Consider the following 56651-nt stretch of genomic DNA (forward strand, 5'->3'; position numbering starts at 1 on the left):
GGTAATGGCGGTGGTAATGGGGGGGGCAACGGTGGCGGAAACGGAGGTGGGAACGGTGGAGGCAATGGACGCGGAAGCGAATCCCGATCGTCCGGCAAGACCGAGCGCTCCGTGGCGACAGGGCAGGCGACCGACGCGGTCGACCCCTCGCTTCCCGCTATCGGCTTCCGTAACAAGCGCGGCATAACCGAAGTGGTCGTAAACGGACGATACGTCATGAAGGACGCACGCGGCCGAACGATCGTGAACCGGCTGGCAACTGCCTCAGATCTACGCCGGATAGAAGCGCTCCTCCGGTAGTCTTCTAGGTCTGGCGCGCGTCACGCAGCGCCATTGCCGCTTCGGTGCGATTGGTGACACCGAGCTTGGTCAGGATTTGAGTCATGTGGTGCTTGACAGTCTTTTCCTGCAGATCCAGTTCGATGGCCACGTGCTTGTTGCTCATGCCGACAGCGACCAGTTCGAGCACTTCCATTTCCCGCGGTGTCAGGCTCGCGACGAGCGCGGACTTGCCGGGCATCTCGGTACGGGCGGAGATCAGCCGGGCTGACAGCGTCGGTGCGACATAGCCGTCTCCCGCTGCCACCGTGCGGATAGCGTCGGCAAGTGTCAGTGCCCCCACGCCCTTCAGGACGTAGCCCACCGCGCCACGGGCAAGTGCCGTGGTGACATCTTCGCTCGTCTCCGAAACGGTGAGCATGACAATCCGCTGCGAGGGTGCGACGTCCAGAACGGCCGGGATTGCCTCAAGGCCGCCGCCCGGCATGGATATGTCCATCAGCAGGACATCCGGCTGCAGGGTCCGGGCTATGCGCACCGCATCGGTACCGGAACTTCCTTCGGCAACAATCTCGAAACCGTCGATCTCCGACAGACTCCGTGTCACACCTTCCCGGAAGAGTGGATGGTCGTCCACGATCGCGACCCGTATCCTCGTGTCCATGGCTACTTCGTTTCCTCGATCTTCGTCGTCATGCGCAGGACGGTTCCGGCTTGAGACGAGGTGATTTCGAATGTTCCGCCGAGGCTTTCGACCCGCTCGCGCAAGCCAGCGAGACCGAGACTGGTCGTACGGACTTGGTTCAAGTCGAAGCCGGATCCGCGGTCGGCAACTTCGACCATGACGAAGCCGCCCTCGGTGCGTTGGGAGACAGCCTGTCCGATGCCGCCGGCGTGCCGGTAGGCGTTGTTGAGGCCCTCCTGCACGAAGCGATAGATGCAGATCTTGGCGGCAGGGGAAAGGTGTTCAGGCGGTGTCGAGACCGACAAGTTGACCGACGTGCCTGTCCGCATCCGATGGGCGCGGATGGCTTCCTGCAAAATGTCGGGCAGGCTTGCACCTTCGATCCGCGGCAGGACGAGGCCGCTGCAAATCGTCCGGATCTCATGCATGGCCTCATCGAGACTGGCCTTGATCACGACAAGTTCTTTCCTGCTCGTTTGATCTGACATGGTCGACCTTCGCAGCGCCTCACCGTCGAGGCGCAGGGCGGCATAGGCAAGAAGCTGGGCCGGACCGTCATGCAGATCCGCCCCGATGCGGCGAAGATACCCTTCGTTGAGCGTCGTTGCTCGTTGTGTGGCCCGCTGCACGCGCTCTCGCAAGGCTTCGTTCTGCGACAGCGACACCGAAAGCTCCTCGACGCGTTGCTTCAAGGCATGACGCTGGCGCTCGATTGTCCTGCTTCCGCGAAGAACGATCGCCGACAAAAGAACGAAGAAGACGAGAGTAAAGGCGGCAACGGCGAACCAGGTGTGCAACCTCGTCCGGAGAAGGCTCTGCTGGAATTCACCCGCTGTTTCGTGGAACTCGGAGACGGCCACGACCTGTCCCGACCACGGCTGTAGGACCGGATTATAGATCTTCAGGATAGGCAGCGCTGCCTTGCTCTGGTCACCTTCTTCATCCGCGGCGACGAACCGTGCGACCATCTGGCCGGAAAAGGCTGCCTTCAGCATCTCTTCCAGGACTGGCTTGGTTCCGGTCGCGGCCGGATCGCTGGCATACAGAACCGTTCCATCCGACCGCCAGAGGCGGAACAGAAGAAGGCGGCCGCCGAGTGCACCTTGCCCGAGAGTCTCATCCAGGGCGCGGGCTGTCGTATCGTCGAGCGTTTCGTTGCTCTGCATGTCCGGAAGAAGCGGAGCAATCACGCTATCGACATAGAGTGCCGTGGTCGCCGCCGCATTGCTGGTGACGGTATCCTCGACCCGGTTCGAAATGAAGGTCCCAATTACCGTCATGGCAAAAACCGAAACAGCGCCGCCCATGCCGAGGAACTGCACGGCAAGCGACTTGGAATTCCAACGGGAGATGAGATTTCTGATGCGCACCGGGTGCTCGAGTCGATTGCCGAAAAATGCGGCAAGATGGACGGCCGAGGTTAGGGGAGGTCGCTCCGACTGGCAAGACCTCAGCCTCTTTTCCGCCCCACATCTCGGCGCTTCCAGACCTTTGAACGGCGAAGGCCCCGGACTTAGGTCCGAGCCAAGGTGGTATTGGACGGGGGACGGTACCACGCCAGTGCAGCGACGATTAGTTTTCCAGACCGGTTCGAACCTCCTCAAGAGGGCCGAACTATCTGATCAACTCGAGGAGATACCCAATGGCTATCAACAATACGATCGTCCGGACTGTTCTTGCCCTCGGCCTTGCAGTAGCGCCTGCGGCTGCCAGCATGACGGGGTTTGCGGCCGTAGCCTTTGCAAAGGACGGCAATGGAGGCGGTAACGGCGGCGGCAACGGCGGCGGCAATGGTGGCGGCAATGGTGGGGGCAATGGCGGCGGAAGCGGCAAGTCCTCGTCCGGGAAATCGAGCGAACATGGCAAATCCACGCAGAAGGCGCAGCGCACCTCCAAAGTGACCGTCGACAACAATGCCGCGAAAACACCCGGGTTGCGCTCGCTCAATCGAAACTATCGCGCCTACCTCAACTCGAACGATCCGCGCATGACGGCGGTAGCCGCCTATTCATTGGCCTATGCTGAGTTCGAGGCGATAAATGGTGTCGACGCAATACCGACCGACCCGGAACTGAGTGATGAAGCCCTGCGGGAAGCGCTTGCCGGCTTTACCAAGGACGGGGTCGTGACAGATACGACGCTCGATGAGGCGAAATCCATCCTCGGCGTTGGTCCCGAAGTCGGAACGATCGATCAAATTCGCGAGTCGCTTGCCACGGACGAAAGCGACCTGGAATCGACTGAGTAATGGCAATGCGGCAACCGTCACCTGCGGTTGCCGCAACTTCTTTGGGAGCGGCTTGCGCCAACCGAACTGGTGTCATCTGAACGATCTTTCTCTCGAACTTCCTTCGGATAATGGTGGCGACCAAGCCGTAGTAGTTCCGCAACGGCTATGATCGAATTAGACATCGGCTGCGACATGTGCGAGGCTCCACCAAAGCAGCGAGGAATGTCCAATGACCATAATCGCGATGGATGACCAATCGACATTAGTTCAGAACGCGGTTCAGAGAATCCTCAAAGATCACCACTACGGAGAAACTCCGGATCTTGCGAAAAATGCGATAGAACTCATTGTCCGCCTGTACGATAGCGGGATCAATGACGAAGATGATCTAGTCGAGCTCGCCGCATTGAGTGGTGGTAAGCCGCTGGACGAGAGCTTTGGGACGGCTACGCTCCTCCCCTGAACAGGGACAGGACGCCAGGGACTGTAGTAGACAGCGGCGCTCGTGTCGGCACCGAGGCCCTGTAATCTCGGCTCTTCATTGTCGTGCTAATATTGCTGCCCGTTGCATGGCTTCTGGGGATTGGCTCTTGTCACTGGGCCCGCTTGGCATGCTCTACCAACGCTAGGCCTGTGCCACTCAAGGCGTGACGGTCACATGTGAACTGGGCGAAGGTCGGTTTGAAACGAGAGGGATCGTCGAGCGTACCTGCATAAATCGTGACAATCTCGGGCGCATGATCGGGCAGGCCAAAAAGCAAGCTGCCACAATCAGTGCAGAAGTTGCGCACTGTCGGACTGCCGCTGCCGCCGGTACTGGTAAAGGACCGGAGAGGCCCATGGGCGGAAAAGCCACTTCTTCGCATCACCAGGACCGGCAATCCCGCTGCGCCGGACGCTCGCTGACAATCGCGACAGTGGCAGATGAGGCTCGCCTCGGGTTCGCCAATTGCCTGATAGGAGCATTTCCTACACAAACAGGTACCGGTCCAATTCTTACGAGACATCTTGCTTCCCTCCAAAAATCCATGAAGTTATAGATGCAGCGTGGATTTGGAAGAGCATCTATCAGACCTGTGGGGTTAACTTCGGGCTGATCTAAGATCCAGCAACAGACGCTTGGGATTTCTGCTTCCGAGATAGTCGCTTTGCCCCGCGGACAGCCAACTTCCACATCTTCCAATGGTGTGTTGCCGATCTGCTGGCCATTCCGCATGGACGTTCATCTGGAAATCACAAGCGTCAGCATCGCATCGCTGCAAAACCGGCCTGTTTCCGCTGGGAACTGTCAATTAGTATTCGGCCTAGAACCATGGATCAGAAGAAGTGCGGGCCAAAGGACGATGAATGAAGACGATTTTTGCGGCCGCCGGATTTTTGATCACGCTCGCGTCGGCGCACGCCGTCTCGGCGGCCACGATCCGCGTGATCGATGGCGACACCGTCGTAATCAGCGTCGACACGATCCGCATACTCGACATGGACACGCCGAAGATCCACCACGCTCAGGCGACGCAGAACGTGGGCTTGGCCTGGTTACCAAGGGTCGGCCTGAGGTGCTGCTTTCTACCGACGGGCGAACGCTCGCCGAACTCTCGGTAGGGAATAGGGATCTCGGAGATATCCTCGTCGCCGAGGGCCTGGCGCGGCGCTGGACCGGCAAGCGCCAGCCATGGTGCGACTGACAAAGGGCCATTGACTCTTCCTGCAGTGAGAACATATTGAGAACGAAAGCGAGGCGGCCGCTTTCGAATGCAATGCTGTTTTACGAGGACTTGAGCCATGCACGCCGAACGCCAATCGCCCGAGATCACTCCCGAGGATCCCGTTAACGCCGCCCTCGCCTGGCACCAGGGCGACCCGCGCGCCACGATTGCCACGCTGATCGAGGACTGCCGGCATCTGCGCCGGCAACTGGCGTTGACCGAAGGCGCAATGAGCCGGGGTATGACGCGCGGCTGGACGCCGAGTTACGACCGGAGTGAGTAGCCATGCCGGCTCTCAACTATCGTGGGCGGGCGCATCCCTATCTTGAGGCGAAGATCCCGACGCTGGGGGAAGCCGACAAGCTCGGTCAGTTCGTCCGCGTCGGCTGCCTGCGCTGCAAGTTGATCCGCTTCTACCGACCGAACGACATCCGCATCCTGATCGGCGAGAACATCCATGTCCTGCATCTGCAGGGCAAGTTCCGATGCGAACAGTGCGGATCGAAGGAACATATGGCCGTCGAGTTCAAGACCATGATGGCGAACGAGATCCCGGGGCTTGTCGTACGCGAGCTGGTCGAGACCAGGTGGGTGAAAAAGCCGGTCTGGCGCGACAGGAAACTTTGAGCGAGGCTATCTGAAACCTTGGGGTATTTCTGGCGATTGCCCTACCAATGGATCGCGAGGCGCACGACGAATACCTGTACCCTTAGCGTGCCAGAAACAGTCAGCGTACGCACTCGACTCCCTCTTTGGTTGTGGCATGATCCCCAGATTGGGGGAACTGGAATGGGAATCATACAATCGGTGCGGCGAGGCCTCACAGCCTTGCTCGTATTGGCGCTTGCGAGCTGCACGACGACTCAGGCACAATTCGACAAAAATCCGAAAGCGGTCGACAAGGCGTCTCTCTGCAGAACCTATCTGGAGAGCTATGACCAGTTGTTTCGGGAGCGAATTTCAGTCGAGTTGGCGAGCCGTGGCGTACCTGCATACGAGTGCCCACGGATAGTGCAGGCGCAGAACCAAGCGGCCTTGGCCTTGGCGGCCGTTGCACTCGTGGGGACTGCCGTTGCCGTGTGCGCGAACAACAATTGTGGTGGTGGCTATTATCGACCAGCGCCAGTCTATCGCGGCAATTGCCAGTACGCTTGGCAGTACGACTCGATGGGCCGGCAATGTGGTGCGAGAGCCGCCTCAGTTAGACCAGGCGGTTGGTGACATCGGTCGCCAACCTGCAGATTACGCGGGCACACAGATCCGTCAGGCCTTGTCACCATTCGTCTTCATCGATCTGGATCAGGGCTTGGCTTTTCGTGCTTGCCAGGGCGTTGAACTGGTCCAAGTATATAGACTTGGTCAAAGCAGTGCGGGAACGCCGGGTATGTGCAATCTCTACAACGTCACCACCAACCAGGAGGCGATCCGCGCCTTCACCCGCGCCATGGTCGACAATCTCGGCAACCTCGAGCCGTCGCTTGATGTCTATCCCGACCGGATGGCGCCGATCGTGCGCAACACGCCGGCCGGCCGCGAACTGGCAAGCGTGCGCTGGGGCCTGCCCTCGTCTCGGCAGGCGCTCTTCCAGGCGGCCTCGAAGCGCGCCGACAAGCTCCGGGAAAAGGGCAAGGACGTCGACTTCGACGAGTTGTTGAAGATGGAGCCGGACGGCGGCACGACCAATGTGCGCAACACCGCAAGCAAGCACTGGACGCGCTGGCTTGGGGTCGAACACCGCTGCCTTGTTCCGGTTACCCGCTTCGCCGAGCCGGATCCTGCCAGCAAAGTTGAGGGTGGCCGGACGCCGAATGCCTGGTTCGCCCGCAACGAGGATCAACCGCTGATGTGCTTCGCCGGGATTTGGCTGCAGCAATGGGAGAGCGTGCGCAAGGTCAAGGAAGGTCTGGTCAAGGCAGACCTCTTCGCCTTCCTGACGTGCGAGCCGAACGCCGTCGTGGCGCCGATTCATCCGAAGGCCATGCCGGTGTTGCTGACCGAGCCGGAGGAAATCGAGATGTGGATGACGGCGCCATGGGACGAGGCAAAGGCGCTGCAACGACCCTTGCCAGAGGATCGGCTGGTTCTGCTTCCGACAGCAGTGGATTGACCCTTCAATATCCGGGGATGACCAAAGCCCTTTGCCATGGCATTCTGATCTTGCCGGCCGACCCATCCCTACCCAGCCCTGGCCGGCGAATTGACCCCGGAAACCCTCGCCTTCCTCGGAGGCGGGGGTTTTTCGTGGATGGGGAGGGCCCTTGATAGCAGTTCACGAAGCGATATGCTGGGCATGGGCATACAAAGCGAGATCGCGGCACCCGAAAGCGAGAAGAACCGTCCGGACCGTCACCTCTCCTGCCAGGAGGCGATCGAGCCAGCCTTCCAGGCAGTGGCCGAGATGGCCAGACGATCGGAATGGAGCACGGGCGAATTCGCTGCCGCCCTTGTCGATCTGGCTGACAACCACATGCTGGCTCTGGCCGCGAAGAGAGACCGACCGGCAAATCGAGGAAGCCAAACATTGAGGTTTGCACTGTTCGCCCTGCTGATCCTGCTCGCTGTCGTCACCATGGCCAGCATGGTCATGCGCTTTTGGGAATTGACCCACTGATCTCAGTGACAGTGGACTGATCCCGTTGCCTTTTCCATATGGCAACACTGCCCGGGCGGCGAATTCTTGCGGCAGCCACCCCCATGAGCAGTTGCTGGCGTAGACAGGATGACGGCCAATAAAGCAAACATTGCAGTGCGAACGATGTTCATGTCTTCCCCCTCCAAATTGGAGAAGCTATCAACCCACCGTCGTCAGTCTACCCTTTATTTCAGTGGTATTCGCGGAACACAAAAATGCCGCCTCATATATCGCAAAGGCGCCAAGGCGATCAGACTTGTCAGCCCCTTTGCGGCTTGGGATGCCGATGTCGACCACGATATGCAACCATGACCGACATGCAGAATTGCGCCTTCATCTCGGACGTCGGACAGATGTCGGACCTTCCCAAAAGCGGTCATTGATGTCTTCGACGATCTGTGTTGCGAGGCCCAAGGGTAGCCCCGACCTGAAGATACCGCTGGACAGCCACCGATGACCGGCTTTGGCTGAGCGACCGCCAGCAAACCGCAGGCCTTCTTCCTCGTCTGGCAACGCAATCTCAGCCGCCACGGTTTCTCATTGTCCAGTCCAGCTAACCAGCGTGACGAGAATTGAGCGTCTACCGCGGGCCAATGCAGGGACGTAACTTCTTGATTGTTCATTGAAACAGGAAAGGAAGCCAAGATGAAAATGACCATTTGTTTGATCGCAGCGTTCGCGGCCGGAGCATCTGCAACTCCGGTGCTGGCGCAGGTTGATGCCGCTTGCCCTCAGGAAGGTCCAGATGCACCGCTGGCCCTGCATGAGGAGTGGATCATGCAAGGATGGGAGCGGCACGAAGGAGACCCGGCTTTCGTCTTCTCCAAGGAGATGTCAAAATTCTATGACCTGGAAAATCCGCAGGGCGTGTTCTGGGACAACTTCGCTCCTGGCGACACCCAACTCTTCACTGATGCCTCCGTGTATGGAGCCAATTGGGAAGGTCACGTCAACGCGTCCCGATCAATCCGCCATGGTATGACAGACGCAAACCACGCCGCTGTTGGCCGAGACACCGCGTCCTCCGCTATCGGTTTTGTCGGTCGCATTGAAGCGCTGAAGGGCAAGGTGGTCGCCTTCGATGCGCGCTCTCAACTGGGCTGGTCCTGTGTCGAGGGCACCTGGAAGATCAAGCACGAGCTGAACTACGCCTGGATCGTCGAACCGGAAACGATTGAGCCGATCCTTGGGAAACGTTTGCAGCACTGAGCTTTGCGGGCGCAGTATGGTGCACTTGGCAGTTTCTGAGCAGGATGTGCCGTCACATAAACACAGGCATTCAGGTCTGACCGGCGGGGTGGTTTTGGAGCCGCCCCGCTTCTTTTGTGTTTCAAGTTCCGCATAGAACTGAAGCCATGGAAGGCAAACGAGCTCTCACGTCACTTCCAGCGTTTGACGTGATCGACGAGTGCCCTCAGTTTTGGTGCCATGTTCCTTCGCTGTGGAAAGTAGAGGTAAAAGCCTGGGAACGTGGGAAGAAAGTCGCCCAGCAGCGGCACGAGCTCTCCGGTCTTTACGTATGGTCGGATATTCTCTTCAAGAGCGAGCGTTATCCCGCCGCCCGCAACGGCGGTCCGCAACATTAGACGCAGATCGTTTGTGGTGATCCGAGGTTCGATTGCCAGGCTGAACGGAACGCCACCATCCACAAATTCCCATCGGTAAGGCGCAACATTGGGTGCCGGACGCCATCCAATGCAGCGGTGGTGGATCAGTTCCCTTGGATGCAGCGGAGTCCCGTGGATTTCGAGGTAGGAGGGAGCAGCAGTGATGGCTTCGCACTGTTCGCCGCCGATCGCGACTGTGATCATGTCCTGCTCGATAACCTCTCCCAGTCTGACGCCGGCATCATAACCGGCCGAGACGATGTCGCCCTCTTCGTCCGTCACGGTGATGTCGACAGTGACCCCAGGGTTTTCCGCGGCGAATGTGGCAAGGAGTGGTCCCGAAAGGAACGCTTCGGCGATCGAGGTCGCTGCAATCCTCAGTATCCCACTGGGCCTGCTCTCAGCGCCAATCGCTTCAAGCGCAGTGGCAATTTCCGACAGTGGGGAAGAGAGCGCTTCTCGCAGCCGCTCGCCCGCTTCGGTCAATCGAACGGAGCGCGTTGTTCGCATCACCAGTGCCGTACCGTGAATGTCTTCCAAGCGGCGAATCCCTTGGCTGACGGCGGATCGGGTCACCCCGAGGCGGTCGGCTGCCGCCCGAAAGTTATGTTTTTCAGCAACGGCGAGGAACAGAGGCAGAAGGTTAAGGTCGGTCATAATTGTCCAGTTCTGCTAATCATCGAGTCCATGATTGAGTGGCTACACGAGCAGGGCGGAAGAGTCCACTTTGGCCATGCAAACGAGCCATTCATTCGTGAAAAGGAGCGGCAGATGGGAAAGACAGTTTTGATAACCGGAGCTTCCAGCGGGATCGGTGAAGGGATCGCAAGGGAACTGGGTGCAAGCGGCGCAAACGTGCTCTTGGGCGCCCGCCGATGCGACCGGATCGAGAAAATCGCTTCGGACATACGCAGTGCCGGTGGCGTGGCAGAGACCAGAGCCCTCGATGTTACCGATCGCCTGTCCGTCGCTGCCTTCGCTGCGGCTGCACTCTCGATGTGGGGTCGTATCGATGTTCTCGTGAACAATGCCGGGATCATGCCTTTGTCTCCGCTTGCTGCCGGCATGCAGGATGAGTGGGAGCGCATGGTCGACGTGAATATCAAAGGCGTGCTTTGGGGTATCGGCGCCGTATTGCCGGTGATGGAGGCTCAAGGGGAAGGACATCAACATCGGATCCATCGGCGCTCTTTCGGTCGTGCCGACGGCTGCAGTTTACTGTGCCACGAAATTTGCGGTTCGAGCCATATCCGACGGCTTGCGTCAGGAAAGCAAGTGCGTTCGGGTTACCTGCGTCAACCCCGGAGTCGTTGAGAGTGAACTAGCGGCGACCATAACCCATGAGCAGACGATGGCAGCAATGGACGCCTACCGCGCAGTGTCCCTTCAGCCTGCAGACATCGCCCGTGCAGTCCGACAACTCATCGAGGCGCCTTCGAATGTCGACACGACAGAGATCACCATCAGGCCGACTGCATCGAGCAACTGAGGCGGCCCTCAATAAGCCATACGCCCTCGACCGTCGTGTTCTGACGCACTCAAACCAGGAGGCAAATCATGCAGAATCTGCTTTCCGCCTTGGTCGCCGCAGCCCTGGTGACTCAATCCCATTAGAAGTGGAGCCGAACGTGCAGAATTCACATCCGTATGTCGGCTTATGGGTCACGCAGGACGGCCGGGTCCAACACGAATTACTGCCGAACAACAGGTATGTCGAAGCGCGCGGTACAAGAGAGCGGGCCTATGAAGGCCGCTACCTGGTGACAGGAACGCACATCGAATACTGGGACGACACCGGCTTCACTGCGGACGGAGACTTCATCAGCGGCGTTTTGCATCACGCAGGGATGATCCTCTACCACCGATGACGGGACGTGCCCGTACGCGGATGCCAAGCGCTTGAGCCGTAGCGGGTCAAGTGGCCCAGTTTCCATCCGGATCCAGCACCTACGGGAAGAGCTTGGGATATCGTGCCACCTGCGGCAAAAGAGGGCCAAGATAGCCCGTCACAAGATGGCGCATGTGATGACGCAATTCATTGACGTCTGGCGAGTCGGAACCCTTGCTCGACACGATCCGCACTGCTCCCGCCAGCGTCGCGTGGATGACGGCCGCAATCTGATCGGGCGCATCAACGACAACATCAGACGCTGTCTTCAGCATGTCTCGGATGGCGTTGACCGATCTCTCAGACATCTGGTCGATCAGTTCGAGGCCTTTCAGAACATGGCGGATGGCGCACAGGGCCTGCGTTTCGTCGAGCCGTTCAGATTTGGCATCGACAGAGCCATCGAATAGCGCCTGAGCCTTTGTCAGAAGCGGCTGACCGCAATGTCTTGCGCAAATGAGAGGGCGCGCGAGATTATCCCGCGCCCCCAAGCCCGTGCAGGGCAGGTCGCCGAACGGATCGAGGAAGGCCCGCCCGAAGAGGACAGACGAACGTTCGAAGCGGCAATCCGCATCATCGAACGGCTGTGCTAGCGCGACAGATCAGGCCTTCGACAGCGCGCCGATCACGTTCGATAGAGTGTTAAAACCCCAATGCTCGGCATTTCTGCCGCCTCAACCCGTACGTTGTCGATAACGCTGATTGTCACCTCCCGTCCTGTCGTCAGAATACCCAGCAATGTTTCCATCAGCTCATGAACTGATCGAACCAGGCGAGCATGCGGTCAGGCTTCCGCTGGAAATAGAGGTAGCCGTCCCAGCGTGACGATGTTCCCTCGATCCAGATCAGCTCTTTCTCAGGAATGGGGATGTTCTCGAACATTTCCCGGATGTCTTCAGGCCTTGTCAGAGCATCATCCTTCACTTGATAGAGAAGTGTAGGAATATGGACATGTCTTGCGAATAGAACGGGAGACATCTCGTCCAGCCTTAAGCTGTTAATAGCCATCAATTCGTGCTCGACGATGCCGATATGCTCGTCCAGCCCCATTGCCGCGAGAAGTTGCTCGACCGCCACACGCACGGAAAGAGGTTGTGGGGCTACCATGCACCGAATTCCTTTAAATTCATCAGGAGACTCCGCCATGGCGTAAATCGTCGCATTGCAGCCCTGGCAGCGGCTGAACAGCCCGATGGTCATGTTTTTGAGCCGAGCGGTCGTTCGGGCATACTGGATGGATCCCAGAACATCGCGGGCCTCAAAGCGCCCGCCACTGCTGATCCCACCATTTGCGCTGCCGCTCTGCCCGAGATTGCGCATGTCATACGCTAGTACGTTGTATCCGTTGTCATGCAGGATCTTGTAGTCGGGGACATAGTCAACCTCGAAAGCATTGAGAGGCCCGCCGATAGATTTCCATGGCTCCATGTGTGCAGGGAGACCATAGCGGTTGAACCAGAGCGGGTGATTGGCGATGATGAGTTTGTCCGATCCCCCGCATGGAATGAACCAAGCCTCGAGCGGCACTCCGTCCAGCGACGGGAAGGAGACTCTTTCGAAGTCTAGGCCATAGTCCTTGGGGCTCTTGAGCAGAGGAGCGCGGATCGGGTAGCCGATCTGCGTGGCAATTCCCTTCAGAATTTGTCGTGCCTCTTCCGAGGCAGTGGTTTCAGCGACATGGGACATGATGTGCCTTCCTTCATTGGTAACATCACTGATGTGGAGGAGGGCGGAAGCATCCATGAGCCAGATTCTACCTTTGTCTTGCCTGATCCTGCCAATCCGTGCGATTTTCCGGACCGTCCCATTCGCGACAGGGTATTATGAGCGTTTCCGCATTACGTGATTTGGCCGATCGGCTGGCAAAGAGTGACGGATCGCCGAACTGGATCCCGTACCTCGTCCTGCGAAGGGCCGAACGGGGAACGGGCTATGAAGCGTTGATGTATGAGCCGATGCTTTACTTCGTGCTTCAGGGAAAGAAACAGCTCTCCGTCGGCCGGAAGACTTTCACCTATGGCGCGACGGACTTTCTCATCCTGTCGGTGGATCTGCCGGTGAATGCGCGGGTCTTGGAGGCGTCGAGCGCGGAGCCCTTTCTCGGGATCGAGATCCGGCTGTCACGCGAGCTTGCCCGCGAGGGCGCCCTTGCTGTGCTTCCCGCATCGTCGCCGGAAGCGGGTCCTGCCTTCGCCGTTGGCTCCCTGTCAGGGGCAACCGTAGAGGTTCTGACGCGTCTGACCATGCTGCTGGAAACGCCGGGAGATGCAGCTCATCTTGCCCCTCTCTACACGCGCGAACTGCTGTATCGCGTAGGCCAGAGCCCGCAAGGCCATCTTCTGCGAGACGCGCTGCGGCTCGGCGGTCAAGCGGCGCAGATCCAGCGTGCCATCGACTGGATGAAGGCCAACTTCCGGGAAAAGTTGAGCATCGATGTGCTGGCCCAGATCGCCGGCATGGGAATGACTACATTTCACCGGCATTTCAAATCCGTGACCAATCTCAGCCCGGGCGCCTATCACAAGATGCTCCGGCTTCACGAGGCGCGCCGGCTCCTTCTTGATGCGCCGACAGTCTCGAGCGTTGCCTTTGCTGTTGGCTATGAGAGTGCCTCTCAGTTCAGCCGCGAATACGCAGCTCAGTTCGGCGCACCTCCTCGGAGGGACATGCTGAGCGAGCGAAGCGGGTCGTTGGAAACGTAGCGGACGTGATTGGACAGTTGCCCTGATACCTCGTTCCAGATCACCAAGTTTCCACAGCCTGATCGCACCTGCAGTCGATGTCGTCTGCGCGTGGCATCGGAGGTGAGGCCTGCTTAGCGCCTACCATTTTACCTTCCAAGAAGCTGCGAAAAGCTCCCAATTGCAGACGTGACGCCTACGGATACGGCAGATCGTTTCCGCCGATCTTGCCATCACTTCTCAAGATCACGCTTCCCAGGCAATATGTAGACGGGCCACAGCGACCCCGGGAGGTGAAAGTGTATCTACAAACCATAGAGCCGGCCGAGGCCGAGGGCGAAGTGGCGTCGATCTATGCTAACGAGTTGGCGTCGATGGGACGCGTGATGCAGGCCACACAATGCTGGTCAGCAAGACCGGACATCCTCGCGCCGGTCGAGCACCTGTTGCACCGGATCAGAGATGGATTTTCCCTGGGCCTGATCAACTTCCGGCTCATCACGCTGGTGGCGGCCAAGCACGTGCCGTCCAGCTATTGCTCCCAAGTCTACTTCAAAGCGCTGTCCGGCATGATCGGGAGGGAACAGACGCTGGCCGTGCATCGCGATTACCGCAGCGCCGGGCTTACGGACCAGCAGGTCGCCATGCTGGCTTACGCCGAGCAGATCACGATCGATGCCTCTCGCATAAGCCAGGCCGACATCGACCATCTCCGTACTGTGGGGTTCACCGACCTGAATATCGCCGATATTGCTCTCGCCGCCTCCTTCCGCAACTTCCTGAGCCGATATTTCGATGCAGTCGGGGCCGAGGCGGAGCCGGACTTTCTCGACGGCGATCTGAGTGTCCGAGCTGAATTGTCGGTGGCTCGCCGCTGAGTCAGAAGGTTCAGCAAAGCGCCATAACCGGACATTCGCATCAGGATACGTATGATTTGCCTTTGGCGTCGTGAGCAGAATAGCCGCTCCCAAAACCATTTCGTCAGGAGGCAGACCACCGGCGAGATGAGAGATTTCCGAGCACTACTACGGTTAGAGGCGAGAGATTCCGTCTTCATTTGTCACCATCGATATCTTCGCCATGAGCGCCGTCCCCCGCAGCACGCGATACACCAGTCTGGCCGTGAACGGTTTCCCTACGAGCCAGCATTTCCACGAAACGCGTGATCAGCTTCGTCCGCGTCTCCAGCTTCTTGGCGGCACTGACACGAAAAATGATGGCGTATCGATTGGCGCGGTCGAGCGTCTGATAGAAGCGGGAAGCGGCCGCGTTCAGGCTGAGCGCATTCAGAAGATCTTCAGGCGGCTCGGCATATCGTTGGGAAACGTAAGCGTTCTGCCACCTCCCGTCACCCTTTGCGGCCTCGATTTGAGAAAGCCCGGCCGGCCGCATGCGTCCTTCCGCCATTAGGCGCTCGGCGGCCTCCTTATTCCTAGCGGACCAGAGGCTGCCGGCTCGTCGAGGGGTCATTCTTACCATGTAGTGATGCTCGTCCAGCTTTTGGAGCTGGCCGTCGACCGGATGCATCAGCTCATGGCCTTCATCAACACGAGCTTCACGGCGTCCTTCATCCCTCTTTGGGCGGCGCTGGAAGCGGAAGGGCTGGACGACGGGGCCAAAGATACCCTTCGGGAGTTTGGTCGCCACATGGTGACCCACCGCCACGAACAGCTCGAGGAGCTTGTCGGAAACGACCCCTACCTCGTGGGCGATAAGCCAACCCTTGCGGACGCCATCTTTGTCGGGGTTGCACGGTGGGCCGATTTCCACGAGGTGGTCGAACGCGGTCGGTATCCCAGGATCGAAGCACTCCAGCACCGCTTGGAAACGGATCCCGCCTTTGAATTCGCGCTTGCCATCGAGGGTGGGGATCAGGCTCTCGGAGGCGGGGCGATGAAGGGAATGGTTCCGCTGGAAGAATTGATGCATGCGGCAGGCCCGATGGTCTGACCTGCATTGGGCCACGGTCTCTCGGGCCGTGGCCCAGAGCGCAGCAGCGACTGATGAGCGCGCGTTCTTTCTCAAATCTTCTCACGGCATTCGACAACGCGGCAGCCGTTTATCATTGGACGATCGCAGAAGGGTGAACGAAATGGGTAAGTGGTGTTTTCCTCGCACATTGACCAAGCTTGGTTGGGCAACCCAAAAATACCGCTACGACATTGATGGCAAGAATGCGCCATAAGCAGCCATCCTTATTTACCCATATCTCTCGATCAGCTGTCGGCCTGGATACGAGGTAAGGCTTGGCTAAGACCCTTCTCCCTCGATCTCGCGCGGCTCGCGTCAAACCCGTACGACCCGGCCGGTCGCCGATGCACGCAATATGGCGTCGATGAGGCGATGGGCCTTGAGCGCATCGACGCCAGAGGCTTGCGGCTGCCGATCGGTGGCGATCGCGTTCAGAAAATCCTGGTGCACGGCGCGGTGGTTGCCGTGGGAAAAGGCCATGGGATCCGCGCCGCTGCCACCATCGGCCAAATCGTCGTGCAGTTCGATCCGGCGTCCGTCGGTCAGATGGATGACGCCATCATCGCCCTCGATCCGCGCCGTACCGAGGGTGCCGACGATCTCCAGGGCGTCGGGAAAGCCGGGATAAGCCGCTGTCGTTGCACTGAGGGCGCCGAGCGCACCATTGGCGAAACGAAGGGCGGCGTGGACGGTGTCTTCCGTTTCCATCCTGTGCACCGGGCTGGTCGCGGCGAAACTGATGACCTGGGTCGGCAGGCCTGACAGTGCGATCAGCTGGTCGATGGTGTGGATCGCCTGCGTCAGCAGCACCCCGCCGCCGTCCCGTGCCAGCGTGCCGCGGCCGGGCGCGTCGTAATAGCTCTGCGCGCGCCAATTGCTGAGCCGCATGGAGGCCGAAACGATCTCGCCGAGCGCGCCTTCGCCGACCAGTCTCGCGGTCTCTGTGAAAACGGGCCGAAACCGGCGTTGCAGCACGATGCCGAGCTTAATACCGGTGCGCTCGGCCGTCTGGACGACCTGCAGCGATCGTTCCAGCGAGATCTCCAGCGGCTTCTCCAGAAGCACGTGCTTTCCGCCTTTCGCCGCGCGCTCCACCAGGTCGAGATGCGAGTTGGGCGGCGTCAGGATCACGACGTAGTCGATGGACGGATCGTCGAAGATGCCGTCTGCGCTAGCGACGATGGGCAGCCCGAACCGATCGGCGAAAGCCTTGCGCCGCGCCACGGTCGGACTGAAGGCGCCGACCACCTCGACCTGGTCCTGCAGGTCGATGAGGCTGAGCGCGTGCGGCCCCGATGCCATGCCCAGACCAATGATCCCGGCCCGCAGTTTTCGGGGTTGGGCGACCGTCAAAGCAACCTCCTCCAGCATGCAGATGGCTCCCGGCCTCGCGGCGTCAAACAACAGAGCGACCAGCGTTCTGACTGTCAGCGGGGCGGCCTCTCCCATCCAAACTGAGCCCTATCACTGCCCAAGCCGGCTCAATGGGTCAAGTAAAAGTCATCATATGACTTACATTTTTTTGTATGTTGACATGACGTCTGAATGAATTTACCCCTTCTATCGGCCGAAGGAGGAGCGGCTGATATCATGAGCCTTGTCGCCCCGGAATTGCTGTTTCCGACCGATCCGGCGTCGCGCGCCATGGCGGGTGAACTCTATGCCGCGGTGAAGGATCTCCCGATTGTTTCTCCGCACGGCCACACCGATCCGCGCTGGTACGCCGAGAACGAGAACTTCCCCGATCCCGCCCAGCTGCTGATCGTTCCGGACCACTATATTTTCCGGATGCTGTTCAGCCAGGGGATCCGGCTGGAAGATCTTGGGGTGCCCACGCTGGACGGCTCGCCGGTCGAGACCGATGGCCGCAGGATCTGGCGCCTCTTCGCCGAGAATTACTACCTGTTCCGCGGCACGCCGACCCGGCTCTGGCTGGACTACACGCTGGAGAACCTGTTCGGCATCACCGCGCCGCTGACCGCCGACAATGCCGATGCCTGCTATGATGCGATTGCTGCCCAGCTGGTGACCGACGCCTTCCGGCCTCGCGCCCTGTTCGAGCGTTTCAATATCGAAATCATCTCGACAACGGATGGCGCCCTCGATCTGTTGCCCTGGCACGCAAAGATCCGCGACAGCGGCTGGAAGGGGCGCGTCATCCCGGCCTATCGTCCGGATTCTGTGGTCGATCCGGATTTCGAAGGCTTCCTCGACGGCCTCGACACGCTCGGGGAGATCAGTGGCTGCGATACCGGCCGCTGGCAGGGTTATCTGGACGCGCACCGCAATCGCCGGGCCTATTTCAAATCCTTTGGCGCGACTGCCACCGATCACGGTCTTGCCTCGGCCCAGACCGCCAACCTCGACACCGCCGAAGCCGAGGTTTTGTTCGGCAAGGTCCGGACCGGCAAGGCGGATGAGAACGAGCGGGCGCTGTTTCGGGCGCAGATGCTGACCGAAATGGCCAGGATGAGCATCGACGATGGGATGGTCATGCAGATTCATCCCGGCTCATGGCGCAACCATTCCCCCGCCATTTCCCGGAAATTCGGCCGCGACAAGGGCTTCGACATTCCCACCCGGACGGATTATGTGCGCGGGCTGAAGCCCTTGCTGGACGCCGTCGGCACCGATCTCCGCGCCTCGATCATCGTGTTTACGCTCGACGAAACGAGCTATGCGCGCGAATTGGCGCCGCTCGCCGGCGTCTATCCGGCGCTCAAGCTCGGGCCGGCCTGGTGGTTCCACGACAGCCCGGAAGGCATGCGGCGGTTCCGCGAGATGACCACAGAGACCGCCGGTTTCTACAACACGGTCGGCTTCAACGACGATACGCGCGCCTTCCCGTCCATCCCGGCGCGCCACGACGTGGCGCGCCGCGTCGACTGCGCCTTTCTCGGACGCCTCGTCGCCGAGCGTCGGCTCCGGGAGGACGAGGCGCATGAATTGGCGCTCGACCTGGCCTATGGCCTCGCCAAGAAGGCTTACAAACTGTGACTTTATGACTGCAACAGCGGGCATGACGCCCGCCAACTGGGAGGAGAAAATGTTGCAAATGACCAAACTGTGGGCCGGTGTCGCGCTTGTCTCGATGCTTTTTGCTGGCGCTGCCTCTGCTGAGACCGTGCTGAAGTCGTCCGATACGCATCCGGATGGTTATCCGACCGTCGAGGGTGTCCAATACTTCGGCGAACTCGTCAAGGAGCGCACGCAAGGGCGCTATTCCGTGGAAGTCTATCATTCTGCCCAGTTGGGCGAGGAAAAGGATACGATCGAGCAGGTTCGGTCCGGCGTCATCGAATTGAACCGCGTGTCCATGGCGCCGTTCAACGGTACCGTAAAGGAGACGATCGTTCCGGCATTGCCCTATATCTTCCGCTCGGAAGAGCACATGCACAAGGTGATGGACGGCGCGGTCGGCGATCAGATCAAGGCTGCCTTCGAGCCCGCCGGTCTCGTGGTGCTTGCCTTCTATGATGCGGGTGCGCGCTCGTTCTACAACTCGAAAAAGCCGATCAAGACGGTCGAAGACCTCAAGGGCATGAAGTTCCGTGTCATTCAGTCGGACATCTTCGTCGACATGACCGCTGCGCTCGGCGCAAACGCCACGCCGATGCCCTATGGCGAAGTCTATTCCTCGCTCGAGACCGGCGTCATCGAGGGCGCCGAGAACAATTTCCCGAGCTACGACACCGCCAAGCATTTTGAAGTCGCCAAGTACTACTCGATGGACGAGCATACGATCCTTCCGGAAGTGTTCGTCATGAACAAGGCAGCCTTCGACAAGCTGACACCGGAGGATCAGGAGATCTTCAGGCAGGCGGCCAAGGACAGCGTCGCCAAGCAGCGCGAACTGTGGGCGGCCAAGACGGAGGAATCGCGTGCTCTCGTCGAAAAGGCCGGTTCCGAGATCAACGAGGTGGAAAAGCAGGGCTTCATCGATGCCATGAAGCCCGTGTACGAAAAGCACATCACCGACGAGGTCTTGAAGAAGCTCGTTTCTGACGTGCAGGCGGTGCAGTAAGCGTAGCGCCGACGCCCCTCCGTCTGGCCAACGGCCACGGAGGGGCAAGCGTTGCTTTCGACAGACAAGATCGCGGACCCATGGTCCGGCCCTTCAGACAGTCGAAGGGTCAGGAGGCGCCAAACCCCATGTCCACCCATCTCCGACTAGGCCTGCCCATCCTGTCCAGGCTCAATACCGTCGCCCTCTATTGCGCCGGCACCGGGCTCGTGGTCATGTCGGCCATCGTCGCCTGGCAGGTCTTCTGCCGCTATGTGCTCAACGATTCGCCGAGCTGGACCGAACCCGGCGCGGTCATCCTGATGAGCTGGTTCATTTTCCTCGGCGCCGCCGTCGGCGTGCGGGAAAACAATCATATGGGGTTCGACGTGCTTCTCTACGCGCTGCCGCCGGCGGCAAAGAAGTGGCTGCGGATGATCTCCGACATCGTCATCTTCGCCTTCGGCCTCGGCATGGTCTGGTACGGCTGCAATCTGGTCACGCTGACCTGGGGCACGACGTTGCCGGCCCTCGGCATCTCCGGCGCCTGGGACTACATCCCGCTGATGGGGGGCGGGGTCCTCATCGCGCTCTTTTCCCTCGAACGCATCGCCATGCGCGCGCTTGGCGCCCCGATCGACGACATACTCGACGGAATCGCCCCGACGGAAGTGGCCGTCGAGCTCGAAAACATTCCTGACGTTCAGAAAGACGCGGCCGACTTCGTTCAAGGCGTCGCCGAGCATGGAGGCAAGAAGGGTTAAGCGATGGAACTCTGGATCCTCTTTGGAACGTTTACCTTCCTGATGCTGATCGGCACGCCGATCGCGTTCTGCCTCGGCGTATCGAGCCTCGCAACCGTCATCTACATGGGGTTGCCACCCCTGGTGGTGTTCCAGCGCATGAATTCGGGAATGAGCGTGTTCTCGATGCTCGCGATCCCCTTCTTCATCTATTCCGGCGACCTAATGGTTCGCGGCGGCATTGCGGGGCGCATCGTCGCCTTTGCGGCTACCGTCGTCGGGCACCTGCGCGGCGGGCTGGGCCAGGTCAATATTCTCACCTCCACACTCTTCGGCGGCATCTCCGGCTCGGCCGTGGCGGAAGCCGCAGCTGTCGGCAGCCTGATGATCCCGCAGATGAAGGCGCGCGGTTATGGTGCCGACTATGCGGTCAACGTCACCTCGATGGCCGCACTGATCGCGCTGCTGCTGCCGCCGTCGCACAACATGATCATCTATTCGATCTCCGCAGGCGGCACGATCTCCATCGCCGACCTGTTTACTGCCGGCATCGTCCCTGGCCTTCTGTTTGCCGCAGTGCTGATGGTCACCGCCTATATCGTCGCGCGCAAGCGCGGCTATCCGACCGAGCCCTTTCCGGGATTTGCGGTGGCGCTGCATCTCTTTGCCGCCGCCATTCCCGGCCTGCTGCTCATCGCCATCATCTTCGGCGGCGTGCGTTCGGGCATCTTCACGGCGACCGAAAGCTCCTGCATCGCGGTCATCTATGCCCTGCTCGTCACCGTCTTCGTCTATCGGCAGCTGCGCTGGCAGGATTTCGTCCACGCGACCATGGGGGCGGTGCGCACGACCGCCATGGTCCTTCTGATCATCGGCTGCGCTGCGGCCTTCTCCTGGCTCATGGCCTTTCTCAAGGTTCCGGCAACACTGGTTGCGTGGATGCAGACGCTTTCCGAAAACCCCATCGTCATCCTTCTGCTGCTCAATGTGCTGATGCTCGTCCTCGGCACGTTCATGGACATGGGGCCGACGATCATCATCACAACGCCGATCTTCCTGCCGATCGCCATGGCCTATGGGGTGGATCCGGTGCATTTCGGTGTGATCATGATTCTCAATTACGGGATTGGGCTCAACACGCCTCCGGTCGGGGGCGTGCAGTTCGTCGCCTGTGCCGTCGGAAAGATTTCGGTGTGGGAAGCCATGCGTTCGATCTGGCCGTTCTATGGCGCCGGCATCGTCGTGCTATTGATGGTCACGTATATCCCGTCCCTGTCGCTCTGGCTGCCGGGGGTCTTCAAATAGGAAATGACCATGTCTGAAAATCTGACGGATGCACGCGTGGAACGCAGGCCGAAGCTGTTCGAGACCGTTGTGCAGACGCTGCGTAGCCAGATTCTCGCCGGCGAATTCGCCGTCGGCGAGAAGCTGCCGACGGAATCGCGCATGACAGAGATTTTCGGGGTCAGCCGCACGGTGGTGCGTGAAGCCGTGGCGGTGCTTGCCGCCGAGGGCCTGGTTGAGCCGCGGCACGGCGCCGGCGTCTTCGTCCTCGATCATCCGACGCGCAAGATCAGCGCCATCACCGCCGACATGGGAAGCCGCATCAGCCAGGCCGTTAACGTGCTGGAAGTGCGCATGGGGATCGAGATCGAAAGCGCGGGGCTCGCCGCGCAGCGTCGCAGTCCCTCGCAGGAGGCGAAAATCCAGGAGGCGTTCTTCGAATTCGAGCGGCTGCTGCACCGCGGCGAGCCGACCGGAAAGGCCGATTTCGCTTTCCACCGGGAGATCGCCGCGGCGACCAACAATCCGTTCTACGTCGAGATCCTCGATGCGCTCGGTGATCGCACCATCCCGTGTGACCGCAACTCGCCCTGGTTCTCGATAGAGGTGCTGTCGGAGGACTATCTGAGCCGTCTGCAACGCGAGCACCTGCGCATCCTTCAGGCGATCTCGGCCGGCGATGCGGATGCCGCGCGGGATGCGATGCGCGCGCATCTGGGGGCGGCACAGGATCGTTACCGGCAACGCCTTACCGGCCAGCAGGCCGGCTACCAGCAACGCGCGTCGAGAGAGACGCAGACTTGAAATCACCCAATCGAAAGCAAAGTCACATGGCCACCGAATATACCTCCCGCTTCGCCATCGATCCTGCAGCCGCTGCCGCGATGGGCACGGATGAACTGCGTCATAATTTTCACCTTGCCGATCTGTTCGAGCCGGGCAAGATCAGCCTCACCTACACCCATTACGACCGAATGGTCGTCGGCGGTGCGGTTCCTCTGGGGCAGCCGTTGACGCTGGAGGCGATCAAGCCGGTCGGCACGCAGTCCTTCCTCGATCGCCGCGAGCTCGTCGCCGTCAATATCGGCGGCGAAGGCACCATCGTCGTCAGCGGTGAGCCGCACCGGCTGGACACCCGGGACATGCTCTATGTGGGCCTCGGCGAAGAGGTAAGCTTCACCTCTGCCAACCTGGAAAATCCGGCGAAATTCTATCTCTTGTCGGCTCCGGCGCACCGCAAGTGCCCGACGCGGCCGATCACCCTCGACAAGGCCAAGCGTCTCGACCTCGGCAGTCCCGAAACCTCCAACGAGCGTTCGATCTTTCAGTTCACCACCACGATCGAAACATGCCAACTGGTGGTCGGCATGACGCAGCTTGCGAAGGGATCGGTGTGGAACACCATGCCTGCGCATGTGCACGACCGTCGCATGGAGGTCTATCTCTATTTCGATCTCGCCGAGACGACCCGGGTCTTCCACTTCATGGGCGAGCCGTCCGAGACCCGCCACATCCTGATCGCCAACGAGGAGGCGGTACTGTCGCCCGCCTGGTCGATTCACTCGGGCTGCGGCACAGCCAACTACGCGTTTATCTGGGCGATGGCAGGTGACAATGTCGACTATACCGACGTGGATCCCGTCGCGATGGGAGAGCTGCGATGACCAATCTTTCAGCCTTCGAACTTGTGGGAAAGCGGATCGCCATCACCGGGGCCAATACCGGCATCGGACAGGGCATTGCCGTGGCGGTGGCGCGCGCGGGCGGTGCCGTGGTCGGCATCGGCCGCTCGGCGATGGACGAGACGGCGAGATTGGTGGAGGCCGAAGGTGCTGAGTTTCTGTCAATCAAAACCGACATCAGCGACACGAAGGCTGCGGTCGCCATGCTGAACGACCTGATGGCCGACAGTCCACTGGACGGGCTCGTCAACAATGCAGGCATCATTCGCCGGGCCGACAGCGTCGACTTCACCGAGGAGGACTGGGACGACGTGATGGATGTGAACCTCAAGTCGTTGTTCTTCCTGTCGCAGGCCTTTGGACGAAACTGCCTTGCGGCGAAACGTTCGGGACGGATCGTCAACCTCGCCTCGCTGCTTTCCTTCCAGGGAGGTATCCGCGTTCCGTCCTATACGGCATCGAAGCACGGCGTTCTTGGGCTGACCCGGTTGCTGGCCAACGAATGGGCGGCGAAGGGCATCAACGTCAACGCGATTGCTCCCGGCTACATCGAGACTAACAATACCGAGGCGTTGCGCAGCGATCCGGACCGCAGCAAGGCGATCCTGGAGCGCATTCCGGCTGGCCGCTGGGGCGTGCCCGCCGATATCGGCGACGCCGCGGTGTTCCTGCTCGCGCGCGCTTCCAACTTTATGCACGGCGCCGTCATTCCCGTTGACGGCGGCTGGCTGGCGAGGTGATCATGACCAAGGAAAGAGACATTTTCGTTCGCGCCTCCGAGGGAGAGTGGACCGCGACCCCCGACGGCAACCGGCGCCGCGTGGTCTGCTTCACCGACGAACTGATGATGGTGGAGTTCGCCTTCGAAAAGGACGGCGAGGGCTGGATGCATTCGCACCCGCACGTGCAGTCGAGCTATGTGGCCGAGGGGGCCTTCGAGGTGACGATCGACGGCCGGACCGAGACGCTGGAAGCCGGCGACAGCTTCATCGTCCCTTCCGGTTTGTTGCACGGCGTGAAGGCGCTGGAAAAGGGCCGGCTGGTCGATTGCTTCACTCCGCACCGCGCGGACTTCCTGGGGCAGTAGTCGCTTCGGATGAGGCCGAGGACATCAGGCGTTCAATCGGGATGCTGACCCGCTTCACCGAGGAGCGTGACATTCTCGAAAGCTGTTTTCGAACGGATACAGCAGATTCGATCCTCAAGACGCCACCGCGCGTGTGCCTGGATCGATGGCGCTGTAGATTTGCAGGGAGCGTTTATTGAAAAATTCCGTGCCGCCGCGCGCAGAACAGAGATTGCTATTGTCGCAACCTTCCTAGAGAAGGCAGAGCCGAAACCTTTCAATTCTGCCGTTCTGATTGACTGCAACGGTGACATCGTAATTCATCAAAGAAAGCGGCATATCTGCTTTTTCGATGTGCCCGAAGAGGCCTGCGCGCCCGGGAATAGTTCTTCAGTTTTTCGTCTTGCCACTCGCCGGGGGCAGGTTGCCGTCGGGATCATGGTTTGCATGGATCGCGAGTTTCCGGATGTCGCATCCGATCTGGTTGGTTCCAGAGTGGAAATCGTCCCCGTGCCAAACAGTAGCTCTCTTGTCGATGATCTTGAGGTCGGTGACGTTCGCGTTGCCGGCGTTCGTGCAACAGCTTTTCAATCAGTGGTAGGAATCGCGGTCGCAAATTATCCCGAACCTAAAGACGACATTCCCTTGCTGTAGGTGCGTCGGGGCAGATGTTGGCAATGGGAGGCAAGCACGCTGCAGCGGTAAAGCTACCCCGCTCGACCTCCTCGATGAAGGCCATTGTGCTACTCATGTCGCGAAGCATTGCTATACTAGTTCGGCGACAGCCGTCCAGAGATGATAAAGTGAACTGGCCGGTATGGTCGAGCCGATGGGCTGGTTATTGAAATCCAGACGATCATGCCAGCAGCCCGTTGGCACATCCTGGAAATAAGAAGCCAGCATTTCGGAGGACAGCGTTTCAGCTTCGGCGAGATAGCTGCCGTCGTCGAGCCACCTGTGCTGGGTCAGCAGCGCTTTCAGCATCTCGACCTGTGGCCAGAGTCGTCGCGAAGTCACGACGGGCACGCCCGATGCCAAGACCTGGTCGACGAGGAAAGGGGAACCGCCCGAGCGGCCTATGCGCAAGGCGTTGGTGAGCAGATCGGCGCGAATCTCGTCGTGGCATGTCCGGGTCAGTGCGTCGTGGCGGCCGGTCAGCCATACCCATTCGCACATGTGTCCCGGCTCCAGCATCTGCGATCCGAACGTGTCGGCGATTTCCCAGCGTGGCCCGAAATTCTCATGCAGAAGATCGTGCGAACCGAGCAGAAAACGCGATTGCAGCAGGGCAAATGCCCCGGTTTCGGCCGGTCGATAGGTCGGCGTCCGGATTGTCTCGCACAGGGCAAGCGCCGCCTCGAGATAGTGCATGTGTGGGTTCTGCCGGCGGGGCAGCGTGCCGTCGCTGTCTTCGGCCCACCCGCCACAGGGGGCCTGTAATGTCCTGTCGATCGCAGCGATGGTCTCGTCGATCCGCCGTCGATATCCTTCCTTGCTCGTGACCGAGAGCAGCCAGGACAAGGCCAGCACCACGCAGGCATTGTCATAGAGATCCCTCACCGGATCGGTCACCGTTTCCGTCGACCGATCGAAGGCCCTGGCATAGCCCGAGCGCGCGCCGCTCACCCAGGCAACGCGGTGGAGGTTGGCGAACGCCCGTTCGGCCAGCGCAAGTGATGAGCGCGGGGCCACACCCAGGGCGCTTGCATGGGCATGCACATAGATCTGCCGGGCGATGGTGCGGGTTCGCACGACGCCGTCCAGCTGCGGCCGCCCGTTGAGCTCCAGATGCTCGACGAACTGGCCATGGCCTTCGTCAAAGCCGCTCGCACCCCATGTCGGCAGAATGGTTTCGAGAAACAGTGCCTTAAGCTGCGCCAGGCTCATGGCGGTGCCCCTGGCCGTTGTCGGCGGCTGTGCAAGGGATTGGTCATCCGGGGAATCCGGCCGGCTGCATCGTTTCCAGAAGCATGCTGATCTTCATTGTCGTGAAGTTCGAATAGGTATCCGACACAGCATAGGGCAATGCGATGAGGTCCCCATGCCGCATGGCGCCGCACGAATATACGACGTTGGGCACGTAGCCTTCGCGTTCGGTCGGTTCCGGTTGCAGCAGGGGATCGACCGTGCGAGCGAGGATGATGCTCGGGTCGCCCTTGTCGAGCAGGGTCACGCCGATCGAATAGCGACGCATGGGCCCGACACCGTGGGTGAAGAGCAGCCAGCCCTCATCGATCTCGACCGGCGAGCCGCAATTGCCGATCTGCACGAACTGCCAGGCGAATTCGGGCTTCATCAGCAATTGGCCCTCGTCCCAATTGTGCAGGTCGTCCGAATAGAGCAGGAAGAGGTTCTCGCTGTCCTGACGCGCGATCATCGCATAACGCCCGTTGATCCGCCGGGGAAACAGCGCCATGCCCTTGTTGCGGGCGGCCGGACCGCGCAGCGGCGTCAGGGTGAAGTTGAGGAAATCCTGCGTTTCCAGAAGCTCGGACCGGATCCCCGCGCCGTTATAGGCCGTGTAGGTCGCGTAATAGACGGTCTTGCCCTCATCCTCGAAGGCGACGAAGCGCGCGTCCTCGATCCCGTTCGACTGCGCTTCAGTCACCGGAAAGATCACCCGCTCGCTGAGGTCGCTCTCCTCCTTGAAGCTGATGCCGATGCAGCCGGCCGGAGCGAGGCCGTCATTGGCATGAATGTCCGGCAGCCCCGCCAACCGCACCGGCGCGTCGATCGCCACAGCCCCCTCCGCATCGATCATTCCCGTGCGAAAGGTCAGGGAGCTGATGTGGCCTTCGCCGACGGCTCTGAGGCTGAGGATCAACCGTCGGCTGCCTTCCGCGACATTCGACTGGTCGGGATGAGGCACGATGCTGGGATTGAACAGCGCGGCCGATTCGAACGAATATTCGTTCATGAAATAGGCGCCGATCAGTTGCCTTTGTTGCTGGCTGAAGGCGGGGTGATGGGCAAAGGCGTTCTCCATTGCATCGGCACGCAGCTCGAACTGGCGCAACAGGTTGCGATGCCGTCCCTCGAAATTGTCGAGGATGTCGTGCAACTGGTGGGTCGTCGCCACGGCATCGAGTGTCAGCACGCGATCGACGATTTCATTGGCCCGCGTCTTGTCGCGCGGGTTGAGGTGTTGCGGCTCTGTCGAGGGTTTGAACGGCCGCACGATGACCCGCGTCGGATCGGGTTTCAGATAGAGCGCTTGCCGATTGAGAAGGCTGGATTGGGCCAAGGAAGTTCCTTTGGTTTGGTGATCACAGAAAAGAAGGACGGCGCATCAAGATGATTGCCGAAACTCGGAGGGCTGGGGCACCGGACGCACCAGGCGGGAGGCGCGACCGATCTCGGCGCAGGAGATGAGGTAGCAGAGCACGGATTCCGCCCCACGGTTCTCGTTCGGGCGGTCGGGGTGCAGCCCGTCGCGGCAGCTTCCGGTTTCCGGATCGACGAGCGAGATGCCGTGGTCATTGCCGCCGGTGAACCAGTTGAAGGTGCGGAACGCCGTTTCCAGCCAGGACTTGTCTGTCGTCGCCGCATCCGCGGCCAGGCAGGCCGAAATGGTCGCCGTCGCCTCGACCGGCTGCTGATCGAACAGCCTCGGCGCGTCGCCCAGGTCGAAGAAACCGTCTGTGCCGATCGGCCGGAACCGTCCGTTCTCGCCGGTTTGCTGCGTCATCAGCCAGCGCAGGGTCCTGAGGCCACACGCGACGAAATGCGCCGTGCCCGTCGCCAGGCCGGCGAGGATGAGCGCCTGCGGCAGACGGGCATTCTCGTAGGAGAGCCCTTCCTCGAACCAGTGCCGGTCACCACTCGAAACGCGCCGTTCCAGGTCGACCAGCCGCTCGGCCAACTGCAGCCGCAGGGCCTGGCTGGACTGGTCTTCCGGGTTGGCCCGGCAATAGGCGTCAAGCCCGATCAGCGCAAAGGCCCACGCGCGCGGCGAATGAAAGTCGAGCACCGTGGGTATCGCCTGAGCGAAGAGCGAGCTTGCCCAGCGGCGACGGAGCCGGTCGTTATCGGAGAGCGCGCAGACGCCGAGCGCCCAGAGCGTGCGGCCATGGCTGTCCTCCGAGCCCTGCTGTTCCAGCCAACGCCGATCGAAGCTCATGAAATTGCGAAAGCGATGGAGGTCCGCGTTCCAGGCATGCTGGATGAAGGCTGCGAAGGAGGCGGTTCGCCGTTCGGATATGCCGGTTTCCCCCGCGGTCGCCAGATGCGTGGCAAGGACCAGGGCCCTGGCATTGTCGTCCACGCAGTAGCCATGCGCCCTGTCCGGCACGGAATAGACCGCGTGCTGGACGATGCCGGTGTCGTCGCACATGGTATGAAAATGTCCGAGCTTCAGCGATGTGATCTGCGGCGGTCTGGTGATCCGCTGGGCGACGAGATCACTGACCAGGCGCGGCCGGTAGGCGCTGCGGGCCTTCTCCACGCTGTCCAGGTAAAGCGATGCGACCTGCGACCAGATCATCGACCGGCCGGTGTCATAGGCGGCCCGACGCATGGCCATGCGCCTGTCGTCGCTACCGAGCAGGGAGGCGATCGCCTGGCCGGTCGCGCCCGCATCGCCGAAGGGCACGAGCATGCCGCGCCCCTGGTCGAGCAGTTCCTGGGCGTGCCAGTAGGGCGTCGACACGACCGCGCTGCCCATGCCGAAACTATAGGCCAGCGTGCCCGACGTCATCTGCGCCTCGTCGAGATAGGGCGTGACATAGACGTCGCACATGGCGATGAAATCGAGCAGTGTGGGGACGTCCACGAACTGGTTGAGGAAGACGACCGACTGGCCGACCCCGATCTGCTCGGCCCGTGCGCCAAGACGGTCACGATAGGCCTCGCCCTCCTGGCGCAGGAGATTGGGATGGGTGGCGCCGAGCACGACGTAGAGCGCATCCGGGCGCTGCGCCAGGATCGCAGGCATGGCATCGATGACGACTTCGATCCCCTTGTTGGGCGACAGAAGGCCGAAGGTCAGGATGACCGGACGGCCGGCATAACCATGCTTGGCCTTGGCCAGCTCCGGATCATGAAATGGGCGGTCAGGAATGCCGTGGGCGATGACGTCGATCTTGGCAGGATCCACGCCATAGACACTCTCGAGCAGGGCCCGACCCTTCTGTGCCATGGCAACCACCCGGCTCGAGGCGCCCGCAACCTTCTGCAGCACCCGCAACTGGCCCGGCGTCGGCTCGGCCAGGATGGTGTGCAGGGTGGTGATGACGGGAACACGCAGCTGCGAGAGGAGCGTCAGGATGAACTCGCCGTCCGGTCCGCCGAAGATGCCGAACTCGTGCTGCAGCGAGACTGCATCATAGCCGCCATTGTTGAGGATGCGGGCGGCCGTGCCATAGTCCTCGATCTCCCCGTCACGGATTTCGAACACGACGTCCTGCGGATAGGCATAGTGGAGCTTGTCGTCGGTCATCGCGATGATGCGCGTCTCGACGCCGCGATCGGAGGCAGCCAGCGCGTGGCTGAGGTCGGTGGTGAAGGTTGCGATGCCGCACTGCCTTGGGAGCGAGTTGCCAATGAATGCTACGCGCCTGGACTTGGTCATTGGAGGTTCCCTTCAGAACGGTGTCGTCGCTGGTCGGGAACGCCCGATTTTCCCCGACTGGGAACATGCGACTGTGGCCTTGGCATCATGCCTCCGGCGCGGACGGTGTGGCCCGCCGGACGGATCGTCACTCAGTGCGAGGCGTTGGCATCGGCCTGGTCTCGTGCCATCGCCGCCTCCAACTCGTCGCCGTCGACGGCGATCCGGCTTGTCGTCAGCCCGGCACGAATTTCGATCACGGTCGCGGTGCGCTTGTAAGCGAGCCAGGAAATCCCGGTGATCTGCTCCTCGTCGTCCTGCACCTGATAGTCGCCGGCCGGCTGGAGCCCTTCCAGGCCGAACAGGGCGAAGGGACGATCGAAATGGACAATGCGTGTCTTGGTCCGAATGAACATGTGCTGAGCTTTCTCTAGGTCCTGGCGCAATTGCCCTGCCTGCACTGCACGAAATGCTCTGTCAGCCCCGCTTGTCCGGGGCTTTCGGCGATGATGTCCGCCGTTTCCACTAGTGCGCCGAGCCAGCACCAAAGGACGCACGACCGACCCGCACTGCGGTTTGCTCCTGTCGTCCGAACAGACAGCGTGGCCACGAGCCTGCAAGGTTTCTTACGGTCCCGCAGTAACGCCGGTCTGGAACGTCTTCACCGTGCGCAGAGCATCGGCCGTTGGCCGGTCCCGAACATACGGGAATTCATTGGCCGCCAATTGCGGCCCCGACCTCGTGGCATGCCTTCGTCAAAACCGCGCATGGGGCGTCGATCGATGGCACAAACGGGCATGTCTGATTGGCGACCTTGGTCGGCTACCATGATCTGCGGCTGCCGGTCTTGGCTCGTCCCGTCGCGCGGCATGGGGCGATTTCCATACCTGCGAGGGGCAGTCTGAAATAGTTCGGAGACTGTCTTCGGTGCACGTCTCAAGCGCTCCGTCCGAAGCTTGTCGGATCGAGCTCGATCATATCCCTGCGTCGCGATTCATAGGCCTTGCGTGCCACCTGGAAGATGTCTTTGCGCTTGCCGTCGAACGCAGAAAGGTAGTCCGTCTCGGTCGGCATCCGCGTGATCAGGTCGTCTGCCAGGATTGAAACCGGCAGGAAGAAACGAATTTGCGTGAGACCGTCGTGACCGACGAAGCGCACGCTGTGCCGACTTTCGTCATAGCTGCGAGATGGGTTGGGGAATGAGAGGGTCATATGTTCGCCTCGCGGGAAGGGGCGAGCAGGATCCCGGCCAACAGAGCGCGCTGTGCCAGGGCAGAACGCATATCCACGAGGCTACGAGCACCCTGTTGATGTTGTGCAATTACGAAACGCGCAGCATCCCGATCGCGGTCGGTCATGGGGTCAGCATAACTGAACCCAGCACCCGTCAGCACTTCGCGTAGGCGGCTTATGTCACTGGAACTGATAGATCCGTAGAAATCGTCGGAAGACATGAAGTCCTCCTCACTTGGGGCCAGGGTGCGTGCCGCCCCGAAAGTGACAGTGCCCGTGCAATGGCTGTCACTTTTGTGAATATGGTGGCGCCACTAAAAATAGCAAGTCCGAAAAAAATAAACTCTTGGGTGCGGCGAAGCGGGTTGTCGCGCTCACGACACAAGTTTTCACCTTGCTCGAGGACCTGCTGAAGCCGGCGTCTCGCTGCCTCGTCCGGCAGGAGACCGAGCGCGCGAGCGGATGAGTGACAAGATCGTCCTCGTTACAGGTAACGATGAGCGTGGCGGCCTCGTCTGTTATTTTCCCTCCGCGAGCGATCGTAATGCCACATTTGGGCCCTGGCTTTGGACATCAGTCAACAGCATGGGCCGCTCCGTCAGTTCCTTGCCCGTTCCGGCACCAATATTCGAGTTCGGCCCGCCATCACATAGTCGCGAATGGACTCGTTCGCGACCATAATCCCAGCAGGTTGGGTGTCGGCAATCGCCATCCCGAACTCGGAAGCTGCCAGTCGGCTGACGGCCTCGAGTCGGCCATTCCGCGACGCCACAGTCATGGCGCGATTGGAAAATTGATACTTATCGAAATCATATCGACAGGGTCGGTTGCTTGATTCCCGTCAAGGCGAAGACGCCGGCAGGCATTTGCTCGAGCCAGCTGCGGTTCACGCGCAATGACAGCTTTGCGCCCCCGCATTCCGCCTTTCAGGAAACCGCCAGACGTTCCCGGAAGCAGACGCAACGATCTCATATGGAGCAGGCAAAGCGGTATCGAAACGAGTGGCCGGATGCGGCGGCCGGGCGTCAGATCAACCCAAATCTTGTTGCTATCGCCGTGGCCTGGGGCAGGGTCCCGGCGTCCAGGACCTTGCGTGCCTTATTGAGATGAAAGGCGACTGTGGCATGGGTCATCTCCTCCATCGTCGCGATATCCTGCATGGTTTTGCCCTCGGCGGTCCACCGCAGGCAGAGCGCTTGCCTTGGTGTCAGACTGGAGACGGAGCGAGACGGCTTGCGCATCGCCTTTCCCCGAAGGCAGCAATGGAGCTGGGCAATGGCTGTGGCGGCAACGAGGTCGTCGACATGCCGGCCGGCAAGGCGCTCGTGCTCCCGAGCCGTGAAGCTGAAAATGGCCAGATGACCGAAGCCGATTCTGACCGGTACGGACAAGCCGCAATTCAGCCCGTGGTCTCGCGCGGCGAGGAGCTGATCCTCCATGCGGCGACGACCGGCCACCTGAAACTCGTCGAGGTTCCAGGTAAAGGCGCGCATGCATCGCCGCCCCGCCCGGAGGACGGGATCACTGAGTGACCAGTCTTCCAGAAGGTAGCGTTGCTGCCAGTTCGTCGCCACATTGGACATCATCTCGGCGCTGGAGGCGTGCAGGTTGAGGTAGACAAAATTGTCAAACCCCGCTCGTCTTGCAACACGTCCGAGCTCGCGCTTCAGCTCCTCGACATCGGGCGAGGAGGAGGCCAGATCGATGATCCTCAAGAACCACTTGTCGAGGCACTTCGTCCCATGGGCAAGGACGCGTGTGTCTGGCCGGCGCTGCATGCTAGGTGCTCCGCAGGATCTCGCGGCGAATGTCCCCAATCGCATCGCAGAGGCCGCGGATGTCATCTTCCTCGTGAGTGGCGGAGAGGCAGATCCTCAGTCCTGCCTCTCCGCGTGCGACTGTCGGGAAGAAGATCGCGGATGTGAAATAGCCCTTCTCGAGAAGCGCGCGCGCCGCGTGAACCGCACGCAGCTCGTCGCCGAACCGGACGGTGCGGATCGGAAGGTCGCTCGGGCCGCCGTCGGACGGCAGCAGGTGGTCGAGGAGAGCGAGGTTTCGACGCAGGCCAGCCTGTCTCGATGCGAGTTCCGCCGTCCGGTGGATGGACGCCGAGGCCCGGGCCGCGCCGATCGCGGCAGTATTGAGTGAGGCGGAAAAGGCATAAGCTATGGAAAAACGCCTGAAGAGGAGCTCCTGGGTGGCGGTACCCAGCATCAGGATGCCGCCGGATGCACCAAAGCCTTTGCCGAGGGAGGCGGCTACAATTGTCCTGTCCCCGAGATCGTCAAAGACCGACCGGGCAAAGCCGCCGCCCCGCTCACCATAAAGGGAGATCCCGTGAGCGTCATCGATATAAACGAAAAGTCCGTAACGCTCCTGCAGGTCGCGAAGCTGTGATAGCGGCGCGCAACCGCCCATCGAATAGACACCATCGCACACATAGGCGACCTGTGGATGGCTGCGGCAAAGCGCTTCGAGCACTGCAAGGTCATTGTGGGGAATCGTTTCGACAGCCGTTTCTGCTGCGACCGTCGCCTTGTGGTAGGCGAGGGTGGCATGGGCCTGGCGGTCGAAGGCGACCAGTGGCCTGCGGCCCTCCGTCAGGTGACCGGAGGCGAGCAGCGGAAGCGCGCTCATGTTGGCGGCCAGCACGGTGGTATAGGTCAGAACGCGCGCATCGAATAGATCCGACAGGTCTTCCTCGAGTTCACCGAGCGAGCGAAAATTGAGGCGTGTCCTCGCGCAGGACCAGTGAAGCGTGCCCGCATCCTCCACGGCAGTGGCCGCGCCTGCGGCGATTGCCGGATGATTGTCGAGGCCAAGATAGGAGCAACGGACGAAATCGATGATGCGCGCCCCGCTTTGTTGAAGCTCCACGGCACGGCCAGGGCGTGGCGTTGCATAAAGCGCCATCACGCCCTGGTAATGGGCCGCGTCGAAACTTGGCCCGGCGCTGGAGATCATCGCGGCGGTGTTGCGGAACCGCGGGACACCGGATGGATCGAGCGGCGTCTTGGGGACATGGGGCATAGCAGGCTCCGTAGCTGTCGATGCGGCGATTGAGCCATGCCCGGCAGACGGAAACAACGAAGCGCGTCTAAAGGAAGGGTCAAGTTTGTCCGAAGAAAGACTCGGGATCGATGACGAAACCGTTCGAGCGTATTGTCTGGATCACGTCGTGCCCTGTCACTGCCCGCAGATGCCGCCTGAGTTTGCCGATATGGACATCGACCGTGCGATGGTCGACATGGCGCTGGCCGGGCCACGCGGCTGTCACCAGGTCATCGCGATCACGCACCCTTCCGGGTTCTTCAAGCAGACGCCGGAGCAGGCGGAATTCGATGGGACTGAGATGGGTCTGCGCGGCGGCGGAACGAAGCATGCGCCGATCGTCGTCGATCTCAAGGTTGCCATAACGTCGGATGCCCGGCGCGGACCTGGTCTCTCCGTCCGTCAAGGTGCTGCCCCCTGGACGTATCGCCCGAAGGCACATCAGCAGATGTTCCGGCGAAACGGGGCGCATGAAGACCTGGTCTATGCCGGAGCTGAGGAGTTGAAGAACGTCCTGTGCCTGCTGCGCCGGGACCATGGCGATGAGCGGTGGCAGCGCGGAGTCGGATACCTGCCTGATCGCCTTGCAGAAGGCGAGTGTCTCCTGCGCAATTCCCGTACAATCGATGATGATCGCAAGGGTCCTGGAGATCTCCGAGGCGCCCAAGGCCTCGGCATCTTCGGCAATCAGGGGCGCAAAGCCGGCGCCAGCCAGAATGTGGCCCATCAGCAAGGAGAAATCAGGGTCCCGGGAATGAATGACGACCAGGTCGGTCATGGCGGTTTTCCTCCGATGGCTTCACGGGCCGGTCAGCCGATGATTGCGGCTGACCGGAGCCCAGGCTTGGCCTGTATTAGCGCACCCACGCATTCCAGCGCTGCAGAAGCATCTGGGCGTTCTGATTGATCCATTCTGCGTCGGGAACGATGATGCTTTCCCGCAGTTCAGCCGTGGTGGGCATGGAATTGCGCGCCGCCTCCGACATGAGGGCGATGGCCTCGCTGCTCGGGGGTGTGCACGACAGCCTGTCACAAGCCTTCGCCTGCGCGGAGGGATGGTCGAGCCAGTAAGCAATGAGCTTGAGGGCATTGGCCTTGTTGGGGGCGCCTCTGACCACGGCGATCCTGTCGCCCACCAGGAAGGCCGCCTTGTATGACCAGGCGATCGGCAGCCCCTCGCTCTGCATGGCCTTGGCCCGCGTCAGCCAGATCTGTCCGAGATCGTATTCCCGGTTGCGGAAACCCTGAACGCTCTGGTCGCCGGTCTTCCACCACAGGGTGACCTCGTCGCGGATCTGATCCAGCTTGCGAAACGCACGGTCGACATCGAGCGGGAAGAGCGCCTCGCGGCTGACGCCATCGGCAAGAAGAGCCGCGGCGAGCACGCGCCAGGGATCGTCGAAGTTGGGAAACGCCCTTCCTCCGGGAAAAGCCGCGGTGTTCCACATGTCCGCCCAGGTCGCGGGTGCCGCGTTCGTCTCGTCTTTGCGATAGGCAAGAAGGGTCGCAGTGGACTGGAGCAGGGCTCCTCCGGCTGCACAGGCGTTGGGCGCGAGATCGGATCGCGACTCGTAAGCCTGGCAAAATCCGGAAAGGTCTTCGGTGACCGCCCGATGGGCTTCGGAGGCCGCCTGGATCTCACCGTCGAGATAGAGATCCCATGCCACATTGCCTGCCTTGACCATCGCCGCCGCCTTGGCGCGCATTTGTGCATTGGTTGCTGACACGACTGTTACAACAATTCCGGTTTCGGCGGTGAAAGGATCGAACCATGCTTCCCTGAGGGCTTCGTCGTAGACCCCGCCCGTCGATGCGATGACGACCTGCTCTTGCGACCGCGCCTGGAGGGTGCCCATCGAAAACAGCATCGCTGTCAGGCAGAGGATGCGACGGGCGGTGGATTGTCTTGACGTCATTTCGGCTACTCCTGGGGGTTCGAGGTGGTTCGGGACAGGGATGAAAGGACTTGTGCGACACCGATCAGGGCGAGCGAGGCGAGAACCGTGACCGTCGATGCCGCCGCAATGACGGGGGTCAGGTTGAAGTCGATGTCTTCGAACATCTTCCGGCTGATGGTCATTCCGGTGACGTCGGAAATGAAGAAGGCGACAGTGGCCTCGTCGAAGGAGGCCAGGAAGGCGAACACGGCGCCAGAGAAGATCCCCGGAATGATATTTGGGAGCGTCACGTGGAAGAAGGTCTGGATGCGGCTGGCGCCGCAGTTGAGACTTGCCAGTTCGAGCGCCGGATCGAGCCGCTGCAACGCCGCAGTCACGGTGATCACGACGAAAGGCACTGCAATCACGGTATGTCCGATAAGGAAGCCGGTCAGGCTGCCGGTGAGCTTCAGAGGCGCGAATACCAGATAGAGTGCCACGCCGAGGACGATGTGAGGCACGATCATCGGTGCGAGCGAGAGCGCCTGTAGAAGGCCCTTGAACGGCATGTCGCCGCGAACCAGGGCAAGAGCGGTCATGGTACCGACGACTGTCGCCGTGATGCAGGTCGAGGCGGCGATCTTGAGGCTGAACCAGGTTGCGGCCATCCACTCGACGTCTCCGAAGAATGCTCTGTACCAGCCGAGTGTCACACCCTGAGGCGGGAAGACGAGATGGGCCGTGGTGCTCAGCGACATCGGTATGACGATCAGCGTTGGCAGCAGCAGAAAAACGAGAAGCGCGCCGACAAGCAGCGTGCGCAGGATACGGGTGAGCGTCGCAAGGCCCTCAACGCCGCGGTCCGCGACCGCTTCTCGTGCGCCGGCCTCCTGGCCGGCCGCCGGCTTTTGGCGATGTCCGTTGATGGTGCGGTCAATGTACACTTTGGAACCCCTTGCTTGTGGAAATTGCCCTGCGAAAGATGATGACGATGAAAAGCGTGGCGCCGAGAAGAACGGTCGACAGGGCCGCTGCGAACGGCCAGTCGAGCAGCACCGTGGTCTGTTGCCCGATCAAGGTCGCCATCAACAGGGATCCGGGGCCGCCGAGCAGAGCGGGCGTGATGTAGAAGCCGAGTGCCATCACGAAACAGAGCACGGTTCCGGCAAAGACGCCCGGCAGGCTGAGCGGCAGTGTAATCAGGAGGAAGGCGCGAACCGGTCCGGCGCCGAGATTGGTGGCGGCGCGCACGAGATCCGGCGGCAGGGACCTCAGTGTCGCGTAAATCGGAAGGATGGCAAACGGTAACAGGATGTGGGTCATGCCGAGAACGACCGCAGCCTGGGTATAGAGGATTTTCACGGGATGATCGCCAAGTCCTGCCGCACCAAGCAGGCTGTTCAATGCGCCGTTCCGCTGCAGCAGGATGATCCAGGCATAGGAGCGGATCAAAACCGAGGTCCACAAGGGGATGAACACGCAGGCTCCCACAAGAACGGCTGCCTTCCCTTTGAGGTTGTTCATTGCATAGGCGACGGGATAGCCGAGCACGATGCAAAGCACAGTGACACAAGCCGCGGTCGCGCCCGTTACCGCGAACACCTCAAGGTATAGGGTGTCGTCGAGAAGCCTCTGATAGTTTGCCGCGCCATCTGCAAAACTCAGTGCCACCAGCCTCCAGACAGGGAGAAGGAAACCGATGCCGACGATTGCGAGTAGGGGCAGCACGAGTGCCACAGATACGGCCGGCGATAGACGGCCCGCATGACCGCTATGGACGAACCGCCTCGCGGTCTCTTGGAACAGGCGGGCCGGGGTCACAGGCGCCTCCCGGTTTGCGCGGAAAAAAGCTGGAGCCGGTCGGGGGACAGGTAGAGCGTCAGTGGCTCGCCCGCCGACGGAATGCTCGTTTCGCCGGCAAGCGTGACCCGGACGGTCAGGCCGTCCATCGCCTTCAGCCGCACATGAGCGACGCGGTGTGCGCCGGAAAAGACAACGGCTTCGACCGTACCGGGCAGCGAAGTCTGTTCCGTGCCTGGCGTCGCGGAAATCGCTATATGCTCGGGTCTCGCGGCGACGGAAACGGCGCTTCCGACCGGGGCCTTTGCGCGTTTCGCAGCCTTGACGACCGGGCCACCGGCAAGGCGAACAAGCGAATGGTCGCGCTCATCGCCGACGATCACGCCCGGGATGAAGTTGATGGTGCCGACAAAGTCGGCGATGAAGGCGGTGTTGGGGTTCGCGTAGAGCTCGAAGGGCTGGCCGATCTGTTCGAGACGACCGTTATGCATGACGGCGACGCGATCCGACAGGGTAAGGGCTTCCTCCTGGTCATGGGTGACATAGATGATTGTGGCGCCGAGGCGTCGCTGCAACTGCTTGATCTCGAGCTGCATCGCCTCCCTCAGCTTCTTGTCGAGTGCCCCTAGCGGTTCATCCATGAGAAGGATGGGCGGGTCGAAGACCAAGGCCCGCCCGACCGCAACGCGCTGCTGCTGTCCGCCTGATAGCTGGTGAGGCAATCGATGGCCCAACTTGGTCAGTTGCACCATGTCAAGCATGGCATCGACCCGGGCGCCGATGTCCGACCGCGCGGCCTTCGAACGCATCCGGAGCGGGAATTCAAGGTTCTTGCGGACCGTCATGTGCGGAAACAGCGCGTATTTCTGGAAGACCATGCCGATATTGCGCCGGTTCGGCGCAAGGCCGGTGATATCGACGTCGCCGATCAACACTGAGCCCGTGGTCGGGCGTTCGAAACCTGCAATCATTGTGAGCAGTGTCGTCTTGCCGGATCCGGACGGGCCGACGATCGATACGAACTCACCTGCACCGATCTCGAGGTCGGTTCCATGGACTGCGCAAATGCGTTCGTAATTCTTGGTTATGCCGCGAAGCGAAAGGCTTTGTCCTATCAATTCAGTCCCCTTCTTCTGTTTTCTGTTTAGGAAATGCGAAGTGTTTCGAAGACGCGCCGGGCATCCCCGGTCCGCGTGCGCGTGACTCAGGATCAGTGAAATGTTATGGGTTTCTGATGCGCCAAACTTTGCAAAAGCTTCACATTTGCATTTTTGTTGCACCAAAAATTTAGCCTGTCAACACGCTTGGAGCGAAAATGACGACCGATTTCTCGACATCCGGGAAGCAGATGCAGGCGCCCAGCCTCGGGGACGCCGCCTATGTGGAGCTCAAGGACCGATTAAGCAGAGGCGTGTTCCATCCGGGCGACAAGCTCACAGTCCGGTCCGTGGCCGAGGCCCTGGGCGTCAGCTCGACGCCGGCGCGCGATGCCATCAACCGCCTGGTGGGCGATAATGCGCTCGTCTACGCGGGGCCCAAGACGGTGATCATTCCTGTCCTGACGGAGGCCGACCTTCGCGAAATTACCCATATTAGGCTTGCGCTGGAGGGGCTTGCCGCAGAGCTCGCGGCTGAAGCTGCAACCGATCAAGTTGTTGAAAATTTGAAACAAATTCAGCGAAAGATCGGTGAGGCGCTCGATCGCAAGGCTTATGCCGAGGCGTTGTCCTGCAACAAGGAGTTTCATTTCCTTGTCTATCGGCTCAGCCGCATGCCTCATCTCGTAGCGATGATCGAGGCGCAGTGGCTCCGAGTCGGCCCTTCATTCTATGGACTCTATCCTCGTTTTGCAGAGGAGCGACAGGGCGTTCGCAACCACCAGATGGCGATCGAGGCGTTGTTCGAGAAGGATCGCGGTGCGCTGCGCGCCGCCTTCGAGAACGATATCCGGGAGGGATATCGCCAGCTGCGTTCGGCAATCAGAGATCGCGCCCCGCGCCCTTGAATCTTTTGTTGCATGGTCTTGACGGCTGCATTTTTTGTTGCAACAAAATACGAAGCTTCCGTGAAGCTCGTGATTTTCCGCAACAGAAAGCAGTTAAATGCCTACTCATTTACCAGCCGATCCGGCGGGGGGATCCCCCGTGTCCAGTTACCTCTATCGTCGCGGCCGCCAGGTCCTGCCGGGCGGCCTGACGCGTTCCACCGTCGACCTCGATCCCCACCCGATCTACATGGCCGGTGGAAAGGGCGCCTATGTCACGGATGTCGACGGTCGGCGGTATCTGGATCTCAACAACAATTTCACCACCCTGGTGCACGGTCACGCCTATGAACCGGTTGCGGATGCGGTGGCGCAGTTCCTGCGTAAGGGAACCTGCTTCGCCTATCCCACCGAACACGAGATCGCCCTTGCGGAGCTTCTGGTTGACCGAATTCCGGCAATTGAGCAGGTCCGCTTCGTCAATACGGGTACGGAAGCCGTCATGTTCGCCGTCAAGGCTGCGCGTGCCTTTACCGGGCGATCCGCGATTGCGCGATTTGCCGGCGCCTATCATGGAGCCTATGACTGGGCGGAGAACGGACAGAACGGGTCAATATCGCAAGGCTCCATTCGCCGAGGTGGCACTTACCGGGGAGCGCCCGAGAGCGTTGCAGACGATGTCGTGGTGCTCGATTTTAACCGGATCGAGGGGCTCGATGAGGGGCTCGCTGCCCATGCGGGTCGCCTTGCGGCTATCCTGATCGACCCGATGCCAAGCAGGGCGGGGCTTCTCGCGCCCTTGCCACAATTCCTGGAACAGGTGACGCGTTTTGCTCGCGCCAACGGCACGTTGATCATCGCGGACGAAGTCCTGAACCTGCGACAAAGCTATCAGGGAGCCTCGGCGCGTTTCGGGCTTGAACCCGATCTGGTCACGGCCGGAAAGATCATCGGGGGCGGCTTTCCGATCGGCGCCATCGGCGGCAGGGCGGATGTCATGGATGTGTTCAGTTCCCGAGGTAAGTCACCGGGTGTGACCCAGGGCGGCACCTTTGCGGCCAATCCCGTTTCGATGATTGCCGGTTTAGCAGCCATGCAGGCGATGACCCCCGAGGCATTTGTACGGCTCGAGACCATGGGCGATGACTTGCGCAGCCGCCTCGCGCAAGCCGCACTTTCCCATGGCGCCCAGTTCGCTATCACGGGTTCCGCTTCCCTGTTTCGCATCCACCCCAAGGCCAAGCCGCCCCGGACCTATGCCGATGCCCTGATGACGGCCGGAGAGACGGTCCGGATGCGCCGGCTTGCACGGTCATTCCTCGAAGCCGGAATCCTCCTTCCGTTCGGCGCTGCTGCGTGCCTGTCCACTCCGATGCAGGACAGCGATATCGACGCGATCGTCCATACGTTCGAGCGCTTCCTTGAAGATCACACCGAAGCCCATAAGGAGTGCCGGTCATGAATGCAGTTTTCCTTGAACAGACGGTAGCCGAGCGCGTCGCGGATTCGCTCATCCGCCACGAAGTCGAGTTCCTTTTTGCCCAGAGCCTTCCCTCCGCGGTTGTGCTTGCCGCCGAGGAACGGGGAATCCGTCAGATCGCCTATCGCCAGGAAAACATGGGCGGGGTGATGGCCGACGGATACGCCCGTCTGTCGGGCAGGGTGGGGGTGGTGGCGGCCCAGAACGGTCCTGCCGCCACGCTTCTTGTGCCCCCGCTTGCCGAGGCGCTCAAGGCCAGCATTCCACTTGTCGCCCTGGTCCAGGAGGTCGAGCGCCATCAGTCGGACAAGAACGCTTTTCAGGAGCTTGATCATCTGGCCCTGTTCCAGTCCTGCACCAAATGGGTCCGCCGCGTTCAGGTCGAAGATGAGATCGAGCGTTATGTGGACGCCGCTTTCACGGCTGCTGCGTCCGGCCGCCCGGGACCCGCAGCCCTTGTGCTGCCGGCCGATCTTCTGCGTGCCCGCATAAGGGCGCCGTCCTCGGCGCGGCAGTCCAGCCTCGGTCGCTATCCGCTGGATCGTTCGCGTCCAAACGACGAGATGATCCGTTTCGCGGCGGATCTCCTCGCCCAGGCAAAGCAGCCCATCGTGCTTGCGGGCGGCGGCGTACACGGCGCAGGGGCTTTCGATGCGCTGTCGCGCCTTCAGGATCTGGCTGCTTTGCCCGTCTACACGACCAACATGGGCAAGGGCGCGGTCAACGAGTTTCATCCACTTTCGCTCGGAGTGCTTGGGTCTCTGACCGGGCCGCGTTCGCTCGGCTCGCATACGGGGCGCTTTATCAAGGCTGCGGACCTTGTCCTTCTGGTGGGCACGCGGACCAACCAGAACGGAACGGACAACTGGAGCCAGATCCCCACTTCGGCCCGTGTCATCCACATCGACATGGACCCTCAGGAGATCGGACGGAACTACGAGGCTCTCAGGCTCGTCGGGGACGCGCGCGAAACGCTCGATGCCCTGTGTGACGCGCTCGAAACGCTTGATCTTTCCCACCGGCACGGTCTGCGCGACCACCTGGAGAAGGATATCGCGCGCTGCTGGGCCAGCTTCGAGACGGACCGGGAATCACTGTTCGGGTCCGGCGGCACGCCAATTCGTCCGGAGCGCGTAATGAGGGAGCTTCAGCAATTTGTCGAGAAGGGCCTGACGGTGGTCGCGGACGCAAGCTATTCTTCCATGTGGACGGTCGGCCAGCTCAAAACCCCCGGCCCGGTGAGCCGGATCATCACGCCACGGGGATTGGCCGGACTTGGATGGGGCGTTCCGCTGGCGATCGGCGCCCGGCTTGCCCAGCCCGAAACGCCGGTCGTTGCCATCGTCGGCGACGGAGGCTTCGCCCATAGCTGGGCGGAACTCGAGACCCTGGCGCGTCATGGCGTGGCCGTCACCATCATTGTGTTGAACAATGGCATTCTGGGCTTCCAGCGAGACGCCGAGACGGTGAAGTTCGGACGCTATACGACGGCTTGTCATTTTGCCCCTGTCGATCACGCCGCCCTGGCGCGCGCATGCGGATGTAATGGTGTGCGTGTCGAGGATCCCGGGGAACTCGGTGCGGTTATTTCGACGGCGATCAGGGCAAACCGCCCCTTTGTCATCGAGGTCATCACCGACCCCGAAGCCCATCCCGCGCTCTCACTCTTTGCGGCCATGGACGAGGCAGCCTGAAAATGGCCAAACCACAGCGTCGGGTGGCGGTCGTGACGGGCGGCAGTTCCGGAATCGGGCTGGCGGTCGGCTCGATGTTGCTCGACGCTGGCTTCAATCTGGCCTTCTTCGGGCGGAGCGAGGAACACGTGGAGCATGCACGACATGTTCTGTCACGGCGTCACGATGCCGGACGAATTATGGCGACTCGTGTCGATCTTGCCAGCCCGGACGAGATCTCCGGCTTCTTCCGCGCCGTGTCGGAACGGTGGCGACCTGCGGACACGCTGATATGCAACGCCGGAATATCGCCGAAACGAGCCACGGGCGACGCGACACCCTTTTGCGAGCTCAACCTCGAAGAATGGAACAGGGTACTGGCCGTCAACCTAACCGGGGCAATGCTCTGCTGCCAGGCGGTGCTGGCCCCGATGATCGCCTCGCGCTTCGGGCGTATCATCCTGGTGGGGTCGATCGCAGGGCGCGCAGTGCCCAGACTGGCCGGTACTTCCTACGCAGTTTCCAAGGCCGCGCTTGGAGGCCTCTGCAGATCTCTCATTGCCGACTGCGCGGGTAGCGGAGTGACTGTCAACGTCATAGCGCCGGGTCACATCGTGACCGGAATGACGGCACCAGCAACCGGCGAGGGGCTGCTTGCGGTCCTGTCTCGCATCCCTGCAGGTCGCCTGGGTGAAGTAGACGATGTCGCGGCGCTGGCCGGCTTCCTGGTTTCCAGAGAGGCAGGGTTCGTCAACGGCGCGGTCATCGATGTCAATGGTGGGGAATATGCGCCACTGTGACCCGGAGGTCTGTTGATGTATCGAATCGTCATCAGCGTCAGGGACGCTCAGCTGTTTCTCCTCTTGAGACATCTTCTTGCCCGGGAAGGTTTCGAAACGGTCCTGGCGCAGTGCAGTGCGGATATCGAAGCCTCACTCTCTCCCGACATTGTCGGGTTCCTGATTGAGGTGCCGACGGGGAGCCATGACGCGACAAGCCTTGTTGCGGTGGTGCGTTCATCGTGCCCCGATGCAGCCGTGATCATGCTCCGGCGGGGCGAAGCGATAGGTGCGGAGCTTGACGCCGATTTCGTGCTTGAGCCGCCTTTCGAGCCGGCAAAGCTTCTGGATTTCCTGCGCAAACTTCGTCCGCAGGGGATGCCGCGCAACAGGCGCGAGCTCCTCGGTTTCGACGATCTCACCATGGACCTGTCATCGATGGTCGTCCGGCGTGGTGAATGCAAGGTTCATCTGAGCGCCCTTCAGTACCGGATCCTCCGCCTGCTGCTCGAGGATCCGGGGATCGTCCGGGACCGCGAGGCTTTCATCACCGCGTGTTGGCCACCGGGCGTCGAGGTCGAGTCACGGACGGTTGATATTCATATCGGCCATATCCGTCGGGCACTTGAAGCATGCGGGCCGGATCTCATCCGCACAGTGAGGGGCGTTGGATACGCATTGTGCTCAGGCAAGGGGGACGAGGGGTCAGTCGCCGGCTGAAAACCAAAAGAAGGCGGGTAAGACAAGATTCTCTCGAAGACGATCGCCGTCACCGGTCGGCGAAGGGCTTCCAGAGCAGCATCAGTGCACATTGTCGAAGCCTCAAGGCATTAAAGGCGTCTCAAGGTCCTGTGCCAGCGACGTCGCGGGATACCCAAGCGAGAAACACGAGCCAGGTCCGTAGATCGGTAACCACATCTCAAGTGCCGTGCCCGGTTGCCCGAGGGCCCCGGGCACAAAAATCAGAGGTGTGACGGCTAAGGGCGTACCCAGCGGGAAGCCAGCGCCAGCGAACGATCTTGTAAATGACAAGGCTAGGCATATCTGTTCCTCCGGTCGGCCGAACCTCTGGGCGGCTCCGTTGTTCCAGGCTCCCGCTGTTTTCGTCTTGCCACCGGCCCGGACGTCGGATCTCTTTCGCGTCCTCAGGGCAGGAACAATCTCGACCAACCGTAGTTTTATGCGGTCGGCTCGGCTCTGCCACCCCTATCGAGCTCTGCCGTACGGGACCCTGGGCGACCCGCCCGGGGTCTTGTCGGCCGTTTCTGTTCGAAAGGGCCTGCCAGAGATGGCAGCGAACTGGGGAACCCGCGCCTCACACCCTCGACTAATCTTGACGTGCCCTGTTGGATCGTCCTGTGGTCCGCCATTCAAAATGTCTCGTCGTTCAGTTCCGCAGCTTGTTGAATAGCGTACTCCAGCGACTGTATTCCCGGTCGTTGGCGTCGAGCCAGGCGTCCAGTGCGCAAAGGGCGAGGGCAGTGCTGAACTCCGGGCCGAAAAGCGCCAGCCCTCGCCGGATGATATCGGCGTCGCGCAAATCGACGTCTTTGCAAGGGGTCGGCAGTCCGGCAGGAAGCTTGAAAATTTCGTGCGACATCTATGTCTCCCACGTCCGGCGCAGGAGGTGATCATCATGGTCGCCGGACGTTGTCGCACCGGGCCGCAGCAAACAGCCTTCGTACCGTCTATGGCGGATGTCGTCGTAACTCGATAACCCTAGCGGCAACCTCCCTCAGGCGCAAGGAATGTTGCAGTCCGGCGCCTCGCAGAGTGTTTTGCAAGCGGCCCTCCCCGTGAAAAGCCATCACAAAGGCGCGAGCGGGTCGTCTCTTTGCGACACAGCAAGGATCAAGGGACAAGCGTGGTCTTCAATGGACCTGATGATGAGGCTCCCTCAACCCAGGACATTCAGATGACCCGACACAAGCCTACTTCCTTGGCCTCCGCCCTTATCCTGTTGTCGGCAACGGCGTCGGCATTGGCCGGCGGAACCCATAGTCACCCGGCGGAAAACGGAACAGCGGCGGCTCCGCTCGACATCGTGCGGGCCGCGACCGATCTTGTGCCTCCGGTAAAGCGCGCCGGCCCCGAAACGATCAAGGTCAAGCTGGACACCGTCGAAGTGACGGGCAGGCTTGCCGACGGCGCGACCTATCACTACTGGACGTTCAACCGAAAAGTGCCCGGCCCGTTCGTTCGTGCCAGAGTGGGCGATACCGTCGAGGTCGAACTTAAGAACCTGGCCGACAGCAGCGAGCGTCACAGCGTCGACTTCCATGCCGTCACCGGCCCGGGCGGCGGGGCAGTCGCGACCGACGCCGCTCCGGGGGAAACCAAAGGCTTCACCTTCAAGGCGCTGAAGCCCGGGCTCTACGTCTATCACTGCGCCGTGCCGCTTGCCGCGCACCACATCGCCAATGGTATGTACGGCTTGATCCTCGTCGAGCCCGAGGGAGGCCTTCCGCCTGTCGACCGGGAATTCTACGTCATGCAGGGCGAGGTCTACACCTCGCAGCCTTACGGTACGAAGGGCAAGCTGACCGAGAGCCTGGACAGGCTGATGGACGAGACGCCGGAATACTATGTGTTCAACGGCGCGGCCAATGCGCTGACCGGCGACAATGCGCTGACGGCCAAGGTCGGCGAGACCGTCCGGATCTATTTCGGCGTCGGCGGTCCCAACAAGACCTCGAGCTTCCATGTCATCGGCGAGATCTTCGACAAGGCCTATCAACTGGCATCCCTGACGACCGAGCCGCTGACAGATGTGCAGACGATTTCCGTTCCGCCCGGCGGGGCGGCCGTGGTCGACCTGACCCTCGACGTTCCTGGAGAATACGTGCTTGTGGACCATGCCTTGTCGCGGGCGGCGCGTGGGCTGGTCGGCAAGCTCGTGGTCGAAGGGCAGCAAGAGACGGGGTTGTTCGACGGCGCTTCGATCAAGAGCACCGGAGAGGAACACGGCGGGCACGGCTCGCACTGATCGTTTCGGGCGATGCGGCGGGTGCCGGCAACCCGCCAGTGGGGCCTCTTAGGTGGGCGCGGTTTCGCGCTGCCTGCGAGGCAGAGTGACGACCTGATCGCAGCAAAATATGCAAGGAGTTGGACATGAAGCGCAGGACATTCCTCTATCTGGCTGCCGCGGTGGCTGCCGCCCCAGGTAGCGCCCTGGCGTCAAATTATACCATGACAGTTCACAAGGACGCGGGCTGCGCATGCTGCGCTGCCTGGGCATCCGCCTACAGCAAGGCCGGATACGTGGTCAGAACCGTCAACGAGCCGGATATGGAGACCGTCAAAGCCGGCTTCGAGGTTCCGTCGGAACTATGGGGCTGCCATACGGCTAAAATCGAGGGTTACTATCTGGAAGGTCACGTGCCGCTGGAGGCTGCCGAACGATTGCTGCGCGAACGTCCCCCGCTTGCCGGTCTTGCCGTGGCGGGAATGCCGTCCGGCTCGCTGGGCATGGGCAGTGACCCCGGCGCGGATTATGACGTCATCGCAATCCCCCGCGACGGATCGAAGCCCTACATCTATCTTGCGGTCAATCTCGGCTAAGAGATGTTCGGGCCGCACGCATGGACGTTTGCGCCGGCGTTCCTCGTGCGGTGCGAATATCGGATTTCTATAGTCCGAAGGACGCCAGGATCGGGCAGGGGCCAGCGCTGCCTGAAGTACAATCTTTGCACAGCGTTTACATCCACGCATGCGAACTGAGGCGCGCGTGCGTTGGCGGGTCCAGCAAGCTCAGAAAGTCGTGAACTGTCTCCGACAGGCCGACCTCCTCTGCCGCCCTGTCGAGAGCCACTCTGAATCTCGGTTCTTGTTACGGCGATTCCGCTTCACGAATCCGCCGCGAGTTCATGGTATCTTCTGCTTGGAAACCGACCATCGCCCTATGGTCATGCGGCCTGGCAGGATTGCGCGCCCAGATCCGTCATATAGACGTCGTGAACCGAATTGCAAAGCGGTCTTCGCTCTGCGGGTGTTTCTCGTGGCTTGAGCGCACGTACCCGACATTGCAGCTATCGCAGGGGCTTCGCACTTTGCGACATCGCAAAGGCCGCGAAACAATTGTCGGCAAGAGGGCAGTTTGCGAATGTCGAGGCGACAAGAGCCGGCGTTAGCCCGCCATCGGAGGATCAAGCCGCGCAAAACCCTCCTGCCTTCGGTAAGGTGAATGAGGATAGGGCGCGGTGACTGCGCTGGCCTCGTCCAGTTTCGCCACCTGCTCTGACCTGAGCTTCCAGCCCGCCGCGCCGAGGTTCTGCCGTAGCTGCTCCTCATTGCGCGCGCCGACGATGACGGTGGAAACGGTCGGGCGTTGCAGCAGCCAGTTTAGTGCGACCTGCGGGACCGTCTTGCCGGTTTCTTCCGCAACTGCCCCGAGCGCATCGACCACGCGATAGAGATATTCGTCTTCCACGGGCGGGCCGAAGCTGGCGGTCTCGTGCAGGCGGCTGCCTTCAGGGAGCGGTGCGCCGCGGCGGATTTTTCCGGTCAGGCGGCCCCAGCCGAGTGGGCTCCAGACCATCGCCCCAAGTCCTTGATCCTGCCCCAGCGGCATCAGGTCCCATTCGTAGTCGCGCCCGACGAGCGAGTAATAGACCTGATTGACGACATAGCGGGGCCAGCCATAGCGGTCGGCGACGGCCAGCGACTTCATGATCTGCCAGCCGGAGAAGTTGGAGACGCCGACATAGCGGACCTTGCCAGATCGCACGAGCGTATCGAGCGTCGAAAGAACCTCCTCGACTGGCGTGAACGCATCGAAGGCGTGAAGCTGGAAAATGTCAATATAATCCGTCTGGAGACGACGTAGCGCATTGTCCACCGAACGGACCAGCCGGAAGCGGGACGAACCGGCATCGTTCGGCCCTTCGCCCATCGGCAGGCTCACCTTGGTGGAGATCAGAACGGTGTCACGCCGACCCTTGATGGCCTCGCCGAGCACTTCCTCCGACGCGCCGTCCGAGTAGACATCCGCCGTATCGAACAAGTTGACGCCCGCTTCCAGGCAGATGTCGATCAGTCGGCGAGCTTCCGTGGCGCCCGTGTTGCCCCAGTTGCTGAAGAGCGGGCCGGAGCCGCCGAAGGTGCCGGCGCCGAAGCTCAGGACCGGTACCTTGAGACCGGACTTGCCAAGAGTGCGATATTCCATGGGATGCTCCTTTCCTTATGGGGAGGATGAGTCAGCGGCCGAGCAGCGCATCGAGATCGAGGGCGTCTGCCATCGCCCGGTTGCCCGCGTCGCCGGGATGAAGGTGGTCGCCGGAGTCGAAGGCCGGATCGATGCGCGCCGGATGGTCGGGATCGCGCAGCACCACATCAAAATCAATGATGGCGTCGAAGGCACCGCTCTCCCTGATCCAGCGGTTGATTTCCTGACGCAGCGCATCCTTGTCGGTATGGTAATAGTTGCCGAGCGGCGTTCCGCTGAGGGCGCCTTCAAACGGGGGCAGAGTCGCTCCGATGAGCCGGATTTTGTTAGCCTCCGCCAGCGCGATGAGTTGCTTATAGCCAGCGATCATCTCTTCGGCGCTTGGGACCGTCTGATCCGGCGCGAAGTCGGTTCCCGGCCAGGAGATGTCGTTGATGCCGATGAGGACTATAGCCGCCTTCACGTTCGGCTGGGAGAGTACGTCCCGCTTCAATCGCGCTGCGACGTTCACACCCATCTTGTCCTGAAGCAGACGACCGCCTGAGATGCCAGCGTTCAGCACGGCGATCCGCTGTGGCGCGAGGCGCCTTGCGAGGAAATCCGGCCAGCGGGTATCCGCATCGACCGTCGCCCCGTTTCCGTCCGTGATCGAATCGCCGATGACGACGACCGCACCTTCATTCGGCGCATTGACCAGAACGTCACTCAGGAAGACACGGGCATCGGTGGTCCTCGTTGCGGTAAAGTTATCGGCTTCGGTCTGGTCGCCCTTGCCAAACCAGGCCGTCTGTCGGCCGTCCCAATGGAACGTGGTCAGCGGCGTTTCGTCGGGCAGATAGAGGGAGATGGCAAGTTTGCCTTGCTCATCGAACGCAATATTGACGGGGTCACTAACCGCCGGTGCGCCGGGCGGAACGACGATTTCGCCCTTGCCGCCGAAGGTCATCTTGCGCAGCGTGCCAGTCTCGAGCGCATTTCCCTTTCCGGCGATGCCGACACTGGCGCCGCCGATCCTCATTGGCTTGTCACCATAGGCATTAGAAAAGACGAGCCGGATTCGCGAACCACCGAGGCTGACGCGCACGACCTGCCGAAACGTCTGATCCTTAACCGAAGCGGGGATTTTGGTCGGGAAGGAAAATTCCGAACCCCAGATCGGCTGGGGGCTCGCCATCCAGGTGCCGACCCAGCTCTGATCTCCGGCAAGCGCGGCGGAAGGAGCAGAGAAAGTTACGGCGAACGCAAAAGCCGCGGCACGGAGAGCTGACCGGACCTGTCTTTTATAGTCGGAGGCTGATGGAGAAAGATGGGGCATAATTCGTTCAACCCTGAGGTTTGAGTTCTGCAGACGAATTCGGTGACGCCGATGCGGAAGGCTCCGGTCGTCAGGGCGTGCAGTGCGACCGGCATGGCGGGTTAAGATCAATGATGCTTCGACGCGGAACATAGACGTTCGACGCGAAATGAAATAGAAAGAGAAGAGGAAAATCAGATGTGAAATCAATTCATCATGGCAAGACCCGACGTCAATCGATCTGGTGAAATGGACGTGTTCGTGCGCGTCGTTGAACTCGGCGGCTTCTCCCCGGCAGCGCGCGCGGCCAGCTTGACGCCATCGGCGGTCAGCAAACTGATCACACGCCTTGAAGCCAGACTGGGCGCACGGCTTCTCAACCGATCGACGCGGCAACTGCAGCTTACGCCGGAAGGCTGTGCGTTCTACGAGCGCGCGACGCGTATTCTTGCGGATATCGAAGACGCCGAGCGCGCGGCGGGGAGCGGAGAGCAGGCGGTCGGCCGCGTTCGCCTCAACACCAGCGCCTCCTACTTCAACCACATCCTCGCGCCCGTGCTGCCCACGTTTCTGTCCCTTCATCCGCGCGTCACGCTCGATATCGTCCAGACAGACGCCGTGGTCGATCTCCTGGCGGAGCGTACCGACGTTGCCGTCCGCGCCGGGCCGCTGAAGACGTCCAGCCTCATCGCGCGCAAACTCGGTGCGACTGCGCTCTCCATCGTTGCCGCGCCGACCTATCTCGAACGCTGCGGTGAGCCGCGCTCCATTGCCGACCTCAAACGGCACAATCGCCTTGGCTTCGGCTATGCGCGCGTCGTCGATGGCTGGCCGCTTCGCGAGGAGGGCGAGACGACCGTCGTTCCCGCGACCGGGCAGGTTCAGGTCAGCGATGGCGAGGGGTTGCGTCAACTCGCCCTTGCGGGCGCCGGTATCGCACGTCTTGCAGCCTTTACTGTTCGCGACGATATCGCAGCCGGACGGCTGGTTCCTTTGCTTGAAGTGCTCGACACCGGCGAAACGGAACCCTTCCACGCCGTCTATGTCGGCCAAGGCGGTCCTTTGCCTTCACGCGTTCGGGTGTTGCTCGACTTCCTTGCCGAATATGGAAGAGTGTGCTGAAGCCGGACGAAGCGTCACAAATTCCTGATTTCCGCGACGCGATCGGCATTGCCGATGCAATGAGAGCTTCTTCGCGAAACTCTCCTGCAAAATGGCGAATTCCTGCGAAGGCGCCTAAGCGCTCCGGGCCGACAGCGGAAATCTATTCCCGGTTCGCACCCTCATAATGGTCATTGGGCGGTTCTCGATCTGGCCCTGAAAGCAACCGTTCGTTGAGCAGCGAGCAATGGCCTGCGGTTGGTAGGGGATGTCAGGCTTCTTTTCGAAGGCGACAAGCAGATCCAGTCCATTCAGCATAAATGCCGCTTGAGAAACGAAACGAGATGATCATGGTGCTCGTTCTCGGCTGCACTGCCTGGAATGTGATCCTGACCTTCGTAGTAATGGACTTCCGGATCGCGGCCATGCGATCGGAGACGGGCAGTCAGCCGTTTGGTCATGTCAGCCGACCACGCGCGGTCTGCCGTCCCATGGCTGAGAAACAGTGGGCCATCGAACCGTTCAATCTCAATAGGACTAGTGGGAAGTAGGTTAGCTGATGAGCCTCGCCATGACCACGCCCTCTTTGCGGGGTCCCAGGATACCCAGCCGGGATCGCCACTATCGCGATATCTTCGAGCATCAAATGCCCCGCAGATGACATCTGGCGGACTATGAGCGGCAACGGCGTCCGGCAGCCCAGCCAAGCCGTCGCGTGCCATCAGCGACGTGAGTAGCAGGGCATGTTCGGCACCACGCGAAACACCGTAAAGGGCCAGCTTCTCGTTTGCGAACTCAAATGCACGAAGCGCTGCTAGAGCATCAACACTGCGGTCCAACGGGACTTCTTCGATGTTGCCGGCATTCCACGCGTTACCTCCACTAGAGTAGCCAAACGGGAATGCGAGGAAACCGTGAGCAGCCAACAGAACTGCATTTCGGTGGCTCCATCCAGAAAAAGCCCCTTCCGAGCCATGAAATATCATGACTGCTGGAAAAGGGCCTTCGCCTGGCGGGCCATAGGTTGTTCCCCAATCGGGGACTAGCCTTCGAACGATCTTAAGTCCCACAATCCCACTCCGGTTGTCGCCAAACAGTCAGCCTAGGTGAAGGGATGCAAAATCGAAAGGCCGCATTTCGGGCTTGGACGATCGGGGCTGAATGACCTTGGCCCTTCAGTTTCGCCAATCATTTTGCACTTGAACGGAGTTTGGCATGATGAGGCGGATTATCTTTGCCATCGATTTCATTTTAGATGTGCTTGCCGCAGCGCGGGGTCAGCGCCCTTAGCATTGAAAATGCATCTTGTGTATGGCTCCAATTTCATTGAATAGCTTGTTGCAGCTCGGCCCGGTTAGGGATTGGGCGAGACAAGTTTGCGAGGTTTTATGAGTTCGACCAAGGAGAGTCCTCTCGAGCGATACATGTCAGTGCTCGAAACAATTGCTCCTTTTGCCGAAGGGCTTACAGCGGCCGAGCTGGAGGCTGCCCTCGATTTGCCGAAAACTACGGTCAATCGCTTGCTGCACGCGCTATTGGACGGAGGCATGCTCACGCTAGATACGTCGCGCGGCCGCAGCTACAGGCTGGGCGAGCGGATGTTGCGCCTGCTTCATAGCTCGCCTGACACGGGATGGGTGGAGAAAATCTCGCAGCGACCGCTTCAGACGCTCGCCGAGAGGACGGGGCTGTCGGCCTTCATTTCCAAGTTCGACGGTGCGAATATCAAATCGATCACCTGTGTGGCACCGGACACGCCGATAAAGATGTATGTTGTACCGGGCATGTCAATGCCGGCCAATGCAACGGCAACCGGTAAAGCAATCCTCGCGTTCCAGGCGAACGATGCGGTGGACCGGGTTCTGGCCGAGCGGCTGGACCGCTTCACGGGCAACACCGTCGTCGATGCCGCCGACCTTAGGGAAGAGCTTGAGCGCACTAGGCTGCGCGGATTTGCAGTCGACCTTGCCGAGCATGTAGCCGGGCTCGGCAGTATCGCTTACCCGATCTTTACGCCGCCTGCGGATGTCGCCTACGCCGTGGGTATCACCGGCCCCTATGGCCAGGTCATAGAGCAGAACTTCGAAAGCAATTGCGCGGCTGTTGCCGATGCAGCCAGTCGTCTGGGCAAGTTACTCCAGCTCCACCAGCGCGCCGGATAGCCTGTTGGAAATGATCATGAACCACTCTGCGCTCGCGGCGTGTGTAGCCTTGATTATCCCGAAAGATGGGAAAAGAGCCAGTTTGTGGAATTCACCCTTGACATGAGGAGTGACTTGATGCCGAATATCGGAACATGAACCAATATTCGGAACCAAATTATGTCTGCAGCAATACCGCGAGTGACCTATTCCAATATCGGCGTCGATTTCTCGCCGCTGCATGCGCACCTCGACGCGCTTATCCCGGATTTCGAAGCTTCGGTACTGGGCCGCGACTGGGCGACCGAATTTGCGACTGGTGCTCTCGCCACAGTGGCGAGCCCGATCGATCCGGCGCTGGAGCTGGGGCGCTTTCCCGTTTCCACACGGGCTGACATCAAGGCCGCGATTGCGGCTGCCCGCAAAGGCGCAAAGGTCTGGAATGCTTCCTCAGTCGACGATCGGCTCGACTTTGCGGCGCGTTGGAAGGCGGTTCTCGCCGAGGAAAAGTATCAGATCGGCCTTGCGGCCCTCTATGAAATCGGGAAGTCGCGGATGGAGGCCATCGGCGAGGCTGACGAAGCCGTCGATATGCTCGAATATTATCCGTCCGAACTGAGGAACAACAACGGCTATCGCCGACCGATGAATGAGCTCGTTGCCAACGAGACTGCAACAAGCGTTCTGCGTCCTTATGGCGTTTTCGCAGTCGTCGCCCCGTTCAACTTCCCGGTCGCGCTGTCGATTGGCATGATCACCGGCGCACTGCTGGGCGGCAATTCCGTTGTCTTCAAGCCGTCGCCTGAGTGCCAGCTGACCGGTCTCCTGATCGCCGACACGCTCAAGAAGGCCGGCCTGCCCGAGGGGGTGTTCACGGTCGTGCTCGGCGGTGCCGAGGTCGGGGAGCTCCTGACCAAGGACAAGGGTATTGATGGCGTCGCCTTCACCGGTTCCCATAAGACCGGCATGAGCATCTTCCGCCACATGGCGTCGCAGCCCTGGATGAAGCCCGTTATCGCGGAGATGGGCGGCAAGAACCCGGCCTATGTGACGGCCAAGGCCGACCTCGACCGTGCCGCTCAGGGTGTCGTCCGCTCGGCTTTCGGGTTGCAGGGCCAGAAATGCTCGGCCTGCTCGGTCGTCTATGTCGATAACAGCGTCAAGGACGAGTTTATCCGTCGAGCAACGGCTTTCGCGGCCAAGCTGGTTGTGGGTGATCCGCGCCGCGCAGAGACCTTCGTGGGCCCCGTCTATGGACAGAAGACCGTCGAGCGCTTCCGGGCATCGGTCGCTCAGGCACGGGCGGAGGGCAAGGTCCATTTCGGCGGCGAGCATCTCGATGGCCAGCCGGAAAACTATTTCAGCCCTGCAATTGTCGAGCTTGATGGTCCCGGCAATCTCACCCGCGAAGAGCTGTTCATGCCCTTTGTTGTCGTCCGTGGCGTCGATGGTCTCGAAGCCGCGCTCGACGAAGGCAATGACATCTCCTATGGCCTTTCGGCTGGCATCTTCACCGAGGATCAGGTTGAGCTCCAGTATTTCCTCGACCATGCCGAGGCCGGCGTTCTCTATGCCAACCGCGCAAGCGGTGCGACCACCGGCGCCTGGCCAGGCGCTCAGCCGTTTTGCGGCTGGAAGGGCACGGGCGTCAGCGGCAAGGGCGGGCTTGGAGCCTATTTCCTGCCGCAGTTCATGAGGGAACAGAGCCATACGATCATGACGAAATGAGCTGGATAAGCTCACGACGCGGCGACGAAATTCCCATTCCTGAAGGCAGATCCAATGTCGACTTACCCTGATTCCGTTCCCGGATCGCGGGACCTGTTCGCGCGTGCCCGCAAGGTCATGCCGGGCGGCAATACGCGCACCACTGTCTATATCGACCCGTTCCCTATCTATGCCGCGCGCGGCGAAGGCTGCCGCGTGTGGGACGTCGACGGCAATGTCTATTACGACTGCATCAACAATTTTACCGCGATGATCCACGGCTATGCGCAGCCCGAAGCGGTGGCGGCGGTCGCCGATCAGTTGCCGCTCGGCACAGCCTTTGGTGCGCCCACACTCAGCGAAATCGAACTGGCCGAGCTTCTGGTCGATCGCCTCCCATCCGTCGAGCATGTCCGCTTCGCCAACTCGGGTACGGAAGCGGTCATGATGGCGATCAAGGCCGCCCGCGCCTTCACCGGCCGGCCGAAGATCGTCAAGATCGAAGGCGCCTATCATGGCTCTTATGATTTCGCCGAAGTGAGCCTGGACAGCTCTCCGTCCAACTGGGGCGATATTCCGGCATCCACTGCCTATGCCAAGGGTACGCCGGAGGGAGTTCTGAAGGACGTGGTTGTCGTTCCCTTCAACGACATCGAGGCTCTAGCGGCGGTCTTCCGCGCCTGGGGTAGCGAGATTGCCGCCGTGTTGATCGACCCGATGCCGAACCGGGCAGGGCTCATCCCCGCGCGTCAGGATTATCTCGACGGGCTGGTGAAAACGGCCCATGCGGCAGGATCGCTGGTGATCTTCGATGAGGTGATCTCCTTCCGGCTCGGCTATTCCGGGGCGCAGGGCCTCTGGGGCATCACGCCCGACCTGACCGCGCTCGGCAAGATCATCGGCGGTGGCTTTCCGGTTGGCGCGATCGCCGGTCGGTCCGACGTGATGGCCGTGTTCGATCCGACGGGTGGAAAGCCGGCGCTGCCGCATGGTGGGACCTTCACGGCCAATCCGGTGACGATGCGGGCCGGCATTGCCGCGATGACGGCGCTTACGCCCGAGGCCTTCAAGCATCTCGACGAGATCGGCGACACCCTGCGCCAGGGCACCAGCGAAGCGCTGAAGAAGCACGGATTGCCGGGCGTCTGCGTCGGCCTCGGCTCGCTCTTCAAGCTGCATTTCACCGACAACCCGATCACGGATTACCGGTCGGTCTATCCGACGGCGGCCGAGCGCAAGATGCTCGACCAGTTCCACAAGGGGTTGCTGAACCGAGGCGTGCTGTCCGCGAGCTACGGTCTCTTCGCGCTTTCGACGTCGATGGAGGCCGCCGATGCCGACAAGATTCTCGCGGCAATCGAT

56 protein-coding genes and 2 pseudogenes (1 of these 58 running past the window's edge) are annotated in these 56651 nt (G+C 61.0%); 33 read left to right on the plus strand and 25 right to left on the minus strand.

All coding sequences use genetic code 11. The features are described 5' to 3' along the window. Positions 1-304 precede the first annotated feature (304 nt). Complete coding sequence (locus tag DYZ14_RS19270; protein ID WP_154722196.1) at positions 305-943, minus strand: response regulator; 639 nt, start codon at positions 941-943, stop codon at positions 305-307. Positions 944-945: 2 nt separating this feature from the next. Then, complete coding sequence (locus tag DYZ14_RS19275) at positions 946-2334, minus strand: sensor histidine kinase (RefSeq protein ID WP_232365600.1); 1389 nt, start codon at positions 2332-2334, stop codon at positions 946-948. A 272-nt stretch (positions 2335-2606) separates the two neighbouring features. Here DYZ14_RS19275 and DYZ14_RS19280 point away from each other — a divergent pair, with 272 nt between their 5' ends. Then, entirely contained in the window at positions 2607-3212 is a 606-nt protein-coding gene (locus DYZ14_RS19280) for a hypothetical protein (protein WP_154722197.1), read from the plus strand. A 211-nt stretch (positions 3213-3423) separates the two neighbouring features. Further along, entirely contained in the window at positions 3424-3657 is a 234-nt protein-coding gene (locus DYZ14_RS19285; RefSeq protein WP_154722198.1) for a hypothetical protein, read from the plus strand. Between the two features lie 130 nt (positions 3658-3787). Here DYZ14_RS19285 and DYZ14_RS24675 read toward each other — a convergent pair whose 3' ends face one another. Continuing rightward, positions 3788-4201 (minus strand): GFA family protein, encoded by a 414-nt coding sequence (locus DYZ14_RS24675; RefSeq protein WP_154722199.1) that lies wholly within the window; start codon positions 4199-4201, stop codon positions 3788-3790. A 340-nt stretch (positions 4202-4541) separates the two neighbouring features. Between DYZ14_RS24675 and DYZ14_RS19295 the strand changes: the two genes are divergently transcribed. From DYZ14_RS19295 to DYZ14_RS19320, 6 genes are all read left to right on the plus strand, one after another. Next, a complete protein-coding gene (locus tag DYZ14_RS19295; RefSeq protein ID WP_154722200.1) occupies positions 4542-4796 on the plus strand; it encodes a thermonuclease family protein in 255 nt (84 codons plus the stop codon). Between the two features lie 180 nt (positions 4797-4976). Next, complete coding sequence (locus DYZ14_RS19300) at positions 4977-5183, plus strand: hypothetical protein (protein ID WP_154722201.1); 207 nt, start codon at positions 4977-4979, stop codon at positions 5181-5183. 2 nt (positions 5184-5185) lie between these two features. Continuing rightward, positions 5186-5527, plus strand: coding sequence for a hypothetical protein (locus DYZ14_RS19305; RefSeq protein ID WP_154722202.1), 342 nt, complete (start codon positions 5186-5188; stop codon positions 5525-5527). Between the two features lie 757 nt (positions 5528-6284). Further along, positions 6285-7007, plus strand: a complete 723-nt coding sequence (locus DYZ14_RS19310) for an SOS response-associated peptidase (RefSeq protein ID WP_154722247.1) — start codon at positions 6285-6287, stop codon at positions 7005-7007. A 174-nt stretch (positions 7008-7181) separates the two neighbouring features. Next, the gene (locus DYZ14_RS19315; RefSeq protein ID WP_154722203.1) at positions 7182-7511 is read left to right on the plus strand and encodes a hypothetical protein; all 330 of its coding nucleotides are present in this window, start codon (positions 7182-7184) and stop codon (positions 7509-7511) included. Positions 7512-8177: 666 nt separating this feature from the next. Continuing rightward, a complete protein-coding gene (locus tag DYZ14_RS19320) occupies positions 8178-8741 on the plus strand; it encodes a hypothetical protein (RefSeq protein WP_232365601.1) in 564 nt (187 codons plus the stop codon). 170 nt (positions 8742-8911) lie between these two features. Here DYZ14_RS19320 and DYZ14_RS19325 read toward each other — a convergent pair whose 3' ends face one another. Beyond that, positions 8912-9799, minus strand: a complete 888-nt coding sequence (locus tag DYZ14_RS19325) for a LysR substrate-binding domain-containing protein (RefSeq protein WP_154722204.1) — start codon at positions 9797-9799, stop codon at positions 8912-8914. A gap of 111 nt (positions 9800-9910) precedes the next feature. Here DYZ14_RS19325 and DYZ14_RS19330 point away from each other — a divergent pair. Together DYZ14_RS19330 and DYZ14_RS19335 are read left to right on the plus strand one after the other, a co-directional pair. After that, positions 9911-10628: pseudogene (locus DYZ14_RS19330) on the plus strand (SDR family oxidoreductase). A gap of 68 nt (positions 10629-10696) precedes the next feature. Then, positions 10697-11007: pseudogene (locus DYZ14_RS19335) on the plus strand (Atu4866 domain-containing protein). A gap of 79 nt (positions 11008-11086) precedes the next feature. On the opposite strand, the gene DYZ14_RS24680 reads toward DYZ14_RS19335, so the two are convergent. Together DYZ14_RS24680 and DYZ14_RS24470 are read right to left on the minus strand one after the other, a co-directional pair. Next, positions 11087-11518 carry a hypothetical protein gene (locus tag DYZ14_RS24680; protein WP_154722205.1) on the minus strand — a complete coding sequence of 144 codons (432 nt, stop codon included), beginning with the start codon at positions 11516-11518 and terminating at the stop codon, positions 11087-11089. Between the two features lie 256 nt (positions 11519-11774). Beyond that, positions 11775-12713 carry an alpha/beta hydrolase family protein gene (locus DYZ14_RS24470; protein WP_195950037.1) on the minus strand — a complete coding sequence of 313 codons (939 nt, stop codon included), beginning with the start codon at positions 12711-12713 and terminating at the stop codon, positions 11775-11777. A gap of 137 nt (positions 12714-12850) precedes the next feature. Here DYZ14_RS24470 and DYZ14_RS19350 point away from each other — a divergent pair, with 137 nt between their 5' ends. Both DYZ14_RS19350 and DYZ14_RS19355 read left to right on the plus strand, forming a co-directional pair. Next, positions 12851-13729, plus strand: a complete 879-nt coding sequence (locus DYZ14_RS19350) for an AraC family transcriptional regulator (RefSeq protein ID WP_154722206.1) — start codon at positions 12851-12853, stop codon at positions 13727-13729. A 278-nt stretch (positions 13730-14007) separates the two neighbouring features. Continuing rightward, entirely contained in the window at positions 14008-14586 is a 579-nt protein-coding gene (locus DYZ14_RS19355; protein WP_154722207.1) for a carboxymuconolactone decarboxylase family protein, read from the plus strand. A 175-nt stretch (positions 14587-14761) separates the two neighbouring features. On the opposite strand, the gene DYZ14_RS19360 is transcribed toward DYZ14_RS19355, so the two are convergent. Beyond that, a complete protein-coding gene (locus DYZ14_RS19360) occupies positions 14762-15115 on the minus strand; it encodes a YdeI/OmpD-associated family protein (RefSeq protein WP_195950039.1) in 354 nt (117 codons plus the stop codon). Between the two features lie 78 nt (positions 15116-15193). Between DYZ14_RS19360 and DYZ14_RS19365 the strand changes: the two genes are divergently transcribed. Beyond that, positions 15194-15658, plus strand: coding sequence for a glutathione S-transferase family protein (locus DYZ14_RS19365; RefSeq protein WP_154722209.1), 465 nt, complete (start codon positions 15194-15196; stop codon positions 15656-15658). A gap of 336 nt (positions 15659-15994) precedes the next feature. On the opposite strand, the gene DYZ14_RS19370 is transcribed toward DYZ14_RS19365, so the two are convergent. Next, the gene (locus DYZ14_RS19370; protein WP_154722210.1) at positions 15995-17050 is read right to left on the minus strand and encodes a Gfo/Idh/MocA family protein; all 1056 of its coding nucleotides are present in this window, start codon (positions 17048-17050) and stop codon (positions 15995-15997) included. A 219-nt stretch (positions 17051-17269) separates the two neighbouring features. On the opposite strand from DYZ14_RS19370, the gene uxaC reads away from it, so the two are divergent. The 9 genes from uxaC to DYZ14_RS19415 all read left to right on the plus strand — a co-directional run bounded on the left by uxaC (position 17270) and on the right by DYZ14_RS19415 (position 25111). Further along, on the plus strand, positions 17270-18676 hold the full coding sequence (gene uxaC / locus DYZ14_RS19375; RefSeq protein ID WP_445292564.1) for a glucuronate isomerase: 1407 nt from the start codon (positions 17270-17272) through the stop codon (positions 18674-18676). Between the two features lie 49 nt (positions 18677-18725). After that, complete coding sequence (locus tag DYZ14_RS19380) at positions 18726-19703, plus strand: TRAP transporter substrate-binding protein (protein WP_154722211.1); 978 nt, start codon at positions 18726-18728, stop codon at positions 19701-19703. 128 nt (positions 19704-19831) lie between these two features. Beyond that, positions 19832-20446 (plus strand): TRAP transporter small permease, encoded by a 615-nt coding sequence (locus tag DYZ14_RS19385; protein WP_154722212.1) that lies wholly within the window; start codon positions 19832-19834, stop codon positions 20444-20446. A gap of 3 nt (positions 20447-20449) precedes the next feature. Continuing rightward, complete coding sequence (locus DYZ14_RS19390; RefSeq protein ID WP_154722213.1) at positions 20450-21730, plus strand: TRAP transporter large permease; 1281 nt, start codon at positions 20450-20452, stop codon at positions 21728-21730. A gap of 9 nt (positions 21731-21739) precedes the next feature. After that, complete coding sequence (locus tag DYZ14_RS19395) at positions 21740-22513, plus strand: FadR/GntR family transcriptional regulator (RefSeq protein ID WP_154722214.1); 774 nt, start codon at positions 21740-21742, stop codon at positions 22511-22513. A gap of 26 nt (positions 22514-22539) precedes the next feature. Continuing rightward, positions 22540-23373: a 5-dehydro-4-deoxy-D-glucuronate isomerase gene (kduI, locus tag DYZ14_RS19400; protein WP_154722215.1), complete on the plus strand. Its 834-nt coding sequence runs from the start codon at positions 22540-22542 to the stop codon at positions 23371-23373. Further along, positions 23370-24131: a 2-dehydro-3-deoxy-D-gluconate 5-dehydrogenase KduD gene (kduD, locus tag DYZ14_RS19405; RefSeq protein ID WP_154722216.1), complete on the plus strand. Its 762-nt coding sequence runs from the start codon at positions 23370-23372 to the stop codon at positions 24129-24131. The genes kduI and kduD overlap by 4 nt, the downstream gene beginning before the upstream one ends. A gap of 2 nt (positions 24132-24133) precedes the next feature. Continuing rightward, positions 24134-24478: a cupin domain-containing protein gene (locus DYZ14_RS19410; protein ID WP_154722217.1), complete on the plus strand. Its 345-nt coding sequence runs from the start codon at positions 24134-24136 to the stop codon at positions 24476-24478. Positions 24479-24544: 66 nt separating this feature from the next. Beyond that, the gene (locus tag DYZ14_RS19415) at positions 24545-25111 is read left to right on the plus strand and encodes a carbon-nitrogen hydrolase family protein (RefSeq protein WP_232365604.1); all 567 of its coding nucleotides are present in this window, start codon (positions 24545-24547) and stop codon (positions 25109-25111) included. 111 nt (positions 25112-25222) lie between these two features. Here the strand turns inward: DYZ14_RS19415 and DYZ14_RS19420 are convergent, their stop codons facing one another. The 13 genes from DYZ14_RS19420 to DYZ14_RS19480 form a co-directional block, all read right to left on the minus strand. Further along, positions 25223-26344, minus strand: coding sequence for an AGE family epimerase/isomerase (locus DYZ14_RS19420; protein ID WP_154722218.1), 1122 nt, complete (start codon positions 26342-26344; stop codon positions 25223-25225). A 43-nt stretch (positions 26345-26387) separates the two neighbouring features. Beyond that, entirely contained in the window at positions 26388-27701 is a 1314-nt protein-coding gene (locus DYZ14_RS19425; RefSeq protein ID WP_154722219.1) for a glycoside hydrolase family 130 protein, read from the minus strand. Between the two features lie 45 nt (positions 27702-27746). Further along, positions 27747-30026 carry a glycosyltransferase family 4 protein gene (locus tag DYZ14_RS19430; RefSeq protein ID WP_154722220.1) on the minus strand — a complete coding sequence of 760 codons (2280 nt, stop codon included), beginning with the start codon at positions 30024-30026 and terminating at the stop codon, positions 27747-27749. 131 nt (positions 30027-30157) lie between these two features. Then, a complete protein-coding gene (locus tag DYZ14_RS19435) occupies positions 30158-30421 on the minus strand; it encodes a hypothetical protein (RefSeq protein ID WP_154722221.1) in 264 nt (87 codons plus the stop codon). 520 nt (positions 30422-30941) lie between these two features. Further along, complete coding sequence (locus tag DYZ14_RS19440; RefSeq protein WP_154722222.1) at positions 30942-31217, minus strand: DUF1488 family protein; 276 nt, start codon at positions 31215-31217, stop codon at positions 30942-30944. Continuing rightward, positions 31214-31459 (minus strand): hypothetical protein, encoded by a 246-nt coding sequence (locus DYZ14_RS19445; protein ID WP_154722223.1) that lies wholly within the window; start codon positions 31457-31459, stop codon positions 31214-31216. Before DYZ14_RS19445 ends, DYZ14_RS19440 begins: the two co-directional genes overlap by 4 nt. Before the next feature lie 804 nt (positions 31460-32263). Next, positions 32264-32953: an autoinducer binding domain-containing protein gene (locus tag DYZ14_RS19450; protein WP_195950042.1), complete on the minus strand. Its 690-nt coding sequence runs from the start codon at positions 32951-32953 to the stop codon at positions 32264-32266. 64 nt (positions 32954-33017) lie between these two features. Then, on the minus strand, positions 33018-34268 hold the full coding sequence (locus DYZ14_RS19455; protein ID WP_154722225.1) for an aminotransferase class I/II-fold pyridoxal phosphate-dependent enzyme: 1251 nt from the start codon (positions 34266-34268) through the stop codon (positions 33018-33020). Between the two features lie 79 nt (positions 34269-34347). Then, positions 34348-35067 carry a winged helix-turn-helix transcriptional regulator gene (locus DYZ14_RS19460; RefSeq protein ID WP_154722226.1) on the minus strand — a complete coding sequence of 240 codons (720 nt, stop codon included), beginning with the start codon at positions 35065-35067 and terminating at the stop codon, positions 34348-34350. Between the two features lie 76 nt (positions 35068-35143). Beyond that, positions 35144-36205 carry an ABC transporter substrate-binding protein gene (locus tag DYZ14_RS19465; RefSeq protein WP_154722227.1) on the minus strand — a complete coding sequence of 354 codons (1062 nt, stop codon included), beginning with the start codon at positions 36203-36205 and terminating at the stop codon, positions 35144-35146. 5 nt (positions 36206-36210) lie between these two features. Further along, positions 36211-36924, minus strand: a complete 714-nt coding sequence (locus tag DYZ14_RS19470) for an ABC transporter permease (RefSeq protein ID WP_154722252.1) — start codon at positions 36922-36924, stop codon at positions 36211-36213. 175 nt (positions 36925-37099) lie between these two features. Further along, positions 37100-37987: an ABC transporter permease gene (locus tag DYZ14_RS19475; RefSeq protein ID WP_445292567.1), complete on the minus strand. Its 888-nt coding sequence runs from the start codon at positions 37985-37987 to the stop codon at positions 37100-37102. Beyond that, on the minus strand, positions 37984-39084 hold the full coding sequence (locus tag DYZ14_RS19480; RefSeq protein ID WP_154722254.1) for an ABC transporter ATP-binding protein: 1101 nt from the start codon (positions 39082-39084) through the stop codon (positions 37984-37986). The genes DYZ14_RS19475 and DYZ14_RS19480 overlap by 4 nt, the downstream gene beginning before the upstream one ends. Before the next feature lie 197 nt (positions 39085-39281). On the opposite strand from DYZ14_RS19480, the gene DYZ14_RS19485 reads away from it, so the two are divergent. From DYZ14_RS19485 to DYZ14_RS19505, 5 genes are all read left to right on the plus strand, one after another. Further along, on the plus strand, positions 39282-39971 hold the full coding sequence (locus DYZ14_RS19485; RefSeq protein ID WP_154722228.1) for a GntR family transcriptional regulator: 690 nt from the start codon (positions 39282-39284) through the stop codon (positions 39969-39971). 97 nt (positions 39972-40068) lie between these two features. Next, positions 40069-41412 (plus strand): aspartate aminotransferase family protein, encoded by a 1344-nt coding sequence (locus DYZ14_RS19490; protein ID WP_154722229.1) that lies wholly within the window; start codon positions 40069-40071, stop codon positions 41410-41412. Beyond that, a complete protein-coding gene (locus tag DYZ14_RS19495; protein WP_154722230.1) occupies positions 41409-43124 on the plus strand; it encodes an acetolactate synthase catalytic subunit in 1716 nt (571 codons plus the stop codon). Before DYZ14_RS19490 ends, DYZ14_RS19495 begins: the two co-directional genes overlap by 4 nt. 2 nt (positions 43125-43126) lie before the next feature. Further along, complete coding sequence (fabG, locus tag DYZ14_RS19500; RefSeq protein ID WP_154722231.1) at positions 43127-43903, plus strand: 3-oxoacyl-ACP reductase FabG; 777 nt, start codon at positions 43127-43129, stop codon at positions 43901-43903. A gap of 15 nt (positions 43904-43918) precedes the next feature. Beyond that, entirely contained in the window at positions 43919-44602 is a 684-nt protein-coding gene (locus DYZ14_RS19505) for a winged helix-turn-helix transcriptional regulator (protein ID WP_154722232.1), read from the plus strand. Between the two features lie 667 nt (positions 44603-45269). On the opposite strand, the gene DYZ14_RS19510 is transcribed toward DYZ14_RS19505, so the two are convergent. After that, entirely contained in the window at positions 45270-45482 is a 213-nt protein-coding gene (locus tag DYZ14_RS19510; RefSeq protein WP_154722233.1) for a hypothetical protein, read from the minus strand. 315 nt (positions 45483-45797) lie between these two features. Between DYZ14_RS19510 and nirK the strand changes: the two genes are divergently transcribed. After that, positions 45798-46868 (plus strand): copper-containing nitrite reductase, encoded by a 1071-nt coding sequence (gene nirK, locus DYZ14_RS19515; protein ID WP_154722234.1) that lies wholly within the window; start codon positions 45798-45800, stop codon positions 46866-46868. Positions 46869-46993: 125 nt separating this feature from the next. Further along, positions 46994-47443, plus strand: a complete 450-nt coding sequence (locus DYZ14_RS19520; protein WP_154722235.1) for a DUF411 domain-containing protein — start codon at positions 46994-46996, stop codon at positions 47441-47443. 565 nt (positions 47444-48008) lie between these two features. Here DYZ14_RS19520 and DYZ14_RS19525 read toward each other — a convergent pair. Together DYZ14_RS19525 and DYZ14_RS19530 are read right to left on the minus strand one after the other, a co-directional pair. Further along, a complete protein-coding gene (locus tag DYZ14_RS19525; protein ID WP_154722236.1) occupies positions 48009-49046 on the minus strand; it encodes an aldo/keto reductase in 1038 nt (345 codons plus the stop codon). A 31-nt stretch (positions 49047-49077) separates the two neighbouring features. Further along, the gene (locus tag DYZ14_RS19530; RefSeq protein ID WP_232365605.1) at positions 49078-50493 is read right to left on the minus strand and encodes an SGNH/GDSL hydrolase family protein; all 1416 of its coding nucleotides are present in this window, start codon (positions 50491-50493) and stop codon (positions 49078-49080) included. 63 nt (positions 50494-50556) lie between these two features. Here DYZ14_RS19530 and DYZ14_RS19535 point away from each other — a divergent pair, with 63 nt between their 5' ends. Next, entirely contained in the window at positions 50557-51462 is a 906-nt protein-coding gene (locus DYZ14_RS19535) for a LysR family transcriptional regulator (RefSeq protein WP_154722237.1), read from the plus strand. A gap of 290 nt (positions 51463-51752) precedes the next feature. Here the strand turns inward: DYZ14_RS19535 and DYZ14_RS24610 are convergent, their stop codons facing one another. After that, positions 51753-52427, minus strand: a complete 675-nt coding sequence (locus tag DYZ14_RS24610; RefSeq protein WP_332308689.1) for an alpha/beta hydrolase family protein — start codon at positions 52425-52427, stop codon at positions 51753-51755. 438 nt (positions 52428-52865) lie between these two features. Here DYZ14_RS24610 and DYZ14_RS19545 point away from each other — a divergent pair, with 438 nt between their 5' ends. The 3 genes from DYZ14_RS19545 to DYZ14_RS19555 all read left to right on the plus strand — a co-directional run. Then, entirely contained in the window at positions 52866-53603 is a 738-nt protein-coding gene (locus DYZ14_RS19545; RefSeq protein ID WP_195950044.1) for an IclR family transcriptional regulator, read from the plus strand. Positions 53604-53762: 159 nt separating this feature from the next. Continuing rightward, positions 53763-55310 (plus strand): aldehyde dehydrogenase family protein, encoded by a 1548-nt coding sequence (locus DYZ14_RS19550; protein ID WP_154722240.1) that lies wholly within the window; start codon positions 53763-53765, stop codon positions 55308-55310. 54 nt (positions 55311-55364) lie between these two features. Continuing rightward, on the plus strand, positions 55365-56651 hold the 5' portion of the coding sequence (locus tag DYZ14_RS19555; RefSeq protein WP_154722241.1) for an aspartate aminotransferase family protein. The gene runs 27 nt beyond the window's last position; 1287 of the gene's 1314 nt are visible here — the first part of the coding sequence; it begins with the start codon at positions 55365-55367; the stop codon falls past the right edge of the window.

Origin of the sequence: Ciceribacter sp. T2.26MG-112.2 (assembly GCF_900492205.1) — a bacterium.
Taxonomy (GTDB): Bacteria; Pseudomonadota; Alphaproteobacteria; order Rhizobiales; family Rhizobiaceae; genus Allorhizobium; species Allorhizobium naphthalenivorans_A.

Coding starts and splice junctions, on each gene's coding strand:
- DYZ14_RS19270 (WP_154722196.1), bottom strand. CDS start 943: ATGGACACGAGGATACGGGTCGCGATCGTGGACGACCATCCACTCTTC.
- DYZ14_RS19280 (WP_154722197.1), top strand. CDS start 2,607: ATGGCTATCAACAATACGATCGTCCGGACTGTTCTTGCCCTCGGCCTT.
- DYZ14_RS19285 (WP_154722198.1), top strand. CDS start 3,424: ATGACCATAATCGCGATGGATGACCAATCGACATTAGTTCAGAACGCG.
- DYZ14_RS24675 (WP_154722199.1), bottom strand. CDS start 4,201: ATGTCTCGTAAGAATTGGACCGGTACCTGTTTGTGTAGGAAATGCTCC.
- DYZ14_RS19295 (WP_154722200.1), top strand. CDS start 4,542: ATGAAGACGATTTTTGCGGCCGCCGGATTTTTGATCACGCTCGCGTCG.
- DYZ14_RS19300 (WP_154722201.1), top strand. CDS start 4,977: ATGCACGCCGAACGCCAATCGCCCGAGATCACTCCCGAGGATCCCGTT.
- DYZ14_RS19305 (WP_154722202.1), top strand. CDS start 5,186: ATGCCGGCTCTCAACTATCGTGGGCGGGCGCATCCCTATCTTGAGGCG.
- DYZ14_RS19310 (WP_154722247.1), top strand. CDS start 6,285: ATGTGCAATCTCTACAACGTCACCACCAACCAGGAGGCGATCCGCGCC.
- DYZ14_RS19315 (WP_154722203.1), top strand. CDS start 7,182: ATGCTGGGCATGGGCATACAAAGCGAGATCGCGGCACCCGAAAGCGAG.
- DYZ14_RS19320 (WP_232365601.1), top strand. CDS start 8,178: ATGAAAATGACCATTTGTTTGATCGCAGCGTTCGCGGCCGGAGCATCT.
- DYZ14_RS24470 (WP_195950037.1), bottom strand. CDS start 12,713: ATGTCCCATGTCGCTGAAACCACTGCCTCGGAAGAGGCACGACAAATT.
- DYZ14_RS19350 (WP_154722206.1), top strand. CDS start 12,851: ATGAGCGTTTCCGCATTACGTGATTTGGCCGATCGGCTGGCAAAGAGT.
- DYZ14_RS19360 (WP_195950039.1), bottom strand. CDS start 15,115: ATGGCGGAAGGACGCATGCGGCCGGCCGGGCTTTCTCAAATCGAGGCC.
- DYZ14_RS19365 (WP_154722209.1), top strand. CDS start 15,194: ATGCTCGTCCAGCTTTTGGAGCTGGCCGTCGACCGGATGCATCAGCTC.
- DYZ14_RS19370 (WP_154722210.1), bottom strand. CDS start 17,050: ATGCTGGAGGAGGTTGCTTTGACGGTCGCCCAACCCCGAAAACTGCGG.
- uxaC (WP_445292564.1), top strand. CDS start 17,270: ATGAGCCTTGTCGCCCCGGAATTGCTGTTTCCGACCGATCCGGCGTCG.
- DYZ14_RS19380 (WP_154722211.1), top strand. CDS start 18,726: ATGTTGCAAATGACCAAACTGTGGGCCGGTGTCGCGCTTGTCTCGATG.
- DYZ14_RS19385 (WP_154722212.1), top strand. CDS start 19,832: ATGTCCACCCATCTCCGACTAGGCCTGCCCATCCTGTCCAGGCTCAAT.
- DYZ14_RS19390 (WP_154722213.1), top strand. CDS start 20,450: ATGGAACTCTGGATCCTCTTTGGAACGTTTACCTTCCTGATGCTGATC.
- DYZ14_RS19395 (WP_154722214.1), top strand. CDS start 21,740: ATGTCTGAAAATCTGACGGATGCACGCGTGGAACGCAGGCCGAAGCTG.
- kduI (WP_154722215.1), top strand. CDS start 22,540: ATGGCCACCGAATATACCTCCCGCTTCGCCATCGATCCTGCAGCCGCT.
- kduD (WP_154722216.1), top strand. CDS start 23,370: ATGACCAATCTTTCAGCCTTCGAACTTGTGGGAAAGCGGATCGCCATC.
- DYZ14_RS19410 (WP_154722217.1), top strand. CDS start 24,134: ATGACCAAGGAAAGAGACATTTTCGTTCGCGCCTCCGAGGGAGAGTGG.
- DYZ14_RS19420 (WP_154722218.1), bottom strand. CDS start 26,344: ATGAGCCTGGCGCAGCTTAAGGCACTGTTTCTCGAAACCATTCTGCCG.
- DYZ14_RS19430 (WP_154722220.1), bottom strand. CDS start 30,026: ATGACCAAGTCCAGGCGCGTAGCATTCATTGGCAACTCGCTCCCAAGG.
- DYZ14_RS19435 (WP_154722221.1), bottom strand. CDS start 30,421: ATGTTCATTCGGACCAAGACACGCATTGTCCATTTCGATCGTCCCTTC.
- DYZ14_RS19440 (WP_154722222.1), bottom strand. CDS start 31,217: ATGACCCTCTCATTCCCCAACCCATCTCGCAGCTATGACGAAAGTCGG.
- DYZ14_RS19445 (WP_154722223.1), bottom strand. CDS start 31,459: ATGTCTTCCGACGATTTCTACGGATCTATCAGTTCCAGTGACATAAGC.
- DYZ14_RS19455 (WP_154722225.1), bottom strand. CDS start 34,268: ATGCCCCATGTCCCCAAGACGCCGCTCGATCCATCCGGTGTCCCGCGG.
- DYZ14_RS19460 (WP_154722226.1), bottom strand. CDS start 35,067: ATGACCGACCTGGTCGTCATTCATTCCCGGGACCCTGATTTCTCCTTG.
- DYZ14_RS19465 (WP_154722227.1), bottom strand. CDS start 36,205: ATGACGTCAAGACAATCCACCGCCCGTCGCATCCTCTGCCTGACAGCG.
- DYZ14_RS19470 (WP_154722252.1), bottom strand. CDS start 36,924: ATGTCGCTGAGCACCACGGCCCATCTCGTCTTCCCGCCTCAGGGTGTG.
- DYZ14_RS19485 (WP_154722228.1), top strand. CDS start 39,282: ATGACGACCGATTTCTCGACATCCGGGAAGCAGATGCAGGCGCCCAGC.
- DYZ14_RS19490 (WP_154722229.1), top strand. CDS start 40,069: ATGCCTACTCATTTACCAGCCGATCCGGCGGGGGGATCCCCCGTGTCC.
- DYZ14_RS19495 (WP_154722230.1), top strand. CDS start 41,409: ATGAATGCAGTTTTCCTTGAACAGACGGTAGCCGAGCGCGTCGCGGAT.
- fabG (WP_154722231.1), top strand. CDS start 43,127: ATGGCCAAACCACAGCGTCGGGTGGCGGTCGTGACGGGCGGCAGTTCC.
- DYZ14_RS19505 (WP_154722232.1), top strand. CDS start 43,919: ATGTATCGAATCGTCATCAGCGTCAGGGACGCTCAGCTGTTTCTCCTC.
- DYZ14_RS19510 (WP_154722233.1), bottom strand. CDS start 45,482: ATGTCGCACGAAATTTTCAAGCTTCCTGCCGGACTGCCGACCCCTTGC.
- nirK (WP_154722234.1), top strand. CDS start 45,798: ATGACCCGACACAAGCCTACTTCCTTGGCCTCCGCCCTTATCCTGTTG.
- DYZ14_RS19520 (WP_154722235.1), top strand. CDS start 46,994: ATGAAGCGCAGGACATTCCTCTATCTGGCTGCCGCGGTGGCTGCCGCC.
- DYZ14_RS19525 (WP_154722236.1), bottom strand. CDS start 49,046: ATGGAATATCGCACTCTTGGCAAGTCCGGTCTCAAGGTACCGGTCCTG.
- DYZ14_RS19530 (WP_232365605.1), bottom strand. CDS start 50,493: ATGTTCCGCGTCGAAGCATCATTGATCTTAACCCGCCATGCCGGTCGC.
- DYZ14_RS19535 (WP_154722237.1), top strand. CDS start 50,557: ATGGCAAGACCCGACGTCAATCGATCTGGTGAAATGGACGTGTTCGTG.
- DYZ14_RS24610 (WP_332308689.1), bottom strand. CDS start 52,427: ATGATATTTCATGGCTCGGAAGGGGCTTTTTCTGGATGGAGCCACCGA.
- DYZ14_RS19545 (WP_195950044.1), top strand. CDS start 52,866: ATGTCAGTGCTCGAAACAATTGCTCCTTTTGCCGAAGGGCTTACAGCG.
- DYZ14_RS19550 (WP_154722240.1), top strand. CDS start 53,763: ATGTCTGCAGCAATACCGCGAGTGACCTATTCCAATATCGGCGTCGAT.